The 55,734-nt window shown below is 70.7% G+C and carries 56 protein-coding genes and 1 riboswitch (1 of these 57 only partly in view); of the genes, 31 read left to right on the top strand and 25 right to left on the bottom strand.

Going from position 1 to position 55,734, the window contains the following annotated elements; translation table 11 throughout:
- The 9 genes from AB0J39_RS06965 to AB0J39_RS06925 all read left to right on the top strand — a co-directional run.
- A protein-coding gene (locus AB0J39_RS06965; protein ID WP_363462494.1) for a hypothetical protein crosses the window boundary here: on the top strand, window positions 1-19 show its end. 551 nt of this gene lie to the left of the window's left edge; the window shows 19 of its 570 coding nt (coding positions 552-570); its start codon lies beyond the left edge, outside the window; the stop codon is at window positions 17-19.
- 253 nt (window positions 20-272) lie between these two features.
- Window positions 273-746: a GAF domain-containing protein gene (locus AB0J39_RS06960; RefSeq protein WP_363462493.1), complete on the top strand. Its 474-nt coding sequence runs from the start codon at window positions 273-275 to the stop codon at window positions 744-746.
- 66 nt (window positions 747-812) lie between these two features.
- On the top strand, window positions 813-1,541 hold the full coding sequence (locus AB0J39_RS06955; protein WP_363462492.1) for a GAF and ANTAR domain-containing protein: 729 nt from the start codon (window positions 813-815) through the stop codon (window positions 1,539-1,541).
- 19 nt (window positions 1,542-1,560) lie between these two features.
- On the top strand, window positions 1,561-1,878 hold the full coding sequence (locus tag AB0J39_RS06950; protein WP_363462491.1) for an STAS domain-containing protein: 318 nt from the start codon (window positions 1,561-1,563) through the stop codon (window positions 1,876-1,878).
- Between the two features lie 65 nt (window positions 1,879-1,943).
- The gene (locus tag AB0J39_RS06945) at window positions 1,944-2,996 is read left to right on the top strand and encodes a quinone-dependent dihydroorotate dehydrogenase (protein WP_363462490.1); all 1,053 of its coding nucleotides are present in this window, start codon (window positions 1,944-1,946) and stop codon (window positions 2,994-2,996) included.
- Window positions 2,997-3,025: 29 nt separating this feature from the next.
- Window positions 3,026-3,223 carry a cation transporter gene (locus AB0J39_RS06940; protein ID WP_363462489.1) on the top strand — a complete coding sequence of 66 codons (198 nt, stop codon included), beginning with the start codon at window positions 3,026-3,028 and terminating at the stop codon, window positions 3,221-3,223.
- A 41-nt stretch (window positions 3,224-3,264) separates the two neighbouring features.
- Window positions 3,265-3,447 carry a hypothetical protein gene (locus AB0J39_RS06935; protein ID WP_363462488.1) on the top strand — a complete coding sequence of 61 codons (183 nt, stop codon included), beginning with the start codon at window positions 3,265-3,267 and terminating at the stop codon, window positions 3,445-3,447.
- Between the two features lie 115 nt (window positions 3,448-3,562).
- Window positions 3,563-4,033: a hypothetical protein gene (locus AB0J39_RS06930; protein WP_363462487.1), complete on the top strand. Its 471-nt coding sequence runs from the start codon at window positions 3,563-3,565 to the stop codon at window positions 4,031-4,033.
- 133 nt (window positions 4,034-4,166) lie between these two features.
- Window positions 4,167-5,255, top strand: a complete 1,089-nt coding sequence (locus AB0J39_RS06925) for a DUF4037 domain-containing protein (protein ID WP_363462486.1) — start codon at window positions 4,167-4,169, stop codon at window positions 5,253-5,255.
- A gap of 48 nt (window positions 5,256-5,303) precedes the next feature.
- Here AB0J39_RS06925 and AB0J39_RS06920 read toward each other — a convergent pair whose 3' ends face one another.
- The 4 genes from AB0J39_RS06920 to AB0J39_RS06905 all read right to left on the bottom strand — a co-directional run bounded on the left by AB0J39_RS06920 (window position 5,304) and on the right by AB0J39_RS06905 (window position 9,565).
- Complete coding sequence (locus AB0J39_RS06920; protein WP_363462485.1) at window positions 5,304-6,968, bottom strand: beta-N-acetylhexosaminidase; 1,665 nt, start codon at window positions 6,966-6,968, stop codon at window positions 5,304-5,306.
- Between the two features lie 118 nt (window positions 6,969-7,086).
- A complete protein-coding gene (locus AB0J39_RS06915) occupies window positions 7,087-8,013 on the bottom strand; it encodes an N-acetylmuramoyl-L-alanine amidase (protein WP_363462484.1) in 927 nt (308 codons plus the stop codon).
- A 66-nt stretch (window positions 8,014-8,079) separates the two neighbouring features.
- On the bottom strand, window positions 8,080-8,346 hold the full coding sequence (locus AB0J39_RS06910; RefSeq protein ID WP_182907664.1) for a hypothetical protein: 267 nt from the start codon (window positions 8,344-8,346) through the stop codon (window positions 8,080-8,082).
- Between the two features lie 115 nt (window positions 8,347-8,461).
- The gene (locus AB0J39_RS06905) at window positions 8,462-9,565 is read right to left on the bottom strand and encodes a LacI family DNA-binding transcriptional regulator (protein ID WP_169981813.1); all 1,104 of its coding nucleotides are present in this window, start codon (window positions 9,563-9,565) and stop codon (window positions 8,462-8,464) included.
- A 222-nt stretch (window positions 9,566-9,787) separates the two neighbouring features.
- Here AB0J39_RS06905 and AB0J39_RS06900 point away from each other — a divergent pair, with 222 nt between their 5' ends.
- A complete protein-coding gene (locus tag AB0J39_RS06900) occupies window positions 9,788-10,468 on the top strand; it encodes a TetR/AcrR family transcriptional regulator (RefSeq protein WP_363462483.1) in 681 nt (226 codons plus the stop codon).
- A gap of 400 nt (window positions 10,469-10,868) precedes the next feature.
- Here the strand turns inward: AB0J39_RS06900 and bldC are convergent, their stop codons facing one another.
- Together bldC and AB0J39_RS06890 are read right to left on the bottom strand one after the other, a co-directional pair.
- Window positions 10,869-11,072, bottom strand: a complete 204-nt coding sequence (bldC, locus tag AB0J39_RS06895) for a developmental transcriptional regulator BldC (protein WP_013133571.1) — start codon at window positions 11,070-11,072, stop codon at window positions 10,869-10,871.
- Between the two features lie 480 nt (window positions 11,073-11,552).
- Entirely contained in the window at window positions 11,553-12,419 is an 867-nt protein-coding gene (locus tag AB0J39_RS06890) for a hypothetical protein (RefSeq protein WP_363462482.1), read from the bottom strand.
- Window positions 12,420-12,553: 134 nt separating this feature from the next.
- Between AB0J39_RS06890 and AB0J39_RS06885 the strand changes: the two genes are divergently transcribed.
- Together AB0J39_RS06885 and AB0J39_RS06880 are read left to right on the top strand one after the other, a co-directional pair.
- Window positions 12,554-13,672, top strand: a complete 1,119-nt coding sequence (locus tag AB0J39_RS06885) for a Glu/Leu/Phe/Val dehydrogenase dimerization domain-containing protein (RefSeq protein ID WP_363462481.1) — start codon at window positions 12,554-12,556, stop codon at window positions 13,670-13,672.
- A gap of 151 nt (window positions 13,673-13,823) precedes the next feature.
- Window positions 13,824-14,054: a DUF3073 domain-containing protein gene (locus tag AB0J39_RS06880; protein ID WP_169981816.1), complete on the top strand. Its 231-nt coding sequence runs from the start codon at window positions 13,824-13,826 to the stop codon at window positions 14,052-14,054.
- Between the two features lie 502 nt (window positions 14,055-14,556).
- Here the strand turns inward: AB0J39_RS06880 and purM are convergent.
- On the bottom strand, window positions 14,557-15,585 hold the full coding sequence (purM, locus tag AB0J39_RS06875) for a phosphoribosylformylglycinamidine cyclo-ligase (RefSeq protein ID WP_363462480.1): 1,029 nt from the start codon (window positions 15,583-15,585) through the stop codon (window positions 14,557-14,559).
- A complete protein-coding gene (gene purF / locus AB0J39_RS06870) occupies window positions 15,582-17,018 on the bottom strand; it encodes an amidophosphoribosyltransferase (protein ID WP_363462479.1) in 1,437 nt (478 codons plus the stop codon). Before purF ends, purM begins: the two co-directional genes overlap by 4 nt.
- A gap of 163 nt (window positions 17,019-17,181) precedes the next feature.
- Here purF and AB0J39_RS06865 point away from each other — a divergent pair, with 163 nt between their 5' ends.
- Window positions 17,182-17,658, top strand: coding sequence for a hypothetical protein (locus tag AB0J39_RS06865; protein WP_363462478.1), 477 nt, complete (start codon window positions 17,182-17,184; stop codon window positions 17,656-17,658).
- Between the two features lie 12 nt (window positions 17,659-17,670).
- Here AB0J39_RS06865 and AB0J39_RS06860 read toward each other — a convergent pair whose 3' ends face one another.
- A complete protein-coding gene (locus AB0J39_RS06860; protein ID WP_363462477.1) occupies window positions 17,671-18,111 on the bottom strand; it encodes a sterol carrier family protein in 441 nt (146 codons plus the stop codon).
- 119 nt (window positions 18,112-18,230) lie between these two features.
- On the opposite strand from AB0J39_RS06860, the gene AB0J39_RS06855 reads away from it, so the two are divergent.
- Both AB0J39_RS06855 and AB0J39_RS06850 read left to right on the top strand, forming a co-directional pair.
- Window positions 18,231-18,779, top strand: a complete 549-nt coding sequence (locus tag AB0J39_RS06855; RefSeq protein ID WP_363462476.1) for an RNA polymerase sigma factor — start codon at window positions 18,231-18,233, stop codon at window positions 18,777-18,779.
- The gene (locus AB0J39_RS06850; RefSeq protein WP_363462475.1) at window positions 18,776-19,759 is read left to right on the top strand and encodes a hypothetical protein; all 984 of its coding nucleotides are present in this window, start codon (window positions 18,776-18,778) and stop codon (window positions 19,757-19,759) included. Before AB0J39_RS06855 ends, AB0J39_RS06850 begins: the two co-directional genes overlap by 4 nt.
- A 43-nt stretch (window positions 19,760-19,802) precedes the next feature.
- Here AB0J39_RS06850 and AB0J39_RS06845 read toward each other — a convergent pair whose 3' ends face one another.
- The gene (locus AB0J39_RS06845; RefSeq protein ID WP_363462474.1) at window positions 19,803-21,236 is read right to left on the bottom strand and encodes an MFS transporter; all 1,434 of its coding nucleotides are present in this window, start codon (window positions 21,234-21,236) and stop codon (window positions 19,803-19,805) included.
- A 109-nt stretch (window positions 21,237-21,345) separates the two neighbouring features.
- Here AB0J39_RS06845 and AB0J39_RS06840 point away from each other — a divergent pair, with 109 nt between their 5' ends.
- Window positions 21,346-22,041, top strand: a complete 696-nt coding sequence (locus AB0J39_RS06840; protein ID WP_363462473.1) for a TetR family transcriptional regulator — start codon at window positions 21,346-21,348, stop codon at window positions 22,039-22,041.
- On the opposite strand, the gene AB0J39_RS06835 is transcribed toward AB0J39_RS06840, so the two are convergent.
- Entirely contained in the window at window positions 21,948-23,399 is a 1,452-nt protein-coding gene (locus AB0J39_RS06835) for an MFS transporter (RefSeq protein WP_363462472.1), read from the bottom strand. The genes AB0J39_RS06840 and AB0J39_RS06835 overlap by 94 nt on opposite strands.
- 279 nt (window positions 23,400-23,678) lie before the next feature.
- Between AB0J39_RS06835 and AB0J39_RS06830 the strand changes: the two genes are divergently transcribed.
- Together AB0J39_RS06830 and AB0J39_RS06825 are read left to right on the top strand one after the other, a co-directional pair.
- A complete protein-coding gene (locus AB0J39_RS06830; RefSeq protein WP_363462471.1) occupies window positions 23,679-24,428 on the top strand; it encodes a hypothetical protein in 750 nt (249 codons plus the stop codon).
- A gap of 236 nt (window positions 24,429-24,664) precedes the next feature.
- On the top strand, window positions 24,665-25,549 hold the full coding sequence (locus tag AB0J39_RS06825) for a hypothetical protein (RefSeq protein WP_363462470.1): 885 nt from the start codon (window positions 24,665-24,667) through the stop codon (window positions 25,547-25,549).
- Window positions 25,550-25,726: 177 nt separating this feature from the next.
- Here AB0J39_RS06825 and AB0J39_RS06820 read toward each other — a convergent pair whose 3' ends face one another.
- From AB0J39_RS06820 to AB0J39_RS06810, 3 genes are all read right to left on the bottom strand, one after another.
- Window positions 25,727-26,152 (bottom strand): PIN domain-containing protein, encoded by a 426-nt coding sequence (locus AB0J39_RS06820; protein ID WP_363462469.1) that lies wholly within the window; start codon window positions 26,150-26,152, stop codon window positions 25,727-25,729.
- A complete protein-coding gene (locus tag AB0J39_RS06815) occupies window positions 26,149-26,424 on the bottom strand; it encodes a hypothetical protein (RefSeq protein ID WP_363462468.1) in 276 nt (91 codons plus the stop codon). The genes AB0J39_RS06820 and AB0J39_RS06815 overlap by 4 nt, the downstream gene beginning before the upstream one ends.
- Before the next feature lie 85 nt (window positions 26,425-26,509).
- On the bottom strand, window positions 26,510-27,688 hold the full coding sequence (locus AB0J39_RS06810) for a helix-turn-helix domain-containing protein (protein WP_363462467.1): 1,179 nt from the start codon (window positions 27,686-27,688) through the stop codon (window positions 26,510-26,512).
- A 108-nt stretch (window positions 27,689-27,796) separates the two neighbouring features.
- On the opposite strand from AB0J39_RS06810, the gene AB0J39_RS06805 reads away from it, so the two are divergent.
- Entirely contained in the window at window positions 27,797-29,905 is a 2,109-nt protein-coding gene (locus AB0J39_RS06805; RefSeq protein ID WP_363462466.1) for a M6 family metalloprotease domain-containing protein, read from the top strand.
- A 64-nt stretch (window positions 29,906-29,969) separates the two neighbouring features.
- Here the strand turns inward: AB0J39_RS06805 and purL are convergent, their stop codons facing one another.
- From purL to purS, 4 genes are all read right to left on the bottom strand, one after another.
- Window positions 29,970-32,225 carry a phosphoribosylformylglycinamidine synthase subunit PurL gene (gene purL / locus AB0J39_RS06800; RefSeq protein WP_363462465.1) on the bottom strand — a complete coding sequence of 752 codons (2,256 nt, stop codon included), beginning with the start codon at window positions 32,223-32,225 and terminating at the stop codon, window positions 29,970-29,972.
- An 86-nt stretch (window positions 32,226-32,311) separates the two neighbouring features.
- The gene (gene purQ / locus AB0J39_RS06795) at window positions 32,312-32,995 is read right to left on the bottom strand and encodes a phosphoribosylformylglycinamidine synthase subunit PurQ (protein ID WP_363462464.1); all 684 of its coding nucleotides are present in this window, start codon (window positions 32,993-32,995) and stop codon (window positions 32,312-32,314) included.
- A gap of 171 nt (window positions 32,996-33,166) precedes the next feature.
- Window positions 33,167-33,565: an ATP-binding protein gene (locus tag AB0J39_RS06790; protein ID WP_211591900.1), complete on the bottom strand. Its 399-nt coding sequence runs from the start codon at window positions 33,563-33,565 to the stop codon at window positions 33,167-33,169.
- A gap of 225 nt (window positions 33,566-33,790) precedes the next feature.
- Window positions 33,791-34,036 (bottom strand): phosphoribosylformylglycinamidine synthase subunit PurS, encoded by a 246-nt coding sequence (purS, locus tag AB0J39_RS06785; protein ID WP_363462463.1) that lies wholly within the window; start codon window positions 34,034-34,036, stop codon window positions 33,791-33,793.
- Between the two features lie 297 nt (window positions 34,037-34,333).
- Here purS and pdhA point away from each other — a divergent pair, with 297 nt between their 5' ends.
- The 6 genes from pdhA (at window position 34,334) to AB0J39_RS06755 (ending at window position 39,410) form a co-directional block, all read left to right on the top strand.
- Complete coding sequence (gene pdhA, locus AB0J39_RS06780) at window positions 34,334-35,425, top strand: pyruvate dehydrogenase (acetyl-transferring) E1 component subunit alpha (RefSeq protein ID WP_363462462.1); 1,092 nt, start codon at window positions 34,334-34,336, stop codon at window positions 35,423-35,425.
- A complete protein-coding gene (locus AB0J39_RS06775; RefSeq protein ID WP_363462461.1) occupies window positions 35,422-36,396 on the top strand; it encodes an alpha-ketoacid dehydrogenase subunit beta in 975 nt (324 codons plus the stop codon). Before pdhA ends, AB0J39_RS06775 begins: the two co-directional genes overlap by 4 nt.
- Before the next feature lie 13 nt (window positions 36,397-36,409).
- Window positions 36,410-37,867 (top strand): dihydrolipoamide acetyltransferase family protein, encoded by a 1,458-nt coding sequence (locus AB0J39_RS06770; protein ID WP_363462460.1) that lies wholly within the window; start codon window positions 36,410-36,412, stop codon window positions 37,865-37,867.
- Window positions 37,868-37,938: 71 nt separating this feature from the next.
- Window positions 37,939-38,118, top strand: coding sequence for a hypothetical protein (locus tag AB0J39_RS06765; RefSeq protein ID WP_363462459.1), 180 nt, complete (start codon window positions 37,939-37,941; stop codon window positions 38,116-38,118).
- Window positions 38,119-38,123: 5 nt separating this feature from the next.
- Window positions 38,124-38,975 (top strand): hypothetical protein, encoded by an 852-nt coding sequence (locus AB0J39_RS06760; protein WP_363462458.1) that lies wholly within the window; start codon window positions 38,124-38,126, stop codon window positions 38,973-38,975.
- 141 nt (window positions 38,976-39,116) lie between these two features.
- Window positions 39,117-39,410, top strand: a complete 294-nt coding sequence (locus AB0J39_RS06755) for a Dabb family protein (protein WP_363462457.1) — start codon at window positions 39,117-39,119, stop codon at window positions 39,408-39,410.
- Between the two features lie 2 nt (window positions 39,411-39,412).
- On the opposite strand, the gene AB0J39_RS06750 is transcribed toward AB0J39_RS06755, so the two are convergent.
- On the bottom strand, window positions 39,413-39,871 hold the full coding sequence (locus tag AB0J39_RS06750; protein ID WP_363462456.1) for a MarR family transcriptional regulator: 459 nt from the start codon (window positions 39,869-39,871) through the stop codon (window positions 39,413-39,415).
- Window positions 39,872-40,005: 134 nt separating this feature from the next.
- Here AB0J39_RS06750 and AB0J39_RS06745 point away from each other — a divergent pair, with 134 nt between their 5' ends.
- Complete coding sequence (locus tag AB0J39_RS06745; protein ID WP_363462455.1) at window positions 40,006-41,169, top strand: MFS transporter; 1,164 nt, start codon at window positions 40,006-40,008, stop codon at window positions 41,167-41,169.
- 457 nt (window positions 41,170-41,626) lie between these two features.
- A complete protein-coding gene (locus tag AB0J39_RS06740; protein ID WP_363462454.1) occupies window positions 41,627-43,138 on the top strand; it encodes a sodium:solute symporter family protein in 1,512 nt (503 codons plus the stop codon).
- Window positions 43,139-43,193: 55 nt separating this feature from the next.
- Here the strand turns inward: AB0J39_RS06740 and AB0J39_RS06735 are convergent, their stop codons facing one another.
- The gene (locus tag AB0J39_RS06735) at window positions 43,194-45,017 is read right to left on the bottom strand and encodes an acyl-CoA dehydrogenase (protein WP_363462453.1); all 1,824 of its coding nucleotides are present in this window, start codon (window positions 45,015-45,017) and stop codon (window positions 43,194-43,196) included.
- A gap of 147 nt (window positions 45,018-45,164) precedes the next feature.
- A riboswitch (guanidine-III (ykkC-III) riboswitch) is annotated at window positions 45,165-45,236 on the top strand.
- A 5-nt stretch (window positions 45,237-45,241) separates the two neighbouring features.
- Between AB0J39_RS06735 and AB0J39_RS06730 the strand changes: the two genes are divergently transcribed.
- Window positions 45,242-45,487, top strand: coding sequence for a hypothetical protein (locus AB0J39_RS06730; protein ID WP_363462452.1), 246 nt, complete (start codon window positions 45,242-45,244; stop codon window positions 45,485-45,487).
- A gap of 41 nt (window positions 45,488-45,528) precedes the next feature.
- Entirely contained in the window at window positions 45,529-45,906 is a 378-nt protein-coding gene (locus tag AB0J39_RS06725; RefSeq protein WP_363462451.1) for a VOC family protein, read from the top strand.
- 3 nt (window positions 45,907-45,909) lie between these two features.
- Here AB0J39_RS06725 and AB0J39_RS06720 read toward each other — a convergent pair whose 3' ends face one another.
- Window positions 45,910-46,359, bottom strand: coding sequence for a hypothetical protein (locus AB0J39_RS06720; RefSeq protein ID WP_363462450.1), 450 nt, complete (start codon window positions 46,357-46,359; stop codon window positions 45,910-45,912).
- Window positions 46,360-46,444: 85 nt separating this feature from the next.
- Between AB0J39_RS06720 and AB0J39_RS06715 the strand changes: the two genes are divergently transcribed.
- Window positions 46,445-46,894 carry a GNAT family N-acetyltransferase gene (locus AB0J39_RS06715; protein ID WP_363462449.1) on the top strand — a complete coding sequence of 150 codons (450 nt, stop codon included), beginning with the start codon at window positions 46,445-46,447 and terminating at the stop codon, window positions 46,892-46,894.
- Here AB0J39_RS06715 and AB0J39_RS06710 read toward each other — a convergent pair.
- On the bottom strand, window positions 46,865-48,913 hold the full coding sequence (locus AB0J39_RS06710; protein ID WP_363462448.1) for a molybdopterin oxidoreductase family protein: 2,049 nt from the start codon (window positions 48,911-48,913) through the stop codon (window positions 46,865-46,867). The genes AB0J39_RS06715 and AB0J39_RS06710 overlap by 30 nt on opposite strands.
- A 35-nt stretch (window positions 48,914-48,948) precedes the next feature.
- Window positions 48,949-49,386, bottom strand: a complete 438-nt coding sequence (locus tag AB0J39_RS06705; RefSeq protein ID WP_363462447.1) for an RpiB/LacA/LacB family sugar-phosphate isomerase — start codon at window positions 49,384-49,386, stop codon at window positions 48,949-48,951.
- Between the two features lie 49 nt (window positions 49,387-49,435).
- Between AB0J39_RS06705 and AB0J39_RS06700 the strand changes: the two genes are divergently transcribed.
- The gene (locus AB0J39_RS06700) at window positions 49,436-51,841 is read left to right on the top strand and encodes a lysylphosphatidylglycerol synthase transmembrane domain-containing protein (RefSeq protein WP_363462446.1); all 2,406 of its coding nucleotides are present in this window, start codon (window positions 49,436-49,438) and stop codon (window positions 51,839-51,841) included.
- A 124-nt stretch (window positions 51,842-51,965) separates the two neighbouring features.
- Here AB0J39_RS06700 and mgrA read toward each other — a convergent pair whose 3' ends face one another.
- Both mgrA and AB0J39_RS06690 read right to left on the bottom strand, forming a co-directional pair.
- Window positions 51,966-52,991 carry an L-glyceraldehyde 3-phosphate reductase gene (gene mgrA, locus AB0J39_RS06695; protein ID WP_363462445.1) on the bottom strand — a complete coding sequence of 342 codons (1,026 nt, stop codon included), beginning with the start codon at window positions 52,989-52,991 and terminating at the stop codon, window positions 51,966-51,968.
- Complete coding sequence (locus AB0J39_RS06690; protein WP_363462503.1) at window positions 52,988-55,033, bottom strand: S9 family peptidase; 2,046 nt, start codon at window positions 55,031-55,033, stop codon at window positions 52,988-52,990. Before AB0J39_RS06690 ends, mgrA begins: the two co-directional genes overlap by 4 nt.
- Between the last annotated feature and the right edge of the window lie 701 nt (window positions 55,034-55,734).

Here is a 55,734-nt window from a genome sequence, read left to right as displayed (position 1 = left end):
CAAGAAGGCCAAGCGCTGACGCCTCGGGCGTCCCGGACCGCGGCCGCGCCGCGACCATTACGAGGCCGGCGCCTTCCGGGGCCAATGACCTCACCTCCACTTCCTCTCGAACCGATCCGCCCTCCCGTACGGCTCCCCACCCGCCGTACGGGAGGGCGGATTCGTCTGCTCTTCAAATCGAGGAGCGCGTCAAAACCGCCCGGAGCCCACTAGGCTTAGCACCACTCCGCCCTGTGTCCGCGGCCGCTTCATCATTTGAAAGTGGGCTCGCGATGGCATTGGACGCGTCGTCCGTTCTCGAGAACGTCCTCACCGGCATGGCCGGCCTGTTCGGGGTCGACGGCGCCGCGCTGATGCTGCTCGACGGTCAGGACCGCCTCCGCGCGGTCGGGGCGACCGACGACGACGGCGTACTGCTGGAGTCCGCCCAGGAGTCCGTGGGCGACGGTCCCGCCATCGAAAGCGCCGCCAGCGGCGGCCTCGTCGCGATCCACGACCTGCACGCCGCGAGCCCCATGGGGTTCCCGCACGTGGCCGTCCACGCCCCGCCGGTCCGGGCCGTCCTCTCCGTACCGCTCATCGAGGATCGCGAACTCATCGGCGTCCTGGACTTCTACGCCCGCGACGGGCGGGTCTGGGACCGCGCGGAGGCGCAGGCCGGTTCCCGTCTCGGCGAGCTGATGGTCATCGTTCTCCAGGTCCTGGCAGAGATCAGGACTGATCGAGCCCCCTTCGGGCAGTTGTGATGGCCGAATCGGCACCTCTCCCACAGGCCACGGCGGTGCGAGGTGAGGTTCACGAGAGGATACGGAATGACCCATATCGATCCTGAGGCTCTAGTCGCCAGCCTGAGACGTCTGCAGAAGGACAGGGCGGCGACCGGGATCGTGCACCACCTTGAGCGCATCGTCCAAGTGGTCGACCGGCTTTTCGGATACTCCGGGGCCGGGCTGATGTTCGCCGAGGAGGACCGCACACTCCGCTATCTCTTCGCCACTGACGAGCGTGGCCGCAGCCTCGAGCGCGCTCAGGCGGTGACGGCCCAGGGCCCGTGCGTGGCGGCGTACGTGGGTGACACCGCGGTGACGACCGTCGACGTGCGTGCCGACCGGCGATGGCCGGCCCTGCGTGAGCTGCTGCACCCCGAGGTGCGCGGGGTGGCGGGAGTGCCGATCCGGCTCGGCGGCGTGCCCGTGGGCACCCTGAACGTCTACCAGGACGCGCCGCACGAGTGGCAGGAGAGCGACACCCAGGCCCTCCACGCCTACGCCCACGTGATCGAGCAGGTCCTCGTGGCGTCGATGGAGGCGGACGAGAAGGCGGTGCTCGCCGACCAGCTCCAGTACGCGCTGGACTACCGCGTCGTGATCGAGCGTGCCGTCGGCTATCTCATGGGCAAGCACGACCTGACGGCCTCGCAGGCGTTCACCGGGCTGCGCAAGCAGGCCAGGGACAGCAGACGGAAGGTATCCGAGCTCGCGGCGGAGCTGCTGGGCGAGCAGAACCCGAGGAATGTTGCGAATCCAGACCACGTCGTCTGAAACCGGCATCCACGTGTCCGTGAGCGGCGACCTCGACGTGTCGGGGGTGCCGGAGTTCCGCGCCTGCATGCGGCAGACGCTGGGGACGTACCGGCCCGGGCATGTCGAGGTCGACCTGGCCGGGGTCGGCTTCCTCGACTGCGCGGGCGCGCGGAGCCTCCTGTGGGCCGACGCGTGCGTGCGGGAGTGGGGCGGCGATGTGACCTTCGTCCGCCCCACCGGGCTCGTGCTGCGGCTGCTGCGGCTGCTGGGCTTCGACGCGATGCTGTCCGTCCGTACGGCGTCACACGTGCCGCTGCCCCAGCCCACGGCCGAGGCCCGGCCCCGGCACAACTGACCGGACGTACGGCCGGGGGCCCGGCGCGCCGAGGTGCGCCGTGACCGGGCGATAGTCTTGCCGTGATGTATCGACTCGTGTTCACGCAGGTCCTGAGCCGCCTCGACGCCGAGGCCGTCCACCACGTCACGATCAGGCTGCTCCGCCTGCTCGGGATGTTCCCGCCCCTCGTGCGGCTGCTGCACCGGCTGCTCGCGCCGAGGGCGGAGTCGCTGCGCGTGCAGGCGTTCGGCGTCCACTTCGCCTCGCCGTTCGGGCTCGCCGCCGGGTTCGACAAGGACGCCGGATGTGCCGAGCCGCTCTCGGCGCTCGGCTTCGGATACGTCGAGGTCGGCACGATCACCGCGCACGCCCAGCCCGGCAACCCGCGGCCGCGGCTGTTCCGCCTGCCGGCGAGCCGGGCGATCATCAACCGGATGGGCTTCAACAACGCCGGGGCGGCGGCCGCGGCCAAGCGCCTGCGCAGGGTGCGGCACATCCCGGCCGTGGTCGGCGTCAACATCGGCAAGACCAAGGTCGTGCCCGAGTCCGAGGCCGTGCGTGACTACGTGGACAGCGCCCGCAGGCTGGCGCCGCTCGCCGACTACCTCGTGGTCAACGTGAGCTCGCCCAACACCCCGGGCCTGCGCGACCTGCAGGCCGTGGACCGCCTGCGGCCGCTGCTCGCGGCGGTCAAGGAGGCGGCCGGGCGCACCCCGCTGCTCGTGAAGATCGCGCCGGACCTGGCGGACGAGGACGTGGACGCCGTGGCCGAGCTCGCCACCGAGCTCGGGCTGGCGGGCGTCATCGCGACCAACACCACGATCAGCCGCGAGGGCGTCGCGAGCACCGAGGCGGGCGGCCTGTCCGGACGGCCGCTCAAGGCCCGCTCCCTGGAGGTGCTGCGCCGCCTGCGTCAGAAGGCCGGCGACCGGCTCACGCTGGTCTCCGTCGGCGGCGTGGAGGACGTCGACGACGTCTGGGAGCGGCTGCTGGCCGGCGCCACCCTCGTGCAGGGATACACCGGTCTGATCTACGAGGGCCCCCTGTGGCCGTCCCGGATCAACCGGCAGCTCGCCCGCCGGCTGCGGCGGCACGGGTACGGCTCGGTCCGCGAGATCGTCGGCCGCACCGCATGAGTTCCCCCACCCCGGATATGGAGATCGGCATGAGCGTGAAGACCTACACCGTGCGGGGCATGACCTGCGGCCACTGCGTGAGCTCGGTCAAGGAGGAGGTCGGTGAGATCCCCGGGGTCACCGGCGTCGAGGTCGACCTGGACAGCGGCCGCCTCGACGTCTCCGGCGACGTCGCCGACGACGCGGTGCGCAAGGCCGTCGAGGAGGCCGGCTACACCCTCGCCTGAGCCCCGGCCCGGCCCTCGCCGTGATCGATAAGGTGTCCGGCATGGGCGTTCTGGTCGACTACTTCATCGCCGATTCCGAGCGATCCGCCCGGCGTGCCCTGTCCGGTGGGCCGGGGGCCGCCGGCCTGCCGTACGTCGACTGCAAGGGGTGGCTCGACGAGCTCGTCTTCCGGGTTCGGGCGGAGGCTGAACCGGTCGGACATCCTCATGTCCGCCGCCCGTGACGGCCCGGGCCCGGAGAACACGCCGCGATCATGTTCCCGGAAAGTACGAGATCATGCATGGGCGGGAGTATCACAGCCCGCCCCGACAAACTGCCAAGCGAGCGGCCCCCCACGCATGAGCGCCATCTACGACCAGGCCGACGGCGAGCGGATCGCCGTGGCGGACAGCGGTGACTCGGTGAGCATCGTCAACCGCTCCGCGAGAGTCGTCGTCGCCAAGAAGGACGCCCGCAGGCTCGCCGAGCGGATCCTCGCCGCGGCGGGCCGGATGGCCGTCGTCCTGTTCCCGCCCGCCTTGCGGAAGGACACCCTGTCGGTCTCCGGCACGTCCGGCCGGTGGCGGGTCCGCGTCTCGCCCAAGAACGGCGCACGCGTCCTCGTGGAGGCCGACCCCCAAGGTCTCGGCCCGGACGAGGCCTACGAGCTCGCGGCCGCCGTCGCGGTGGCCGCCCGCCACATCGGCGACGCCGCGCACGCCGACCAGCTCCTCACGACGAGGATTCGCGAGGTCATCGACGCCCACGAGGGCCTGGACGCGGAGAAGATCGCCGCCGCCATCGTCGCCGAGGTCCTCGACGGAACCTGACACCCCGCCCCGCCGCGTCCCCGCCGCGTCCCCGCCGCGCGCCGGAGCGCCTGCGCCGGCCGGTGCCGGGCAGAGGGTCACACCGGGGAAAGCCGGTTGCCCCGCGCGACGGAGCCCGCGGAGGATGTCGCCCATGGGGAACGGGCACGTGCGCGGACTGGAGCTGTCGCGGCGGTTCTACCTGGAAGCAGCGGCGCCGCTGCTGGCGCGGCGCTCTGGCGGCCTCATCTACACGGCGGCCCTCCTCGGCCCGGGCTCCGAGGTGCTCGGGTATGACAGCGATCGGTCCACCGACCACGACTGGGGCCCTCGGCTGCAGCTGTTCCTGAGTGGTGAGGACGCCGCCGCCCACGGCGAGGCGGTGGACGCCGCGCTCGCCGAGAACCTGCCGCCGCGGTTCCTCGGCTACCCCACGAACTTCGGCCCGATTGGGGCCGACGGCACCCGCCGGATGGAGACGACGGACGGACCGCTCCGGCACGGAGTGGTGGTGGCCGATCTGACCGCGTGGCTCACCGGGCACCTCGGGTTCGATCCGATCGCGGGCGTCGGCCTGTCCGACTGGCTGGCGACACCCACCCAGACGCTCGCGGAGATCACGGCGGGAGAGGTCTTCCACGACGGCCTGGGCCTGCTCCTGCCGGTCCGGCGGCGTCTCGCCTGGTATCCCGGCGACGTCTGGCGCTACGTCCTGGCCTGCCAGTGGCGGCGGATCGCCCAGGAGGAGGCGTTCGTGGGCCGCGCCGGCGAGGCCGGCGACGAACTGGGCTCCGCTGTCATCTGCGCCCGTCTGGTGCGGGATCTCATCCGGCTCGCCCTGCTCATGCACCGCCGCTACCCGCCGTACGGCAAGTGGCTGGGCAGCGCCTTCGCCGCCCTGCCGTGCGGCCCCGCTCTGGCGCCCGTGCTCAGGGCGGCCGTGTCGGCCACCGACCGGCGGGAGCGCGAGCGCCACCTCGCCACCGCCTACGAGGCACTCGCGGCCTTGCACAACGCCCTCGGTCTCACTGCGCCCGTCGATCCGCGCACCAGGCCCTATCACGAGCGGCCCTACCGGGTGCTGCGCGCCGAGCGCTTCACCGAGGCGCTGCTGGAGACCATCACCGATCCGGAGGTGCGGCGGTTGCCTCTCACGGGCGCGGTGGACCAGTACGTCGACAGCACCGACGTGCTGTGCGACCGGCCCCGTGTGCGGCGGGTCGCCGAGGCGGCGCGGCGTTGACGGCGGCGCGGCGTTGGAAGGCGGTGCGGTGTTGGAAGCGGTGCGGCGTCACATGCTGGGCCGGGTGGAGTCGGCCGACAGGCTGAGCTCGTGCAGGTGGCGCATCACGTCGTGCACCGCGACGGCGCCCGGGCGGTGGCGGCGCCATCCGGTGCCGCCCCGCTGCCAGGGCCGGGGGCCGGAGAGCGGGCGGTATTCCACGCCGAACGCGTCAAGCCGCGCGAGGTGGGCGTCGAGGCGGCGGAAGAAACCCTCGGTCCCGGTCGGGCCGCCGGTCCAGGCGATCTCGGCCGCCGCGCAGCCCCGGGGCCAGGCGCGGTAGTCGAGCGTCCGCCCGTCCGGGATGCGCTCGCTCCACAGCTGGAACTGGACGCCGATCACCCGGGCCCGGTCTTCCTCCGGCCACGCCGGCGGCACGGGGGCGAAGGCCGCCACGTCGGCCACGGTGATCGCGTCCCCCAGCCCGGCCGGTTCCTCGGGCGAGGCCGCCTCGGCGTAGTCGAAGTACATCGGGAAGACCGGCGTCGCCACCACGTCGTGCCCCGCCGCCGCGGCCCGGCGCCCGACGTGCTCGCCGCGCCACGGCATGACGATCGTGTCCGGCCGCAGCCTGCCGCTGACGAACGCCTCGTCCCACACCACCGTGCGGCTGCCGCGCTCGGCCAGCGCGTCGGCGAGCCGCCGCAGGAACCACGCGTGCAGGTCGCCCACGCTCTCCAGGCCGAGCGACGCCTGGTAGGCCGAGATCTCGGCCGACGCCGCCCAGTCGTCCAGCACGCACTCGTCGCCGCCGATGTGGAAGTACGGCACGTCGCCCAGCGCGCCGGCGATCTCGGCGAACACGGTGGTCAGGAAGTCGACGGTCGCCGGGAGCGGGGACAGGATCGCCGGCGAGATGCCCCACCGGTCCAGCACCTCGTAGCGCTCCTGCGGCCGGGAGGCCAGCGCGGGGTAGGCGGCCAGCACGGCGGAGGCGTGCCCCGGCACGTCGATCTCCGGCACGACGGTGACCGCCCGTGCCCGGGCGTACGCCGCGATCTCCGCGAGGTCGGCCAGCGTGTAGTGGCCGCCGTGGGGGACGCCGTCGAAGGCGGGTTCCTCCCCCCTGTGGCTGGTGATCGTCCGCGGGCGGTGCGAACCCACCTCGTGCAGCAGCGGGAATGCTCTGCTCTCCACCCTCCAGCCCTGGTCGTCGGCCAGGTGGAGGTGCAGCCGGTTGAGCTTGTGCAGCGCCATCAGGTCGATCATGCGCAGCACCTCCCGCTTGGGCAGGAAGTTGCGCGCCACGTCGAGGTGGGCGCCGCGCCAGGAGAAGCCCGGCGCGTCCTCCACCCGCCCGCAGGGGACCGTCCAGGACGTCCCGGGCGCGAGGGCCGACCGGAACGCCTCGGCCGGCAGGAACTGCCGCAGCGTCTGCCCGGCGTAGAAGGCCCCCGCGCGGTCCCCGGCCGTGATGTGCACGCCGTCGCCCGCGATCGTCAACGCGTACGCCTCCGGCCCGAGCCGGGGGTCCTCAGCCACCCGTACGGCCGCCGTGGCGGCGTCGCCGGGCCTCAGGTCGAGCACGGGGAGCGCGAGCCGTACGGCGTCGGCGAGCGGGGCCGGGCCCGACACGGCGGAACCGGGTGCGATCTCGGCAGACCCGGAGCCGGTCTCGGCCAGCCTCGGCAGGGGAAGCAGGTGGTCCATGCCGCCGATGATGCCAAATCTCACCGACAGCACCGGACAGCACCGTCACCCCGTCCACAGCCCTCCTGGGATCCCCTGAGAGCCCTTCGGAAGCCGCCGGCGCCCCATCGAAACCCGGCGGCCACCCCCGGCGAGGGTCCGGTCAGCGGGCGGAGGTGAGGTACTTCTCCAGGCCCTGCGCCAGTGCCTCGGCCATCCGCTGGCGGAACTCACGGTTCTTGAACTTGGCGGCGTCGGCCGCGTTCCGCATGTTGCCGCACTCGATGAAGATCTTCGGCACCTTCGACAGGTTGAGCCCGCCGAGGTCGCTGCGGTAGTTCAGCGCCTGCTTGCCGATGTAGTTCGAGTACGGCAGGCCGGTGCCGTCATGGAAGGCGTCGCGCACGTCCTTGCCGAGCCGCGCCGAGTCGTCCACGACCGCGTCGACCGGCCCGCCGATCTTCTTCGGCATGATGATGTGGAATCCGCGAAGGTTCGCCGCCGCGCCGTCGCCGTGGATGGAGATCGCCGCGTCCGCGTCGTTCTCGTTGCCGATGGCGGCCCGCTGGTTGATACAGGGACCCCATTCGGTCTTGCTCGAGCGGGTGAGCGTGACCGTGGCCCCCCGGGCCTTCAGGAGCTTCGCGAGCTTGTTGGACACGTCCCAGGTGAAGGCCGCCTCGGTGTAGCCGTCGTTGGTCGACGTGCCGGTCGTGTCGCAGGCCTTCTTCTGGTTGGAGATGTCGACAAGCTTGTTGATCTCCCGGGCGTGGCGGTAGTTCCCGCTGTTGTGGCCGGGATCGATCACCACGCGCTTTCCGGCCAGCGGCTTGGCGGCGGTCTCGGAGGCGGCGGCGGCCGTACGGGTGTCGGGGACGGTCGTGATGTCCGTCTCGGACCCGGCGGGCTGGGACGCTCCCTGCCCCGCCGGGTCGGCCGCCCGGTTCTGGGTCGCGGCCGGCTGCCCGACCTGGGGCGTGACGGCGACGGGGGCGGAGGCCCCCGTGTCGGAGACCTCAGCGCCGCCGCAGGCGACGGCTCCGACCCCGCACAGGGCCAGTGCTGCGGCGGCGAGTGGTCGTCTGATCACGGTCGAAATCCCTTCCCGGAGGTGCAGTCTCCCCAACCTAACCGGAACAGAGTCGTGATCAGACCGTTATGCCGGAAACCTGCCCGCCCACGCCGGCTCGGGGACCTCCTGCCGGTGCAGGAGAGCGGCCAGCTCACGGGCGTCCTCGGCGTCCAGGCCCAGCACCACGCGGGGCCGTCCCCAGGGGTGGTCGATCGAGTGGGCGACGTAGCTCGCCACCGACTCGGCGACGTCCTCGCTGCCGAGCCCCCGGCTCTCCCTCCAGTAGGCCCAGGCCCGCTCCAGTTCACCGGCGGCCCGCTGTGCGCACGAGACCAACTCAGGATCACGCATGTATCCCCCCGATTCCCGGTCGCCGGCCCGCGGGCAGCCCTTCCGCGACCCGCCGGGGGGCCGGCGCCACGGCTGAAGTCAACACCCGCCGCGAGGGGACACGTCGGTGATTGACCTAGCTTTGGTCACCGCTTGGGGCCGGCCCGGTGCTGCGCCGTACGACGAGCTGCGGGCTCACCTGCCGCAGTCGCGCGGTCTTGCCCGGCTCGGTGATGCGGTCGCTCAGCAACGCCGCCGCCGAGCGGCCCATGGCCCGCCGGGGCTGGTCCACGCTGGTCAGCGAGATGTGGGTGACGGACGCGAGGTGCGTGTTGTCGTACCCGACGACCGACAGGTCCTCGGGCACCCGCAGTCCCAGCTCGCTCGCCGCGGTCAGCACGCCCATGGCCACGATGTCGTTCGCCGCGAAGATCGCCGTCGGCCGGGGCTCGCGCTTCAGCAGCGCCAGCGCCGCACGCCGGCCGCCCTCCTCGCTGAAGTCGCCGTGCTCCACCATGATGTACGGCGCGAGCGCGTGGCGGCGCATGGCCACCAGGTAGCCCTCGCAGCGGCACCGGGCGGCCGACGACGGCGCGCCCTCGATATGGGCGATGCGCCGGTGCCCCAGCTCCACGAGGTGGTCGACGGCGAAGCGGGCGCCGAGCTGGTCGTCGTCGACGACGATGTCCACGCCCTCGAGTTCGACGTCGCGCTCGCCCACCACCACGGTAGGCGTGTAGGCGGACGCCTCGGCCAGCGTGTCGCTGGACGGCGCGACCCCGAGCAGGACCAGTCCGTCCACCCGCAGTTCCAGGAAGGCCTCGACGGCCTCGTCCTCGAACGCCGGGTCCCAGCGGCCGCTGCCGATGAGCAGCCGCAGCCCGTCGCCGTGCAGGCTCTCCTGCAGGCCGTCGAGGAACTCCGCGTAGAAGGGGTTGTGCAGGTCGGCCACGAGCGCGCCCACCAGGTGGGTCCGCCCCTCGACCAGACTGCGGGCGACCGCGTTGGGGCGGTAGCCGAGCTCCCGGGCGGCCTGGAGGACGGCCTCCCTGCGGTGCTCGCTCACATGCGGGGAGCCCCGCAGCACGAGAGACACGAGCGATTTGGAAACTCCTGCGCGCTCGGCCACGTTGCGGATGGTTGGGCGGGGCCGTGGGCTGAACCCATCGGACAGTCCGCCGGCAGGGATATCGACCCCGACGTCTTTCCGGGCAGTGGTCTGCATGGACGGTCCTGACATGGTTCTCCCCACGATGCGTGGACGTGCACCTGACACACCAAACGATCGAGTTGCCCAGAGGGTACGGGTTGATCGTGCTAAGACACGATCCTTCCTCTAATCGGGCGTTGGGAAGGTTAGCCGGACGCTGGGTAGGGAGGCGGAGCCGGGAGGGGGTTCGCGGGGAAACCCTTGATCCGGCCGGTCCCCCTCATTGAGGGACGATTCGCTAGGGTGCGGAGTGTGGGTGCCACTCGCCAAGCGGAAGACGGTGCACGGCCGGCGCGCCGCAGGCTCAGCGTCGACCGGCGGCGGGAAGAACTCATCGCCGCCGCGCTCGAGCTGTTCAGCAGGCACGACGCCGAGGACGTCTCGATCGACGACGTGGCGGCTTCCGCGGGCGCGTCGCGGGCGCTCGTCTACCACTACTTCGGCGGCAAGCAGGAGCTCTACGTGGCGGCCCTGCGCAGCGCGGCGGCCGAACTGCGGGCACGGTTACAGCCGCAGGGCGAGGGCGGGCCGCTGGAGCAGCTCAGCTCGGGGCTGACGCGCTACTTCGACTTCGTCGAGGAGCACGCGGCCGGCTTCGCCGCGTTGCTCAGGGGAGGCCCGGCCAACCGTGCCGGAGAGATCGGCGAGATCGTCGACGGGGTGCGCCAGCGCATGCTGCGCATGATCGTTCATCAGATGGGGGTCGACGCGCCCGGTCCGGCGCTGCGCGTCACGCTGAGGTCGTGGGTCGCCTCGGTGGAGACGGCCGGCCTCGACTGGCTGGAGCACCGTGACATGAAGCGAGCCGAGCTGGAGCGTCTGCTGGTGGACCAGATGGTCGCGCTCCTGCGGACGGCGAGCGGGCACGATCCCGGGGTGCGGGTGCTGCTGGAGACCCTGCTCCCCGCCACGAACCGTGAGGCCGTTCCCTGAACCGTAAGGAAAGCCCCGGGACGTCCGGAGAGCGCCCCAACGTACGGCGGTCAGGACGTACGCATGGGGAAAGGGGGGAACCGCCGGGAGAGGCGGAAGGACCGGGCGTTCACGCGGGGAGGCGCCGGGCGGGCGGCGCCGACCCCAGATTCCTCCCATGACGGGGTAGCGGTCATGGGAGCGTGACACCTCCGTCCCCGAGGGACGGCTTGCCGCCTCCGGCTGAGGCAGCCGGAAGCAGACGAGGACGACCGGGCCCTGACCCGCGCCCCCTGCGGGGCAGCTGCGGACAGTGCGTGCCGGTTGCGGCCGGCGGTCCCCTCGTTGTGTCCGATGGTGGACGCGCTCACATCCCCGACGCGAGCGCGCCGTTGTTCCCCCCTGGCGTGACGGCCACGTCCTACTCGGACCGCTGCTGCGGAATCCCCGCGAGCAGCGCTCGGACCTCGGTCTCCCGGTAGCGCCGGTGACCGCCGAGGGTGCGGATGGACGTCAACTTGCCCGCCTTCGCCCACCGGGTCACGGTCTTGGGGTCGACGCGGAACATCGTGGCGACCTCCGCCGGGGTGAGCAGTGGCTCGGCCTCGGGTGTACGAGCTGACATTTGTGCGGCCTCTCCTCCGTGTGGACCGCCGGCAGCGATCCTGCGACTTGTCTGGCGCAAGTGCCCCAGCCGGCAATCTCTGCCCGTCGCGTCGCTCAGAGTGGCGTCCGACGGCGGTGAGGCGGGCTCGTAGCTCTCCGCTACGGGCTCCTCCTCCGCCGCTGTGCGGTGCACCTCTCTGGACCGCTCCGATCGGGTAAATCTTGTCGGTCGTGGCACTGTCACGGATGTCCTTCAATGATCCAAAACGTGCGGTTTCTAGGATCATTTACGGCATCACCCGATGTGACCATACAGCCACGTAGCGCGATTGGCGAGCCCTTAGGGCACAACGTCTCGACCACGGGTTGATGTCACGCTGGGTGATTCTAGCGACACGTTTCGTGGTATCGCAGTGAAAACGGCAAACTACTCAGTTCGTAGATGTGAGATCGACTATGTCATGACCAGAATCGGCAGGTCGGGCCATGTTCATGACCGTCAGTTTGCCGACTCAAGGGCCCGGATCGACCTCCAGCGGAGAATCACCCGCTGATACATCGCGAAGGCAAGTTCTTCCTGACCGTTGTCCAAACCCGCGAGGGCCGTCGCCACCTCGGCGACGGACTGGTCGCCCTGCAGGGTCCTGTCGTCCATCAGATGGACGAGGCCGCCGTAGTCGAGTTCCACCAGCGAGTGGGGATGGAACTCCTCCAGCCAGCGGCCCACCTCCTCGACCTCGGTGAGGGCCGCCACCTGCCCGACGTGCCTGCGAATCACCACCAGCGCGCGGGCGACCCGGCGGCGGGCCTGCGCCATCGAGGTGACGTACAGCATGTTCCTGGGTGGGGCGGCGGTGGTCTGCGCGCCCGGCTCGGCCGGCTGCTCGGAGCCCAGCACGAGCCACCGCTCGGCCGAGTCGAACGGCACGAACCACGAGATCGGCACATGCCAGGCGCCCGTGCGAATGTGGGTGCGCAGGGACCGCTCTCCGCGCTTGAACCGGTCGAAGTCGTCGGCGGTCTGCTCCGCGATGGCCTGGGGGACGAACCGGGAGGCCAGCTTCACCGGCACGCTCCCGCGGAACGACGCGAAAGCCAGCCACGAGCGCAGCCTGCTCTGCCAGGGACAGACGTACAGCGTTTCCTCGACCCGGCGCAGGTACGCGTTGGGGCTCTCCCGCTCGGGCGCCGGCAGCGGCGGGACCGACAGCAGGCGGCGGACCGCCTCGCCGTGTTCGACCTCGAGCGCCCCCGCCCGGCGCGGCCGGTCGCGTGATTCGGCGTACCGGGCCCACCGAGCTTGATCCTGAGGGGCGAAAGCGGTCAGCGGCTCGTACACACGGAGATAGGCGGCGTAGGGGAGCACACCAGAATCGTGCCACGTCGGCGGACGCATGTGCAGCACCATCCCGGCTTTTCATGATCGTTTCGCGGGTGTATCGGATAAGCTGAAGTCCGATCGCCGCAACGAGGCGGCGTACACGATCAGGAGTCACCACCGTGACCGACGTTTTCGGGCTGTCCCACAAGGACTCCGGCTCGGGCGACGACGCGAACCCCGTCCAGCCGGTGCGACACGAGCAGGTCGTCTTCTGCTCCGACGAGCGAAGCGGCCTCTACGCCATCATCGCGATCTACAGCACCGCCCTCGGACCGGGGCTCGGCGGCACCCGGTTCTATCCCTACGAGAGCGAGCAGGCCGCGCTCGCCGACGTGCTCAACCTCTCGCGGGCCATGGCCTACAAGAACGCGCTGGCCGGCCTCGACCACGGGGGCGCCAAGGCCGTCATCATCGGCGACCCCGCCACCGACAAGAGCGAGGCCCTGCTGCGGGCCTACGGCAGGTTCGTCCAGTCGCTGGGCGGGCGCTACTACACCGCCTGCGACGTGGGCACCTACAGCGAGGACATGGACGTGGTGGCGCGCGAGTGCTCCTACGTCACCGGCCGCACCCAGGCCCACGGCGGCGCCGGCGACTCCTCCATCCTCACCGCGTTCGGCGTGTTCCAGGGCATGCGGGCCGCCGCCGACCACGTGTACGGCGCCTCCTCCCTGAGCGGCAGGCGGGTCGGGGTCGAGGGGGTCGGCAAGGTCGGCCACCGCCTGGTCGACCACCTGATCGAGGACGGGGCCGAGGTCGTGATCTGCGACGTCGACGAGCAGGCCGTCGAGCGGGTGCGCCGGCGCCACCCCGCGGTCGAGGCCGTGCCCGACGCCGCCACGCTCGCGGCGTCCGACATCGACGTGTACGCGCCCTGCGCCCTCGGCGGCGCGCTGGACGACGAGACCGTCCCCCGGCTCAAGGCGAGGATCGTCTGCGGCGGAGCCAACAACCAGCTCGCCCATCCCGGCGTCGAGAAGCAGCTCGCCGAGCGGGGCATCCTGTACGCGCCGGACTACGTCGTGAACTCGGGCGGGGTCATCCAGGTGGCCGACGAGATCGAGGGCTTCGACTTGGATCGGGCCCGCGCCCGGGCCGCGAGGATCTTCGACACGACCTTGAAGATCTTCCGCTCGGCCGAGGAGGAAGGCGTTCCTCCCGCGGTCGCAGCGGATAGGCTGGCAGAGCGGAGAATGTCAGAAATCGGTCGGCTAAGGGGTATTTGGCTCCGGCGCTGACCGCCGCCGCTCGTACGACGTACCGAGCGGCGCACAAACCAGGTACGGTAATAGGCGAACGAGAGACTGACGCCTGAAGTCAGGTGGCGTCGGTGCGCGGTGCGTTAGTGACGAGGGGTCGGGCACGACCCCGCATGAGGGGGTCGAGCCAATGGGGCGCGGCCGAGCCAAGGCCAAGCAGGTCAAGGTCGCCCGTCAGCTGAAGTACAACAGCGGCGGGACGGATCTTGAGCGCCTGCGCGCGGAGCTCGGAGTCGTGGACGCCGACGATTCCGGCCACAGTGACGAGCATGACCCTTACGAAGAGTTGGCTGATCGCTACGCCGATTACGGGGTCGTCGACGACGATGACGGCGAGGACGACCGCCGTGGGCGGCGTTGACCCGGTTCTGATCGCCAGGTGAGTGACCCGGCGGGGACGTTCCCGCCGGGTTGCTCTCTCATGTCCGGCGAGTAGTGCTCCCTCGAGCCTCACCGCTCGCATGGGAGTTTTCGTACGGTGCCACGGTCGTCGTCGTGCCGTGCCTTGTGGCGACGGGGTCGCGGTCGTCATGCCGTCGGCGTGTTTCCGCGTTCCCATGGGCGGCCGGTCCGTATGACTACGTCCCCACGGGCCGATGACCAATGCACCAGGGGTGGACCTCCGGCGAGTCCGGCGCGCCGATCGGCCCGGCCATCGACGTGCCGGCAGACTCGTCGTCGGGCTCCCGCCGTCGGTGCCCTGCCCCGCCACGGCTGTGCGACGTCCGGCCGGCGAAGGCACAGCCGACGTGGTTCCCAGTGGGCCGTTCTCCCGATGACGTGACCGAACGGCCGCCGCTGCCTGGCGACAGGCGACGGCCGTCACGCGCCGAGAGCCGGATGGGGCCGGGGAACCCGGGATCTCACCGGCGGAAACGGGCTCGCCCCTCCCCGGGGACGACCTCGCCCAGCACCCAGGCGGGCAGGCCGCGCCCGGTCAGCAGCGCGAGTGCCCTGTCGGCCTCCGCCGCCGGGACGATCGCGCACATGCCCACGCCGAGGTTGAACGTCTTGTCCATCTCCTCCTGGGGCACGCCGCCGCGCCCGGCCAGCACCTCGAAGATCGCGGGCGGCGTCCAGGAGTCGCGGTCGAGCAGGGCGTCCACCGTGCCGGGCAGCGACCTGGCGAGGTTGGCCGCCAGCCCGCCGCCGGTGATGTGCGCCAGGGCGTGCACCTCGGTCTCGCGGATGAGCGCCAGGCAGTCGAGCGAGTAGATGCGGGTGGGCTCGAGCAGTTCCTCGCCGAGCGTACGGCCCAGCTCGGGCAGCTCCTGCTCCAGACCCAGCCCGGCCGTCTTGATCACATGCCTGACCAGCGAGTATCCGTTGGAGTGGACGCCGCTGGAAGCCAGCCCGAGCACCACGTCCCCCGGCGCGACCCGGTCGGGACCGAGCAGCTCGTCGGCCTCCACGACCCCGGTGCCCGCGCCCGCGAGGTCGTACTCGTCGGGGCCCATCGCGCCGGGGTGCTCGGCGGTCTCCCCGCCGACGAGCGCGCAGCCCGCGAGCCGGCAGCCCTCGGCCACGCCGCCCACGATGTCGGCGATCCGCTCGGGCACGACCTTGCCGCACGCGATGTAGTCGGTCATGAACAGCGGCTCGGCCCCGCAGACCACGAGGTCGTCGACGACCATGCCGACGAGGTCGATGCCGATCGTGTCGTGCTTGCCGAGCTGCTGGGCCAGCATGACCTTGGTGCCCACGCCGTCGGTGGACGTGGCCAGCAGCGGCCGGCGGTAGCGCAGGAACGCCGAGGCGTCGAAGAGCCCGGCGAAGCCGCTGGCGTCGTCCACGACCTCCGGCCGCCGGGAGCGTGCCACCCGCGACTTCATCAGCTCGACCGCGCGGTCGCCGGCCTCGATGTCGACGCCGGCGGCGGCGTAACTGGTCATCGCTGGGCCTCCAGCACGAACTTGCCCACCCTGTCGTCCTCGATCGCAATGGGGTACTCACCGGTGAAGCACGCGCGGCAGAGCCGGTCGGCCGGCAGCGTCGTCGCCCGGGTGAGCCCGTCGAGGGAGATGTACCCCAGGGAGTCGGCGCCGAGCGAGGCGCGGATCTCCTCGACCGACAGCGACCCGGCGATCAGCTCCGCGCGGGTGGCGAAGTCGATGCCGTAGAAGCACGGCCAGGCGACCGGGGGCGAGGAGATCCGGACGTGGACCTCGGTCGCCCCGGCCTCGCGCAGCATCTTCACGATGGCCCGCTGGGTGTTGCCGCGGACGATCGAGTCGTCCACGACCACCAGGCGCTTGCCCTCGATGACCTCGCGCAGCGGGTTGAGCTTGAGGCGGATGCCGAGCTGCCGGATCGTCTGCGACGGCTGGATGAACGTCCGGCCGACGTAGGAGTTCTTCACCAGGCCCTGGCCGTACGGGATGCCGCTCTGCTCGGCGTAGCCGATGGCGGCGGGCGTGCCGGACTCGGGCGTGGGGATGACGAGGTCGGCTTCCACCGGGTGCTCGCGGGCCAGCACGCGGCCGACCTCGACCCGGGTGGACTGCACGCCGCGCCCGGCGATCGTGGTGTCGGGCCGGGCGAGGTAGACGTACTCGAACAGGCAGCCCTTGGGCTCGGCCGGTGCGAAGCGGCGCGAACGGACGCCGCGCTCGTCGATGGTGAGCAGTTCGCCGGGCTCGATCTCGCGGATGAACGACGCGCCGACGATGTCGAGGGCCGCGGTCTCGGAGGCGACCACCCAGCCGCGCTCCAGCCGGCCCAGCACCAGCGGGCGGATGCCCTGCGGGTCGCGGGCGGCGAACAGCGTCGTCTCGTTCATCCAGACGAGCGAGTAGGCGCCCTTGATCTCGGGAAGCAGCTCGGCCGCCACGTCCTCGACCGGACGCGAGGCATCCTGCGCCAGCAGCGCGGTGAGCACCTCGGTGTCGGTCGTCGCGCGCGTGGAGCCCGGCGCGAGCCGTTCGGCGAGGTGGGCGGTATTGATCAGGTTGCCGTTGTGGGCGAGCGCGAGCCCGCCCCCGTCGGTCGAGCTCAGCGTGGGCTGCGCGTTCTCCCAGACACTCGATCCGGTCGTGGAGTAACGGCAGTGCCCGATGGACAGGTGCCCGCGCAGGGTGCCGAGGATCGACTCGTCGAAGACCTGGGCCACCAGGCCCATGTCCTTGTAGACGAGGATGCGGCTGCCCTCGCTGACCGCGATGCCCGCGGACTCCTGTCCACGGTGCTGCAACGCGTAGAGGCCGTAGTAGGTGAGTTTGGAGACGTCCTCCCCGGGCGCCCATACGCCGAAGACGCCACAGGCGTCCTTCGGAGCGCGGTCCTGGGGGTCGAGGTCATGGCCCAGCCGGCCGTCGCCCTTCAACACGTACTTGAGTCTATTTGGGCATTGGCGCTGCTCAAACCGGGGCATGCCGGTGAGGCGCCGGAAGCATCACCCGCTCTTTGCCGTGTCGTCCCTGCTCACACGCGGATTTCGGGGGAGTCTGAGCTTTCGGGCAGGCCCCAGAATCGGTACGGGAGGGATCATCGTGGCGACACCCCACGACCCCGGGCAGCCGCGGGAGCCGTACGGCTCGGGACCTCCCCCCGGACAACCGCCTCACGGGCAGCCGCCGTACGGGGGGCCGCTGCCGCCGCCTCCGGCGCCGGGCGGACCTCCCGGTGCGCCCTGGGGGGCCCAGCCGGGCGGCGGGCTCGGGACCGCCGCGCTGGTGCTCGGGATCTGCTCGCTCGTCCTGCTGCTGGTCTGCGGCGTCGGCACGCTCGTGGCGGTCGTCGGACTCGTCCTCGGCATCGTGGCGATCGCGCGGAACTCCAACAGGCGCAGGGCGGTCGGCGGGCTGGTGCTGAGCGCGCTGACCCTGCTGCTCGCCCTGGTCATCGGTGTGATTCTCTTCACCTGGTTCCAGACCAGGCACGTCGGCGAGTGTTTCGACCGTCGGCTGTATCCCACGCAGGAGGACGCGCAGCGCTGCGTGGAGGACAGGCTCGCCGGCCCCCGGTAGCCCGGGGCGAGGTCACCAGAGAGGCAGCAGCGCGGACAGGTCGGCACGGGAGCCGCTGGCCGAGATCTTCCCGGCGTCGGTGGCGCCGGTCCAGGACAGCCGGCCCGTGGCCAGTTCGAGCCAGGTGCGGGGGTCGGTCTCGATGACGTTGGGCGGGGTGCCCCGGGTGTGCCGGGGCCCTTCCACGCACTGCACCGCGGCGTACGGCGGGACCCGCACCTCCACCGAGCGTCCCGGCGCCCGCGCGGCTAGCTCGTCCAGCAGGTGCCGTACGGCGGCGCGTGCCGCGGTCCTGACCGGCGTGCGCCCGGTCTCGTAGGCGTCGAGCACGGCCAGCACGCACGCGTTCCCCGCGGCGCTCTCGGGGCCGTCGAACGGCGGCCGTCCGAGATCGGCGAGCTGGGCGTCGAGCGCCTCTCTGATCTTTTCCGGGTCGAGTCTGCGTACCGGCACCGGCCCATTGTCCCGGATCCCGCCCCCGCTCGATCTGGTGGGAAATGACGGGCGGTCTCCGTACATGAAAGGAGTGTCCGTAGGAACACCCGACAAGGGGACGATCATGGGAACCGCCCGTGGATGACGAACCGGCGGCCAGGTTCGAGGCCGTATATCGGGAGACGTACGGCCGGCTCACGGCGTACGCCGCGCGCCGCTGCGACTCGCCGCAGGACGCGGCCGACGTGGTGGCCGAGGTCTACACCGTCGCCTGGCGGCGGCTGGACGACTTACCCGAGGGAGACGAGGCCGTCCTGTGGCTGTACGGCGTGGCCCGCAACGTGGTGGCGAACCACCGCAGGGGGGAGGTCCGCCGCCAGGCGCGTAGCGCCGAGTTGGACGCCGACCTGGCCGACCTGTACGGCGACTCCCCCGAGAGCGGGGTCGAGCTGGCCGCGATCGGCGAGGCGTTCCTGAGCCTGTCCGACGACGACCGCGAGTTGCTGGCGCTGGTCGCGTGGGAGGGACTGGGGCGCGAGGAGATCGCCACGGCGCTCGGCCTGTCGCGCAACGCCGTACGCATCCGGCTCCACCGTGCCCGAAGGCGCTTTTCCCGTGCGCTCGCCGAGGCGGGCGTCCATCTCACGTCAGGCAGCCGGCTGGCGCCGGCGGGGAGGTCGCTGTGAAGGACATCGAAGCGGTGATCGGGCCGCTGGCCCGGGTCGAGCCCGGCGCGCCGGGCGGCCGTCCGTCCGACGCGGGGGCGCGGGCGTTGCTGGCCTCGATCACGGCCGAGCCGACCGGCGGCGGCGTGTCCGCGCCGGCGCGTGTCAGGCGTCGCGGCCCGCGCCGCCTGGCTCTGGGCCTGGCGGCCGCCGCCGTGGCCGCCGCGGGCATCGTCGTCGGCCCGAGCCTGCTGCACGACGGGGCCCTCACCACACCCTCCTACGCCGTCGCCAAGGACTCCCACGGAGTCGTGTGGGTCAGGGTCCACGACTTCCGCGACGTCGCGGGGTTGGCGAAGCAGCTGCGTGACCTGGGCGTCCCCGCCGTCGTCGACTACGTGCCCGCCGGGAAGAAGTGCCGGGAGCCGAGGGCCACCCATGTGGAGGACATACCCCGGGGCATCTACGATCCGCCCACCAATTTGCCGGGGGCGAAGTACGGCTGGCAGATGCGGATCGACACCCGGCTGTTCAAGCCCGGCCAGACCTTCGTCTGGACCCTCACGGCCCTGCCCGGCGGGATGAGCAGCACCAGCACGATCCTCATGGAGGATCCGGTCAAGCCGTGCGTGCTCGTGCCCGACGACACCCCCAAGACGACCGGCGAGCCGGAGCTCTTCGATCGAACGGCGACCACGAAGGGCCGCTCGCTCGCCGGCTACCGGGTGGACGGGAGGACGGTGGGCGAGGTCGTGCCGGAGATCGAGAAGCGCGGCCTGGAGGTCACATATCTGATCATGGATCCCAACCCCCGGAACCTCGGTGGCTTCGCCATTGATCCGCACAAGCAGGACGTCCCCGTCGGGAAGGACTGGATCGTCTGGGAGGCGGAGGAGTCCAGCCGGAAGTCCAGACTGATCCGCCTGCTCGTCACCAAGGAGCACCTCGACTGGAACCCGGTCTACGACGGCGGTTCGCGTGACAACGTGATCAAGGAATAGAACCCCCCGTACGGCTCCGCGGGGTGCGGAGCCGTACGGGGATTCAGGCGACCGGCTCGGCCACGGCGGGCTCGGCGTGCTCGGCGGGCCCGGTGACGTCGGCCGAGGCCCGGTCGCGGCGCAGGGAGTACACGCTGACCGGGACGCCGACCAGCACGATCGCCGCCGCGATCAGCAGCGTGAACCGGTAGGCCTCCAGGAAGGCGTGCAGCGGGGCGCCGCCGACCGCGCTCTGCCTGGCGCTCAGGATCGCGCCCAGGATCGTGATGCCGAGCAGGCCGAAGACCTCGCGAGAGACGTTGAGCACGCCCGAGGCCACGCCGGCCCGCGCGGGGGGCATCGCGTTCAGCACCACGTTGGTCAGCGGGACGAGCAGACCGGCGCCCGCGCCGTACAGCAGGAACCAGGGGAGCAGGTCGCCGTAGTGGGAGCCCTCGCCCGCGCTCGACAGCCCGCCGATGGCCACCGCCATCAGGCCGAGGCCGACGGCCACCGTGCCCGCGCTGCCGAAGCGCTCGGCGATCCTCGGTGAGACGCTCGCGATCACCGCCATGAGCAGGGCCATCGGCACGAAGCCCGCGCCCGCCTCGGTCGGGGAGAACCCGAGCGCGCTCTGCAGGTAGAGCGCGGTGAAGAAGTAGATGCCGAAGACGCCGAACGACCACAGGCCCATCGACAGCAGGCCGCCGCTGAAGACCCGCTCACGGAACAGGCTGAGGTCGATCATCGGCTGCGCCGTGCGGGACTCGACGGCCAGGAACGCGACGGCGGCCACCGCGAAGGCCGCGAAAGCCCCGAGGATCGGCGCCGAGGTCCACCCACGCGACTCGCCCTCGATGAGCGCGTAGGTGAGGGCGAACAGCGCCACGGCGGAGGTGGCCAGGCCGGGCAGGTCGAGGGCCCTCCGCCCGGACGCGGCCCGCTCGACCCTGATCGAACGCAGGCCGATCGCGGCCGCGACCACGCCGATCGGCAGGTTGATCAGGAAGATCCAGCCCCAGTCGGCGTTCTCGCTGAGGAACCCGCCGGTGAGCGGGCCGATCGCGAGGGCCAGAGCGCCGACCGCGCTCCAGATGCCGACGGCCGTCGCCCGCTCGCGCGGATCGGGGAAGATCCGCGGCAGCAGGGCCAGCGTCGACGGCGTCACCAGCGCGGCGCCGAGCCCCTGCACCGCCCGCGCCGCGATCAGCGTCTCCTGGCTCCCGGCGAGGCCCGCCGCCACCGACGCGAGCGTGAAGACCGTCAGGCCCGTGAAGAACGCGGTCCTGGGGCCGAAGACGTCCGCGAGGCGTCCGCCCGCGAGCAGCAGGCCCGCGAACACCAGGATGTACGCGCTCACGATCCACTCCAGTCCGGAGATCGTCAGCGCCAGATCCCGCTGGATCGTCGGCAGGGCCACATTGACCACGTTGTTGTCCAGGTAGGTCATGAAAGTCGCGAGCGACACCGCGACCAGCGCCCACCACCGTCCGGACATGTGTCCTCCTCTTGTACGAGGTACATGTACGACGTACATGTACGGTGCATAGGAGAACTTGTACGGCGTATAGTTGTCAAGTCCCGAGGAGGTAGGGAGGCTGCGGACCATGGCGAACACGGAGCGGCTGAGCCGCCTGAGTCTGATCGAGAAGGCCGTGGAGCTGGCCGACGCGGAGAGCCTGGAATCGGTCACGGTGCGCCGGCTCGCCCAGGAGCTGGGGGTGACGCCGATGGCCCTCTACTGGCACGTCAAGAACAAGGACCAGTTGCTCGTCTGCATCGCCGACCACCTGCTCGCCGAGGTCACGGCCGAGTCCGAGCCGTCCGCGCCGTGGAGCCTGCGGCTGCGGACGATGGTTGAGGCGCTGATCGGGGTGATGCGGCGGCACCGGTACATGCCGGGCCTGTTCGCGATGGTCGAGAAGCAGGAGCTCCCGAGGTTCAGCCGGGCGACCGACACCGCGCTCGATCTGCTCTCCCAGGCGGGGTTCACGCTGAGCGAGGGCTACGCCGTCTCCACCTACCTGCTGCACGGCGCGATGGCCCTGGTCGACAACGAGCCCGGCTGCCCCGGCGCGTTCACGGCTGAGCAGGCGGCCGAGATGCGACGGCAGAAGCGGCTGGCCCTGGAACGGCTCCCCGCCGACGAGTTCCCCCGCGTCGTCGCGTATGCCAAGACGATGGAGGAGGAGCCCGACCTCGACGCCTACTACGCGTTCGGCCTGGATCTCCTGATGTCCGGGGTCGAGGCCATGGCCGCGAAGAGGACGCCGAGCAGCGCGACGCAGAACAACACCAGATAGGTGGTGTGGAACCCCGCCATGAGTTGTCGCAGCGCGTCGGGGGACACCCGTGACAGCGTCCCGGCGTAGACCTGGTTCCGCAGCGCCGGCGCGACCGAGGCGGTCAGCACGGTCAGCGTCGTCGCGACGCTGAGCACGACGCCGACGTTCATGACCATCAGCCGGAAGCCGTTCACCACCCCCCGGCTCGCCTCGGGCAGCGCGCCCATGACCTGCGTCGTGTTGCCGGTGAGGAAGGCCCCGCTGCCGCACCCGCATACGAAGAGCCCGGCGCCGATCACCCAGTACGGCGTGGCCGGGCCCGCCGCGAGCGTGAGGACGAGCAGCCCCGACGCCGAGAGCGCGCACCCCCCCACCGACAGCGCGTACGGGCTCACCCTGCGGCCCAGCGCGCCCGCCAGCGGAGAGGCGAGGGTCATGCCCACGGGGACCGGCAGCACGGCGACGCCGGCGGCCAGCGCGTCGGCCCCGCGCGCGGCCTGGAAGTAGAGCCCGGCGAGCAGGATCAGCGACGAGCGCGCCAGCGCGTTGGCGAACGACGCCAGGTTGGCGCACAGCAGCATGCGCCCGCCGAACAACGTGAGGTTGAGCACCGGGTTGCGTGCCCTGCGCTCCACCGCGAACAGCGCGGGGACGAGCGCGGCGGCGGCCACGCCGGGCAACGGCTCGCCCTGGCTGATCGCGACCAGTACGGCCGACAGGGCGGCGAACACGATCAGGTTGCCCAGCGCGTCCACGGACTGCCGGGGGCCGGCCGGGACCCTCCGCAGCACGGCCGCGCCCCAGGCGAGCGCGACCACCCCCGCCGGGACGTTGATCCAGAAGATCCATCGCCAGCCGAGCGTGTCCGCGATCAGGCCGCCGAGGGTCGGCCCGGCGAGCTGGGCCACCGAGAGCGTGGCCATGTAGACGCCCATCCCCTGGCTGAGCCTGTCGGGCGGGAAGGCGGCGGTGACGATCACCGTGCCGTTGGCGAGGATCATGGCCGCACCGAGTCCCTGGACCGCCCGCAGGACGATGAGGACGCCGACGTCGGGCGCGATCCCGGCGAGCAGCGACGCGCCGGTGAAGAGGGCGAAGCCGACGAGATAGACCTCCCGCCTGCCGAGCAGGTCCGCGACGCGGCCGAAGAACACCAGCGTCGCGGTGCTGATCAGCAGGTGCGCGAGCAGGATCCAGCTCGACGCCAGCGGCCCGGCCTCGAAGTGCCGTACGACCGAGGGGAGAGCGACGTTCAGTGTGCTGGAACTGAGCCCGATGAGCACGAGGCCGAGCCCGGTGACGGAGCAGACCCTCCAGGCGTATCGGAGGGCGTTCGCATGCTCGGCGGAGCCGGGTTCCGGGGGGTTGTCGGCCATGCCGTCGATTCTGGCGTACGCCGTACGTCTCAATTGTCCCCGCAACCACTCACCGGACAGATGCGCCACCGAAGGCTGCGCTCCCCGTAGAAGGGAGCTTTTGACCATCCGTGCTTACTGATAGCGGAGATGCATATACGTGATGTTTAACGTGACAACCCCCATATGCAATAGCGCGTGTATCACATGCATCACTTCTGTTCTTCCGCGCACTTGGTGCGCTTCAGAAAGGGAAGTCTCGTGGCTATCAAGTTGCCGGGCGGACGCACCATCGGCCTGATGACGGCTGGTGCTCTGGCGGGGTCGGTCCTGGTTCTGGGTGGCGCCGCCACCGCCTCGTCGGCGAGTGACGCCGTGTTCTACGCGTGTGTGAACAAGAGCACGCGGTACATGCGCCTGGTGAACGCGACCACCACGTGCAAGACGACCGAGACCAAGGTGTCGTGGAACAAGACCGGTCCGCAGGGTCCGGTGGGTATCGGCGGCACCGGTCCGCAGGGTCCGGCGGGTCCGCAGGGTCTGCGTGGTCCCCAGGGCATGCGCGGCCCGCAGGGTGCGAAGGGAGCCACCGGCCCGCAGGGTCCCGCGGGTCCGCAGGGTCCCCAGGGCGCGAAGGGCGACACGGGCGCGAAGGGGGAGACCGGCCCGCAGGGGCCCGCCGGTCCGCAGGGCCCGAAGGGCGACTCGGGCGTGGGCGGCATCACCGTCAAGCAGGCCGACTTCAACTTCGGTATCACCGGTGGCACGACGAAGCTGAACTGCGACGGCGGCTATGCGACGGGCGGCGGCTACACCGGCACGAAGGTCATCGGGGAGATCACCACCAACGGTCCGATCGTCTCCGGAAACAAGCCCACCGGTTGGCAGGTCGGCGGGACCTCGACCAAGGGCACCGCGTACGTGATCTGCGCCACCGTCGGCGGTGGCGGCAACGCCGCCGCGCGCAGCGCCGGTGGCGATGACGAGAAGGCCGAGGACAAGACGCCGGCTCTCCAGACGAGGACTCCCAGCCCCACCGGCGGCAACTGAGGCGACAGAGAGGTGGTGGAGTCCGTGGGGGCTCCACCATGCTCGCGCCCCGGCTCTCCTGACCGCCCGGACTCACCGGTAGCGAAGATGCGCATACGTGATGTTTGGCATGACAACCGGCATAACACGTGGCGCGTGTATCACATGCATAACATGCGTGTTCTGCGCACTTGGTGCGCTTCAGAAAGGGAAGTCTCGTGGCTATCAAGTTGCCGGGCGGACGCACCATCGGCCTGATGACGGCTGGTGCTCTGGCGGGGTCGGTCCTGGTTCTGGGTGGCGCCGCCACCGCCTCGTCGGCGAGTGACGCCGTGTTCTACGCGTGTGTGAACAAGAGCACGCGGTACATGCGCCTGGTGAACGCGACCACCACGTGCAAGACGACCGAGACCAAGGTGTCGTGGAACAAGACCGGTCCGCAGGGTCCGGTGGGTATCGGCGGCACCGGCCCGCAGGGTCCGGCGGGTCCGCAGGGTCTGCGTGGTCCCCAGGGCATGCGCGGCCCGCAGGGCCCGAAGGGTGACACGGGCGCGAAGGGCGACAAGGGCGAGACCGGCCCGCAGGGCCCCGCCGGTCCGGCGGGTGCACGCGGACCGGAGGGACCTAAGGGCGACACCGGCGCTACCGGCCCCAAGGGGGACAAGGGCGACACCGGTCCCAAGGGTGCAGAGGGCGATCGTGGTCCCGCCGGTCCCAAGGGCGCCGAGGGTGATCGTGGTCCCGCCGGTCCGGCGGGTCCCGCGGGCGCCAAGGGTGACACCGGTCCTCGCGGCCTGCCCGGCGAGGACGGCAAGAGCGCCTGCGAGATCTGGAAGAAGGGCACCTGCGGCGCCAAGGACGAGGCCGACTTCCTGAAGTGGCTCAAGGGTCAGGGCGGTTCCGGCGGTGACGCCCCCACCCTGAGCTCGCGGATGGCGAGCCAGTTCGTCTCGGGGAACGGCGGGTCCGTCTCCTGCGCGGCGGGTGAGACGGTCACCGGCGGCGGCTACAAGGTCGGCTCGAGCAAGACCGTCACGGGCAGCTACATGAGCGGCAACGGCTGGAGGGTCGAGCTGACGGGCAACGGCGGCGGTGGCGGCGACAACGGCATCGTCTACGCCATCTGCACCAAGATCTCCTAAGGGCGTGCCGGCGGAGTCCGTGGGGCTCCGCCGCCGCGCCGCCCATGCTTGCCGTACGCGACGAGGCGTTGGCGTACGGCGACTGCGAAGGCCCTTCCGGAGGGGTTACCGGGAGGGCCTTCGTCGGTTCCGCGACCAGAGACGCCCGGCAGCCGGTGGTTCCCACAGGGCGACGACTCAGGGAAGCAGTGTCAGCGCGAGGCAGTGGCGAGGCCTGATGACGGAGAAGTCCCGTCGATCGAGAGTGGCGACGCGCCGGACACCGAGCCGCTCGGCCAACGCGACCACCGAGGCGTCCGCCGAATCGAGTCGTAAGGCAGGATAGGCGCGCACCAGTTCGGCCATGCGACGCAGATCGCCGGGGGTGATGACGACGAGGGTGAGATCGCCGCTGCTCGTGGCGGCGTGAAGCTGTTCGAGGAAAGCCGCGTGAGCTACGGGGCCGCCGTACTTGTTGATCAGCCAGCACGCCTCGATCAGGACGGTGATGGGCAGCAGAAGCGGGCCGGGAAGCTCTTCCAGCAGGCGTACGCACGTCTGGTGGTGCTTGTCGCCGCGATGAGCGGCGGCCACAAGCGGGCCTGTATCAAGCAGGGTCGTCACACTGGTCTAGTGAAGTGCTCGCGAAGATAGTCTTCAGCGCATTCGGCCAGATCCGCTGGGCCGTCATCGAGAATCCCCGCGAACGAGATACGTCGGCGAGCTTCCCGGATCGGCACAAGCCCTTCCCGGTCACGGTCACAAAGCTGCCGCGTTTCCGGAATGTAGTGGGTCAATTCGGGGTCGGTCTCCACCAAGCGCAGCAGACGACGCGCCTGGTCGGGCGGAAGCTGATCGACCAGGTGATGCAGTTCGTTGTGCGCAGGAGTCGCCACTCCACGAGTGTACGACACGCGTTATGAATCAGGCAGGGATCGTAAGTCAGCCGCGCATCACGCCCGTGACAGGGCTTCCGCCTGTTCAACCCTGGTGTGAATAATCCTCCCCGCGGACCGGCGGAAACCCGGAGGGGCGGTAGCGGCCGGAGAGGCGGGCGAGTTTGAGGCTGAGATGCAGGCTCAGCCGTTCTCCGCCGTCCCTGAGGTCGGTCTCCGCCAGTTCCTCCACCCGCCGCAGCCGGTAGTAGAGCGACGTGCGGTGCAGGCGGAGCCTGCGGGAGACGGCCTGGGCGTTGCCGGCGAGGTCGAGGTAGATCTCCAGAGTCTCCAGCAGCGGCCGGTGCTGGGCCTCGTCCAGCAGCCGTGCCAGCCCCGGGTGGAGGTTGCCGTGCGGCATGCCGGCCAGCATGCGGTAGACGCCGAGACGGCCCCACTCGGCCGAGCGCCCGAACTCCGGCACCTTCGCGGCGATCTCGGCGGCGTGCAGGGCCTCCTCGTACGACTCGGCCGCGAGGGAGAGCGAGGGGCGGGGCGAGCCGATCCCGACCAGGACGGGCGTCCCGAGGGCGGCGTGCATCTCCTCGGGGAAGGCGCCGGTGCCCGCGGTGAGCAGGACGGCGTGGTCGTAGCGCACCAGGTGGAGGGGATGGTGCCTGACCAGGCGCCGCCGCAGGGCCAGCAGCCCGCGCTCCAGCGTCAGCCGCAGGGTCTCGTCGGCCTCGCCGCCGGCGGGCCGGGCGACCGCCACGGTCACGGGCACGCCGTGCGGGAACGCGCCCGCCTCGATCAGCGTCCTGTCGGCGTCGGGTTCGCGGAGCAGCAGCCCGGTGACGGCCTCCAGTTCGCGGCGCGAGGCGAGTTCGGAGGCCAGGCTCTCGTGGAACAGGGTCATGGCCAGGGTGGGCGCCGTCTCCGCCGCGACCGCGATCTCCGGCTCGGTCATGGCCGGGGCCGCGTCGATGAACCAGAGGAAGCCGAGCGACAGGCCGTCGTGCCGTACGGGAACGCAGACGCGCGGCAGCAGGCCCAGTTCCGGTGCGCCGGGGGTGCGCAGCGGCCCGGTCGCCTCGTGGATGCCCGCCGAACGCAGGAAGTCGCGCACGTCGGGAGTGGTGTGGCGGCGCAGGATCGACTGGCGGCGGACGTCGTCCATCGGCCCGTCCTGCTCGCTGTAGGCGACGACACGCTGGCGGCCGTCCTCGAGCAGCAGGGGTCTTTCCAGGCGAAGGGCGAGCTCGTCCACGATTCGCTGCAGATCCATCACTCGGCCTCCACCTGGACGCTTCGACATCTGTAGGGGAAGCGCCCGCTGGTCTTCCCTACAAGTGACCGATGATCTGCGTCAATAGTCGCGTTAGCGTCATAATTCGTGAAACTCTCAAAAACGCTGTTCCCGGGCATAGTGGCGGCCATCGCGCTCGCCCCGCTCGCGCTGACGGCGGCCCCCGCGTCCGCGGCCCCCGGCGAGGACCCCGACCTTCCCTGGCGTCGTGATCACTGGCCCCAGATCCAGCCCTGGCAGCGCGACCAGCCGGACGAGGCGCAGAACCTGCGCGGCCGCCCGTCCCGGGTCGTGGCGCCGATCGACCCGCAGAACTGGAAGAACCCCGACCACATGACGTGGGCGGACTACCGGAAGATCCCGGGCACCGACTGGGCGAACCCGGCGGTCAAGGGCTCCGCGCGCACCTTCAAGGGCGCACTCGTGCTGGTGGACTATCCCAACCAGCCGTTCGTGGTCACCCAGCCGCGGAACTCGACGGTCTTCGGCAACCCCAGCGCCGAGGCCCACGACATCCCCCGCGACCGGGTCGCCAAGTTCTACCAGGACTTCCTCAACACCCCCAACGAGCTGAACAAGGGCCACACGCTGCACGAGTACTGGATGGAGGACTCCGGCGGCCGTTACGGCGTCGATCTCACCGCGTTCGGCCCCTACACGATGCCGGGCAAGTCGCACGAGTACGGCATGGAGTATCAGCGGGACGCCTGCCCGGCGGGGGACGACTGCACCAGGAACCTGCGTACGGACGGCAACACGGCCTGGCTGAACGACGTCGGCCAGGAGGTGGCGGGCCGGTTCGACTTCGTCTTCTACCTGAGCGCCGGCCAGGACGAGTCGTCGACCTGGCAGGAGTTCGGCATGATGAAGTTCCCCACCAAGGAGGACGTCACCGACGAGTTCGGCCCGCCGGACCCGAACCTGCCCAACTGGTCCAGGACCCGCTACGTGGACTGGACGTCGTGGGCCGCGGGCTCGACGTTCTGGCCGAACGCGCGTTTCGGCGTCGACTCGGTCCAGACCGAGAGCTCCGGGATGGGGACGTTCGCCCACGAGTTCAGCCACATCATGGGCATCGCGGACAACTACAACAACCCGTACGGCACGCCGATGCGCCGGGCGTACACCGGCATCTGGGAGATGCTCAGCCGCGGCAGCTTCAACGGCCCGGGCGGCCCGCACAGCCGCTGGCTGATCCCGCCCACGGCGGGCGCGTCCATGGGCGCCCAGCACATGCTGCGCAACAAGATCAAGCTGAACATGGTGGACGAGCGGCACGTCCTCCGCCTGTCGCGTGACGCCCTCGCGCAGTCGGGCCTCGTCGTCGCCAACGTCACGGCTCGCGCCGTCCAGCCGGGCGAGAACGGCCTGACGGGCCTGAACATCGCCTTCGGCACCGGCGACAGGTCCACGGGTTCGTGTAACACCGCGACCGACCCGCTGTGCGACGGCGGCGGCTACGACAACTACACGATCGAGGTCGTCGACCGGATGGGCAGCGACTCGTTCACCCCCGACGCCGGCGTGCTGCTGGCCAAGACAAAGGACCAGGACAGGGCGCCGTTCGAGTGGGTGATCGACGCCAACCCGCAGGACATCGGCATGACCGACTACGTGCTGCCCGACGGCACCAAGGTCCCGATCACGATCGGCGACTACCGGCAGCTCGCCGACGCCCTCTTCCACGCCGGCACCGACTCTGGCAGCCGGTACGAGTACGTGGACCAGGCCAACCGCCTGCACTTCTACGTCATCGACCCGCATCGCGGCCGCGACGGGACCCTGTCGTACACGGTCGCGGTCCGCTCGCTCGACGGGCCGGGCCCGCAGAAGCGGGGCGTGAAGCTGCTTCCCGGCGCCGGGATCCCCGCGGCCGGCAAGGGCCTGTCGACCTGCCGCTTCCCGCTGTTCAACACCGGAAAGGCGGCGCCCGCGCAGGGGCAGCACCCCGAGGACGCCGGCGAGTACCTGAACAGCGACGTCTACCGCCTGCAGGCGAAGGTCGAAGGAAAGGGCTGGTCGGTGATCACGCCGAACGCCCTCACCGCGGTCGGCTTCGGCGAGCACGACGACGTCGCCGTCCACGCGCAACGTGCCGACGGCGGCAGCCGCCTGGCCACCGTCACGCTCACGGCCACCTCGGAGAGCGACCCCGCCAGGACCGCGACGGCGAAGTGCCACGTCATCGGTCTGTAGACCGGCCGCATGACAGGCGAAGGGCCCTTCCGGACCGGCCGGAAGGGCCCTCGTTCACAAGAACTCAGCCGAAGACGCGCGGGAGCGCGGACGCGTGGACCTCGCGAAGCTCCTCGACCGGGACGTCGAGGACGCCCTCGACCGTGAGCGCGGAGCCGCCGGTGAGGCCGAGCCCGGAGCAGGGCACCTCGTGGCGGGCGCACAGATCGGCGAGAGCGTCGAACGCCTCGGGCCGCACGCACACCAGCGCCCGCGCGGCCGACTCGCTGAACAACTCGACGAAGGCGTCCTCGCCCGGCAGGGTCACCGTGCAGCCGACGCCCTGGGCCAGGCACGCCTCGGCCAGGCCGACGGCGAGACCGCCGTCGGACAGGTCGTGCGAGCCCTCGATCAGCCCGCGGGCCGCCGCCTCGGTCAGCACCGCCGCAAGGCCGCGCTCGGCCTCCAGGTCCGCCTGCGGCGGCAGCCCGCCCAGGTGGCCGTGGACGACGTGCGCCCACTCCGACCCGCCGAACTCCTCGCGGGTCTCGCCCAGCAGCAGGACGCGCAGGCCGGGGGCGGTGAAGCCGGACCTGACCCGCTGCGCCACGTCGTCGATCACGCCGAGCACGCCGACCACCGGCGTCGGGTTGATCGCGGTCGAGCCCGTCTGGTTGTAGAACGACACGTTGCCGCCGGTCACCGGGACGCCGAGGGTCCGGCAGGCGTCGGCGAGCCCGCGTACGGCCTCGGAGAACTGCCACATGACCTCGGGGTCCTCCGGCGAGCCGAAGTTGAGGCAGTTGGTGACGGCGAGCGGCTTCGCGCCGGTCACCGCCACGTTGCGGTACGCCTCCGCCAGCGCGAGCTGGGCTCCCGTGTACGGATCGAGCTTCGCGTAGCGGCCGTTGCCGTCGGTGGCGAGCGCGATGCCCCGGGTGGTCTCCTGGGCGCCGGGCATGACCTCGGAGATCCGCAGCATGCCGGCGTCGGCGGGCTGGGCGAGGACCGTGTTGCCCCGGACGTACCGGTCGTACTGGGAGGTCACCCATTCCTTGGACCCGAGGTTGGGCGAGCCGAGCAGGGTGAGCAGCGTCTCCCGCAGGTCCTCGGGCCGGGGCAGGCGCTCGGGGCCGTCGGCGTTGAGCGCCGCCTGCCCGGCGGGCTCGTGGAACGGGCGCTCGTAGACCGGGCCCTCGTCGGCGGCCGTGCCCGGCGGGATGTCGACGATCACTTCGCCGTCCCACGTCATGACGAGCCTGCCGGTGTCGGTGACCTCACCGATCACGGTCGCCGGCACGTCCCACTTGTCGCAGATCGCCATGAAGGCGGGGATGTCGTCGGGCGTGACGACCGCCATCATGCGCTCCTGCGACTCGCTCATGAGGATCTCCTCGGGCCGCAGCGTGGGGTCGCGCAGCGGGACGAGGTTGAGGTCGACCTCCATGCCGCCGGTGCCCTTGGCGGCCAGCTCGGTCGTGGCGCAGGACACCCCGGCCGCGCCGAGGTCCTGGATGCCGACGACCACGTCCGCCTGGTACAGCTCCAGGCAGCACTCGATCAGCAGCTTCTCCATGAACGGGTCGCCCACCTGCACGGCGGGCCGCTTGGCCTGCGACTCGTCCTCGAAGGTGGCCGACGCCAGCACCGACGCGCCGCCGATGCCGTCCGCGCCGGTCCGCGCGCCGAACAGCACGACCTTGTTGCCCGGCCCGGGGGCGGTGGCGAGCTTGATCTGGTCCTTGCGCAGCAGGCCGACGCACAGGGCGTTGACCAGCGGGTTGCCGATGTAGCAGGGATCGAAGGCGACCTCGCCGCCGATGTTGGGCAGGCCGAGGCAGTTGCCGTAGTGGCTGATCCCCTCGACGACCCCGGGCAGCACCCGGCGCGTGTCGGGCTGGTCGGCCCCGCCGAAGCGCAGCGCGTCCATGACCGCGACGGGCCGGGCGCCCATCGACATGATGTCGCGCACGATGCCGCCGACGCCGGTCGCCGCGCCCTGGTGCGGCTCGACGTACGACGGATGGTTGTGCGACTCGATCTTGAAAGTGGCGGCCCAGCCGTCGCCGATGTCGACCACGCCGGCGTTCTCGCCCATGCCGACGAGGAGGGCCTCCGACTCGGGCGCCTTGGTCCCGAACTGCCGCAGGTGCACCTTCGACGACTTGTAGGAGCAGTGCTCGCTCCACATCACCGAGTAGATGGCCAGCTCGGAGCTGGTCGGACGGCGCCCGAGGATCTCGCGTACGCGCTGGTACTCGTCGTCCTTCATGCCCAGCTCGGCGTACGGCTGGCGCTCGTCCGGCGTCTCCAGCGCGCGCCTCACGGAGTCCGTGTTCATTGGTCGCTCACCGCTCCTCGTTCGCTCCGCGGCGTCCCTCGTCCCTCGGCCCGCCACTCCGCTCACTGCGCCGGGTTCGCTCCCGGTCATGCGTTCACCAGTCTCTTCAGGATCGAAGTGAAGAAGTGGCGGCCGTCCACGCTGGGCGCGCCGGTCAGGTCCTCGACCGCGTGCTCCGGGTGGGGCATGAGGCCGACGATGTTCCCGGCCTCGTTGGTGATGCCCGCGATGTCGTTGAGCGAGCCGTTCGGGTTGCCGCCGGCGTAGCGGAAGACCACCCGGCCCTCGCTCTCCAGCGCCGCGAGCGTGTCGGCGTCGGCGACGTAACGGCCCTCGCCGTGCTTGATCGGCAGCACGATCTCCTGGCCGTCGGTGAAGTCCGCCGTCCATGCCGTACGCGTGCTCTCCACGCGGATGCGCTGGTCGCGGCAGATGTAGTGGAGGCCCTCGTTACGGGTGAGCGCGCCCGGCAGCAGGTGCGCCTCGCAGAGGATCTGGAAGCCGTTGCAGGTGCCGAGCACGGGCAGCCCGGCCTGGGCGGCCGGGATCAGCTCGGTCATGAGAGGGGAGAACCGGGAGATCGCTCCGCAGCGAAGATAGTCGCCGTAGGAGAACCCGCCGGGCAGGAAGACGGCGTCGACTCCCTTGAGGTCGTGGTCGGCGTGCCACAGCGGCACGGCCTCCGCTCCGGCCAGCCGTACGGCTCGCGCGGCGTCCTGGTCGTCGAGTGTTCCGGGAAAGGTGACGACGCCCACCCGGGCAGCGCTCATGACAGTATTCCCTCCAAGGCGCACGCCACCGTCTCATGTGCCGGACGGCGGTCAGTAGCGGTACACCTCAGGGTATCGGAGCCGCCAAATCGGCTCCCTCGCGGAGGCCATTCCCGATCACCCGTCACACCGGGGCTCCCGAGCGCCCGGCGCGGTGTGTCGCCGGGGTCCTCAGACCCCGGCGAGGTGCCGATCGAGGGTGAGGTGATGGGCGATGGCGTCCTCGTCCCAGTCGAGCTCTTTGCACAGGCGCACAGTGGTGCCGCGCCCGGGCGTGATGTCGAACGAGAGATCGTCCACGACGGCGCGCATGATCAGAATGCCCCGTCCGTTCTCGGTCTCCGCCGGCGGATATTGCCGGGGAATCATGTGCAGCCCCTCGCCTTCGTCGGCGACGCGCAACTCGCAGCGGCCGTTGCCAATGGTGGCCATGACCTCGTAACGGTTGGCAGGACCACCGTGCCGTACCGCGTTGGCGCACGCCTCGGACGTCGCCAGGAGTATGTCGGACACGCACTCCTCGGTCACTCCGAGAGACCGGAGCGCGTCTCCCACCACCCGGCGGACCATCGGGATGCCGATCGCATCCCGTGGCATCGCCAGTGAGAACTCAATATCCACCGGACCCCTCCCCGGTGTCGAAGGTCACCAAGGTAGGTTTCCCCGATGAATCAGGGCTAACCGCAAAATCACGTCCCTGTTAATCAGGGCGTGCCGTATAGGTGGGTTCGAGAGGGACCGAAGCCCGATTAGGGGTTGATAAGCAGCGGGAATAGTGGTGTGAAATGCGCCACTTCACTGCTCGACATGGATCGCGAAGTCCTCGATCACCGTGTTGGCGAGCAGGGTTTCGGCCATCTTTCGGACGTCCGAAAGTGCGGCCTCGTCGGCCGGGCCGTCCAGTTCCAGCTCGAACCGCTTGCCCTGCCGCACCCCGGCGACCCCGGAGAAGCCGAGTCGCGGCAGCGCCCGGGCGATCGCCTGGCCCTGCGGGTCGAGGATCTCCGGCTTGAGCATGACGTCGACGATGACGCGCGCCACGATGTTCCTCCAGTTCGAATAGGCCCGCCGGTTTCGGGGGTCCGCCTGGGTCAAGCCTAGTGCCGCCCCGCCGCCGCGCCCTCTGTGGCCCCGGCACCGGCGGGTGTGGCGTCTCACGGTCCGGGAATCGGAGAAGTGTGGACAGGCGGGCGAGGTCTTGCGCTAAGGGGTGTGACTTCTGCCACGATGTCCACATATGCGCCCGGTCGCCCACCCCAGCGGCCGTACGCCAGACGACCCGGCCTTCCTGCGGGGGTGACCCCACCCGCGGGGGCCCGACACGCACAGGAGTGGCACGTGACAGCCGACGCCCCTCGCGGTGTAGACGCACCCCCGGAGCTCGTCCAACTGCTCACCCCGGAGGGGGAGCGGGTCGAGCATCCCGACTACGACATCGAGCTGACCGCGGAGGAGGTCCGCTCTCTCTACCGTGACCTGGTCCTCGTCCGCCGCGTCGACCTGGAGGCCGTTGCGCTCCAGCGGCAGGGAGAGCTCGGCATCTGGGCGTCCCTGCTCGGGCAGGAGGCCGCGCAGATCGGATCGGGCCGGGCGCTCACGGACGCCGACATGGCCTTTCCGACCTATCGCGAGCACGGTGTGGCCTGGTGCCGCGACGTCGATCCGGTCAAGCTGCTCGCCCTGTTCCGCGGCGTGAGCAACGGCGGATGGGACCCGGCCGAGCACAACTTCCACCTCTACACGATCGTCATCGGCTCCCAGGCCCTGCACGCGGTCGGGTACGCCATGGGCGTCCAGCGCGACGGCGCCGAGGCGGCCACGATCGTCTACTTCGGCGACGGCGCGACCTCGCAGGGCGACGTGAACGAGTCCTTCATCTGGGCCTCGGTGTTCAACGCCCCCGTCGTCTTCTTCTGCCAGAACAACCAGTGGGCCATCTCGGAGCCGCTGGAGAAGCAGTCGAAGATCCCGCTGTACAAGAGGGCGTCCGGGTTCGGCTTCCCGGGGATCCGGGTCGACGGCAACGACGTGTTCGCCTGCCTCGCCGTGACCCGCCGGGCGCTGCAGAACGCCCGCGAGGGGCAGGGGCCCACGCTGATCGAGGCGTTCACCTACCGGATGGGCGCGCACACCACCTCCGACGACCCCACCCGCTACCGCCTCGCGGACGAGCTGGAGGCGTGGAAGCTGAAGGACCCCATCGAGCGGGTCAAGGCGTACCTGTTCAAGAACCAGCTCGCCGACCAGGAGTTCTTCGAGAAGATCGACGCCGAGGCGGACGCGCTCGGCAAGGACGTGCGCAGCCGGTGCCTGGCGCTGCCCGACCCGCCGCCCGGGGCTATCTTTGATCACGTGTACGCCGGCGCCCACGCACTCCTCGACGAGGAACGCGAGCAGTACCTGACCTACCTGGCGGGGTTCGAGCGATGACCACTCTGACTCTCGCCAAGGCGTTGAACGAGGGCCTCCGCCGCTCCATGGAGGACGACCCCAAGGTGCTCGTGATGGGAGAGGACGTCGGCAAGCTCGGCGGCGTCTTCCGCGTCACCGACGGCCTGCAGAAGGACTTCGGCGAGGACCGCGTGATCGACACGCCGCTCGCCGAGTCGGGCATCATCGGCACGGCGATCGGCCTGGCCCTGCGCGGCTACCGGCCGGTGTGCGAGATCCAGTTCGACGGGTTCGTGTTCCCGGCCGCCGACCAGATCATCACCCAGCTCGCCAAGATGCCGCTGCGGTCGCTCGGCACGCTCAAGCTGCCCGTCGTCGTACGCATCCCCTGCGGCGGCGGCATCGGGGCGGTCGAGCACCACTCCGAGTCGCCCGAGGCGTACTTCACCCACACCGCGGGCCTGCGGGTGGTCGCGTGCTCGAATCCGGCGGACGCGTACACGATGATCCAGGACGCCGTCCGCTGCGACGACCCGATCATCTTCTTCGAGCCGAAGCGCCGCTACTGGGACAAGGCCGACGTCGACCTCGCCGCCCCCGGCCTGCCGCTCGACCGCGCCCGCACCGTACGGCAGGGCCGCGACGTCACGCTGGTCGCGTACGGGCCCATGGTGAAGACCTGCCTGGAGGCCGCCGCGGCGGCGGAGGAGGACGGGCGGAGCGTCGAGGTCGTCGACCTGCGCTCGCTCAACCCCCTCGACGTGGACGTCCTGACCGAGTCCGTGACGCGGACCGGACGGTGCGTCGTCGTCCACGAGGCCCCGGTCTTCACCGGCTTCGGCGCCGAGATCGCGGCGCGTGTCACCGAGCGCTGCTTCTACAGCCTGGAGGCGCCGGTGCTGCGGGTGGGCGGGTTCTCCACGCCCTATCCGCCCTCCCGCCTGGAGGACCACTACCTGCCCGACCTGGACCGCGTGCTCGACGCCGTGGACCGCTCGTTCACATACTGAGGGGGGATCTGCCATGCTGCGCGAGTTCAGGCTCCCCGACGTGGGCGAGGGACTGACCGAGGCCGAGATCGTCAAGTGGCATGTCGCCCCGGGCGACTCGGTGAAGATCAATCAGACGATCGTGGAGATCGAGACGGCCAAGGCCGTCGTCGAGTTGCCGTGTCCGTACGAGGGCACCGTCTCCGCGCTGATGGCCGATGAGGGCCAGACCGTCGACGTCGGCGCCCCGATCATCTCGGTGGAGGACGGCGCGGGCGGCGACGGCGCCGGCCCGGGCCGGGAGGCGCTGGCCGACGACATGGTTCCGGACGTGCGGAAGGCCCAGGCTTCGGCCCACGCCCCTGCTCAGGATCCGGCGAAGGAGAAGCGCCAGCCGGTTCTGGTCGGGTACGGCGTCAAGACGAGCGCCACCCGCCGCCGCCCCCGCAAACCGGCGTCGCCCGCTCCGTCCGCGCCCGCTTCGTCCGCGCCCGCTTCGTCCGTGGCCGCCGCTGCGGTGCTGCCCGCCTCTGCACCGGTCGCGACCGTTGCGGCGACCGCGGCACCCGTGGCACCCGTGGCCCCGGCGGCACAGGCGGCACAGGGCAACGGCGCCGGGGCGTCCGTACGGGCGCGCGTCCTGGCCAAACCGCCGGTCCGCAAGCTCGCCAAGGACCTCGGCGTGGACCTGACCGCCCTGACGGGCACCGGCCCTCAGGGGTCGATCACCCGGGCCGACGTGGAGGCGGCGGTGGCGGCGCCCTCCCTCGCAACGGCCGGCGGGCGCGACACGACCGCGCGGGAGGAGCGCATCCCGGTCAGAGGGGTCAGGAAGGCGACCGCGCAGGCGATGGTGGCCAGCGCGTTCTCGGCCCCGCACGTGACCGAGTGGCTCCAGGTCGACGTGACCGAGACGATGGAGGCGGTCCGGCGGCTGCGTACGCTGCCCGAGTTCGCCGAGGTCAAGGTCTCCCCGCTGCTCCTGGTCGCGAAGGCCCTGATCACGGCGGTGAAGCGGCATCCGATGGCCAACGCGTCGTGGACCGGCGAGGAGATCGTGGTCAAGCACTACGTGAACCTCGGCATCGCCGCGGCCACCGATCGCGGGCTGATCGTGCCGAACATCAAGGACGCCGACGCGATGTCGCTGCCCGGCCTCGCCCGGGCGCTCGGTGAGCTCACCGAGCGGGCGCGGGCCGGGAAGTGCCAGCCGGCCGAGCTGAGCGGCGGCACGATCACGATCACCAACGTCGGCGTCTTCGGCGTCGACGCCGGCACGCCGATCCTCAATCCGGGAGAGGTGGCGATCCTCGCCGTGGGCCAGATCAGGGACATGCCCTGGGTGGTCGACGGGCAGCTCGCGGTCCGCAAGGTGACCACCCTGGCGCTGTCGTTCGACCACCGCGTGGTCGACGGCGAGCTCGGCTCCTACGTCCTGCGTGACGTCGGCGCCATGCTGGAGGACCCCCTCCGAATGCTCGCCTGGAGCTGATCGCCGCGCTCAAGTCGGCTGCAAGATTCGAACCAGTGAGGTTCAAGCGGCGATTCCTAGCGTTCTCGCCTGTGATCCTCATTTCGATCGACCGGCGGGACACCACCGTGTGCCGCGTCCTCCCGAAGATCGAGCGCCTGGGCGGCTCCGTGACCCGGTGGGACAACGGTGCGTGTCCCGCCGGGTCGCGGGTGACGGCCGTCGCCGCCGCGTCGCGGGTGACGGTGGCCGTCACGGCCGGCTCGCGGTGACCGCCGTGCCCGCGACCGCGTTCGCCGTGGTCCTCGCCGAAGCCGTCGAACTGCTGCGTGACCTGCTCCGCCGCCGTACGGCCGTCCTCGCGGCCGTCCCCGCCCCGCCTGACGGCGGCGTGCCCGTGCCGGCCGGGCATCCTGCCGCCGGATATCTGGTCACGGTGGACCGGGTGCGCCTGCGGGTCGCCGAGGCGCTCATGCTGGTGTGCCGGCCGCCGCACGGTGACCGCGCCGAGGGGTGCCTGCTCGAAGAGATCGTCGAGCAGTGTCTGCTGATGAACGAGACGCTGGAGGACCGCGAGCCGCTCGACGAGAGCGACCTGCGGGCCGCCGCCGAGGATTTCCGCGCCGGCCACGGCCTGCGCGACCGCGCGGCCACGCTGGCCTGGCTGGTGGAGCTGCCGTTGTCCGGCGAGCAGTTCGAGGCGTTCATCGGCGGGATCGCGCGGCGGCGGCGCTTCCGGCGGCGCAAGGAGGCCGAGCTCGCGCGGGGCCATCTCGCGGCCAACCGCTGCGACTTCGACCGCGTACGCGCCCTGTGGGTGACGGGCCCGCAGCCGGTGAACGGGGAGTGGCTGCGTGGCCCGGCCGGCCTGGTGGGCTGTGGGGAGGCGGTGATGACCGTGGGCGAGCGGTGGGCCAGGGACCTGCCCGCGCCCCTGCGCCACGCCGCGCACGACACGCTGGTCGGCCCGACAGCGTACGGCGCCGGCTTTCTGACCGGGATCGTGCTGGAGCGCCGGGTGGCGCGGGACGACGACGCGGAGACACTGGCCGCGGCGGGCGCGGACGCCTTCCGCGAGTGGCTCGCCGCACGGCGCAGGCGGGCCTCCGTCGAGTGGCACTGGCTGTGAGCGGCGCCGTCCGAGGCGTCCGTCGTGGGCGCCGGCGTCATGCGGGGGCGGCGGTCCGCTCCGCGGGCGTGGGGGATGAGAAGATGAACGCCGTCAACGGTGCGGCCGCGGGCCGCGTGAGCCTCGTCCCAGGGGGAGTGCATGTTCCGCCACGTCGTGCTGCTGAAGTGGACCGATGACGCCACCGAGGAGCAGCGCGCCGAGGTGGCCAGGCGGCTGGGCGGGCTGCCGGACGTCATCTCCGAGTTGCGTTCCTACCAGATCGGCCCGGACGCGGGCGTCAACCAGGGCAACTTCTCCTTCGCCGTGGTCGCCGACTTCGACTCCCCGGAGGACTACGTCGTCTACCGGGACCACCCGGCCCACCGGGCCGTGATCGACGAGTGCATCACGCCGATCCTCGCCGCCCGTGCGGCCGTGCAGCACGTCCTCTAGGGTCACCCCTGCGCGTGCAGTGATTCGACCGCTTCGACCAGAGGAGCGAGCCGGGGGTTCCGGGCCGCCTGGTCGAGGGCTTCCCGCAGGGCGGCGTCGTTCGTGGGCCGGGCCTCGGCGAGCAGCGCCAGGCCCGCGGGGCTGACGTCGGTGTAGATCCCACGGCGGTCGGTGGGGCACAGGTAGCGGGTGAGCAGCCCGCGCTCTTCGAGCCGGGTCACCAGGCGCGTCGTCGCGCTCTGGCTGAGCACCACGGCGTCGGCGACCTGCTTCATCTGCAGGTGGCCGCCGGGGCCGTCGTGCTGCCGGCTGAGCGTCTCCAGCAGGGAGTATTCCCGCACGCTCAGGCCGTGCTTGCGCTGCAGGGCGCGCTCGATGTGCGCCTCGATCTTCTCGTGCAGCAGGGAGAGGGCGCACCAGCCCTGCGCGAGAGCGGTGAGGGCGGGATCCGTGGCCGTCATCGACTCTCCCTCCGTTCGCGTGTGACCCAGACGAGGATACTCCACTCATGCAATAGCCCGCGCTTGCAAGTATTAAGCGTGTGCAACTATTGTCTACGCCTGTTACTGGCTCTTGCAATCGTTGGGGGATCTCCATGCCTCTCGCACTCGTAGCCCTCGCCATCGGGGCCTTCGGGATCGGGACCACCGAGTTCGTGATCACAGGGTTGCTTCCGCAGGTGGCGTCCGACCTCGGGGTCTCCATCCCGACCGTCGGCCTGCTCGTCACGGGCTACGCCCTGGGCGTGGTGGTCGGCGCCCCGCCGATGACCGTGCTGGGGACGATCATGTCCCGCAAGCGCGTGCTGATGCTGCTGATGGCGCTGTTCATCGCCGGCAACCTGCTCTCGGCCCTCGCGCCGGGCTTCGGGGTGATGCTGGCCGGCCGGGTGATCGCCTCGCTCGCGCACGGCGCGTTCTTCGGTATCGGTTCCGTGGTCGCGGCCGAACTGGTCGCCCCCCACCGGAGGGCCGGGGCGATCGCGCTGATGTTCACCGGTCTGACCGTGGCCAACGTCGTCGGCGTGCCCCTGGGCACCCTGGTCGGCCAGGTCGCCGGCTGGCGGACGACCTTCGCCGGCGTCGCCGGGCTCGGCGTCCTCGGCCTGATCGGCATCGCCGTGCTCGTGCCCGAGATGCCGCGCCCCGAGGGCGTACGCCTGCGTCACGAGGTGGCCGCTCTCCGCGACGTCCAGGTATTGCTGGCGATGGGCATGACCGTGCTCGGGTTCGGCGGCGTCTTCGCGGCAATCACGTACATCGCGCCGATGATGGTCCGGGTCGCGGGCTACCCCGAAGGGGCGGTGACCTGGCTGCTGGTCCTCTTCGGTCTCGGCATGGTCGCCGGCAACCTCGTCGGGGGAAGGTTCGCCGATCGTGCGCTGATGCCGATGCTGTACGTCTCGCTGGGCGCCCTCGCGGTCGTCCTCGCCGCCTTCACGCTCACAGCGCACAGCAGGATCCTCGCCGCGGTGACCATCGCCCTGGTCGGGGCGCTCGGCTTCGCCACCGTGCCGCCGCTGCAGAAGCGCGTGCTCGATCTGGCCCACGGCGCACCGACGCTGGCCTCGGCGGTCAACATCGGCGCCTTCAATCTCGGCAACGCACTGAGCTCCTGGCTCGGCGGCCTCGTCATCGCGGCGGGCCTGGGCTACACCGCGCCCAACTGGGTGGGCGCCCTCCTCACCGCCTCCGCACTCGTGCTCGCCGTTGTCTCGGCCGCCCTCGAACGCCGCTCCACCGTGGTCGTGACCGCCTGACCTTCTCGCCCGTGCACCCGCTCGCCCGTGCACCCGCTCGCCCGTGCACCCGCTCGCCCGTGCACCCAGGCCTCTCGCGCTCCCGGGCATGCTCGCGCGGAGGGCGGCGGGGCAGCGCCCCTCGTCCTCCCGTTCCACCCACGTGCCTTGCCGGACGATCACCGGTGCCAGGCGGTGACGGGTCCGTCTTGTGCCGCTTGCTGGAATCTCATTTCGCCGCACACTCTCGCCCTCCGGCGTGTGCGGGATCAAGGCCGTCTCCGATAACGATTCGGATACGCGAATTCGGTTCATGAATATGAACGGGCCGTGACCTGCGTCACGGTCTCCGTCCCGTCCTCCATGAGCCGTTGACCTGCGAACCCGCCATTGACGGCGGCAGGGGGGCGGGCGCATCGTAACCAGGCCAGGCGGTTGTCGGTCCGGGTGCCGCCGTTCACCCGGAGGTACGACGCGCGTGAACCAATTGGACTGGTACGTTCTCGGCGCCTATTTCATCGTCATGGTGGCGATCGGCGTCTACTCGCACCGGCGTATCGGCAATATCAGTGACTTCTTCACCGCCGGGGGCAAGATGCCCTGGTGGCTGGCCGGCATCTCGCACCACATGTCCGGCTACAGCGCCGTCATGTTCACCGGGTACGCCGGCATCGCCTACCTCTACGGCGCCACGTCGTACGTCACCTGGGCGTTCCCGATCGCCATCGGCATCGCGATCGGCTCGGTGCTGTTCGCGCCGCGGCTGAACCGGATCCGGTCGAAGCTCAGGGTCAGCTCCCCGCTGGAATTCCTCGCCAAGCGGTACAACGTGCCGACGCAGCAGGCGCTCGCCTGGTCCGGCGGCCTGCTGAAGATCGTGGACGTCGGCGCCAAGTGGGCCGCGATCGCCACGCTGCTGTCGACGTTCACCGGCCTGTCGCTCAACCAGGGCATCCTGATCACCGGTGTCGTCACCGCCGTCTACTGCACGGTCGGCGGCCTGTGGGCCGACGCGCTCACCGACTTCGGGCAGTTCGTCATCCAGCTCCTCGCCGGCGTCGTCATGCTGGTCGCCGTCCTCGCCAAGCTCGGCGGCATCGACGCCATCGGCGGGATGTGGGATCGCCTGCCGGAGGGACACGCGCAGCCGCTCAACGGTCCCTTCACCGTGACGTTCCTGCTCGCGTTCCTGTTCATCAAGACGTTCGAGTACAACGGCGGCATGTGGAACCAGGCCCAGCGGTACATGGCCGCGCCGAACGCGGCGCAGGCGGCCCGCGGCGCACGGCTGTCGGCCGTGCTGTGGGCGATCTGGCCGCTGCTGCTGTTCTTCCCGATGTGGGCCGCGCCGCTGCTGGTCCACGCGACCAAGCCGGACGCGAGCGACTCCTACGCGCTGCTGACCACCCAGCTCATCCCGCACGGCCTGCTCGGCCTGGTGATCGCCGGCTTCTTCTCCCACACGATGGCGATGGCCTCCTCCGACGCCAACGCGATCGCCTCGGTCTTCACCCGCGACGTGATCCCGGTGCTGTCCCGCGCCGCGCGGGGCTGGGACACCCGGGCCGCCCTGGTCGCGGCCCGCGTCACCACGGTCGCGTTCATCGCGCTGTCGATGGCCGTGGCCACGCAGGTCAACAGCCCGATGCTGAAGGACATCATCACGGTCGTCATCAAGTGGGTGGCCGGTCTGATGGGCCCGATCTCGATCCCGCTGCTGCTCGGCATGCTGCCGCTGTTCCGCCGCTCCGGCCCGACGGCGGCGCTGATCTCGTGGGCGGCGGGCCTGTTCGTCTTCTGGCTCACCAACTACGGCGTGAGCGGCCTGTCGACCGCCGTGTCCACGGCCGCGCCCGTGGCCACCTCTCTCGTGCTTTTCACGATCATCGGCTTCGTCCGCCCGGAGAACACCCCCGAGCGCGAGGAACTGCTCCGGACCGTCAACACCGACGAGGACGGCGCCGCCCGGCCCCTCCCCGCGTCGGCGTGACGCGGTACGGCCGCCGCACCAGAGCGTGGGCGGCGGCCGTACCGGACCAGCAAGATCAGAAGGACTCTTCGGGCAGTTCCATGAGGTCCTGGCCGGTGGCGGCGAGCACGCGGCGCTCGGCGGCCAGCCGGGGCAGGACGGTCTGCGCGAAGAACGAGGCCGCGGCGACCTTGCCCGTGTAGAACGCCTTGTCCTCCTCCGAGGCGGACAGGGCGTTCAGCGCGACCTCGGCCTGACGCAGCAGCAGCCAGCCCAGCACCAGGTCGCCCAGCGCCATGAGGAACCGGGTGGTGTTCAGCCCGACCTTGTAGACCTCCTGCGGCGTCTCCATGGAGGAGATCGCCCATCCGGCCATCGTGTCGGCCATGGCCTTGACCTCGTCGGCCGCCTCGTCGAGCAGGCCGCGCTCGACCTTCAGCCGTCCGTTGCCCGCCTGGGAGGCCGCGAACGCCTTGATCTCACCGAGCAGCGACCCCAGCGCCGCGCCCTGGTTCTTCAGGACCTTGCGGAAGAACAGGTCCTGGCCCTGGATGGCGGTCGTGCCCTCGTACAGCGAGTCGATCTTCGAGTCGCGGATGTACTGCTCGATCGGGTAGTCCTGCAGGAAGCCCGAGCCGCCGAGGGTCTGCAGCGAGCGGGCCAGCAGCTCGTACGACCGCTCGGAGCCGACGCCCTTCACCAGCGGGAGCAGCAGGTCGTTGAGCGCCTCGGCGGCCTCGTCGCGGCGGCCCTCGAACTCCGCGATCTGGATCTGGTCCTGGATCGTCGCCGTGTAGAGCACCAGCGCCCGCATCGCCTCGGCGTACGACTTCTGCAGCATGAGCTCGCGGCGTACGTCCGGGTGGTGGGTGATGGCGACGCGCGGGGCGGTCTTGTCGCCCGAGCGGGTCAGGTCGGCGCCCTGGACGCGGTTCTTGGCGAAATCGAGCGCGTTGAGGTAACCGGTGGACAGCGTGGCGATGGCCTTGGCGCCCACCATCATGCGGGCGTGCTCGATCACCATGAACATCTGCCGGATGCCGTCGTGCACGTCGCCGACCAGGTAACCGATGGCGGGGTGCTTATCGCCGAGGGTGAGCTCGCAGGTCGTGGAGACCTTCAGGCCCATCTTCTTCTCGACGTTGGTGACGTAGACGCCGTTGCGCTCGCCCAGCTCGCCGGTCTCCAGGTCCACCAGGTACTTCGGCACGAGGAACATCGACAGGCCCTTGGTGCCGGGCTTGGCGCCCTCGGGCCGGGCCAGCACGAGGTGGAAGATGTTCTCGGCCATGTCGTGCTCGGCGCTGGTGATGAAGCGCTTGACGCCCTCGATGTGCCAGGTGCCGTCGGGCTGCCGGACCGCCTTCGTACGGCCCGCGCCGACGTCGGAGCCGGCGTCGGGCTCGGTGAGCACCATGGTCGCGCCCCAGCGCCGCTCGACGGCCATCTCGGCGAACCGCTTCTGCTCGGGGGTGCCGAGCTCGAACAGCAGGCGGGAGAAGGCCGGGCCGCAGGCGAACATCCACACGGCGGGGTTGGCGCCGAGCACCATCTCGGCCATGGCCCATACGAGGCTGCGCGGGGCGGGCGTGCCGCCGAGCTCCGGCTGCAGCTCGAGACGCCACCACTCGGCGTCCACCCAGGCCTGGTAGGAGCGCTTGAAGCTCTCCGGCATGGTCACGTCGTGGGTGGCGGGGTCGAACACGGGCGGGTGGCGGTCGGCGTCCTCGAACGAGTCCGCGATCGGGCCGGTGGCCAGCCGGTTGACCTCGTCCAGCACGCTTCGCGCGGTGTCCTCGTCGACCTCGGCGAACGGGCCGGTGCCGAGGATCTCCCTGCGGCCGAACACCTCGAAGAGGTTGAACTCCAGGTCGCGGAGGTTGCTCTTGTAGTGACCCATCTGTGTGCGCTCCTAGAACCGAACCCGGGGGTAACGTACTGGTCGGTAACTCTAAAGGAATGCTACCCGCGAGTAACCGCCCTTATCCAGGGTCTGTGCCACATATCGCACGGAATGAGGTCTCACAGCCGGTATCGTCCCATTGTGAGAGGGCCGCGATCCGCGGTCTTCCCGGACGAGGTGCCCGCCGTACCCGGACCAGCGAAGACGGTGGGCGGAAGGACATGGACCAAGTTCTGCAGATCGTCGGCGCCGTCCTGATTCTCGGCGCGTTCCTGCTCTCCCAGATGAACGTCCTCGACAACAGCTCGAAGATCTACCTCGTGCTCAACCTCGTCGGCTCCGCGGTGCTCGCGTGGCTCGCGTACGCGGACGACGACTGGGGATTCCTGCTGCTGGAGGGGGTCTGGGCCGTGGTGTCCGCGGTCAGCCTCGTCCGGGCGCTTCGACCACGGCGGGCGGCCACGTAACCCGTTTGACACCTTTGCCGGTGTCGGGATTGGGTGGGCGCATGATTGAGATCCAGACGACGACGATCGACTGCGCCCGGCCGTACGAGCTGGCCCAGTGGTGGAGTCAGGCCCTGGGCTGGCCGCTCGTCGACTCCGAGCCGGAGGACGACGAGGTCATGCTGGACCGTCCGGACGGCCCTCCGCACCTGCTCTTCATCCAGGTGCCGGAGGGCAAGACGGTCAAGAACCGGCTGCACCTCGACCTGAGGCCGACCGGGAACGGCACCCGCGACCAGGAGGTGGAGCGGCTGCTCGCGCTCGGGGCCAAGCCGTACGAGGACCACCGCACCCCGGACGGCGCCGGATGGGTCACTCTCCTCGACCCCGAGGGCAACGAGTTCTGCGTCTGCCGCGGCGCGGCGGAGCGGGAGGCCTGAGGCTCAGGCGCCCTTGGCGCGGCCGCGCATCGAGACCGTGAGAACGGCGGTGATCAGCAGCACGAGCGCGCCGCCCCACAACGCGTCCCAGGCCGCGCCGAAGACGCCCTCGCGGTCGATCACGAGCTGCACCGGGTACATCAGCGCCGCGGCGCCGAGGCCCGGATAGAGCGAGAAGCGCCAGGGGTGGCGCAGCGCCCAGAGGCGGGCCTGCCGGGTCACCCGGTCGCCGGCGTCCGGCTTGGAGATCGAGCCGATCGCCGCGACGAGGGCGAATACCGTGATGCCCGCGCACAGGGCCCAGGTCAGGTCGGCCGGGCCGGGCAGGATGACGCCCAGGAGGAAGCTCGTGGCCGCGACCGCCCCGCCGGACGTCGCCGCGGCCCGCCAGGGCGCGCCGCGCAGGGCCGCGCCGGCCAAGGACATCTCGTCCATTCGGGTCAGTTCGTTCATGACTTCAGAGTGCCCTTTTGGGCGTTTCCGCGGCATCGGGGAAGTCCCTGAGCCTCCCCTGACGCGCCCCGGTTAGTCTCCCGGCATGGATCTCGACTTTCGTACGGCCCGGCGTGAGGACGTCCCCGTCATCGTGGCGATGATCAACGATGACCCGATCACGGCATCCCGCCCGTCCTCCCCGGTGGACCCCGACTACCACGCCGCCTTCGAGGCGGTGGACGCCGACCCGCGCAACGAGCTGATCGTCGTGGAGTCGGGCGGTGAGATCGTCGGGACCATGCAGCTCACCTACATCCCCGGGCTGTCGCGCCGGGGCGGCGAGCGCGCGCAGATCGAGGGGGTCAGGGTCGCCGTGCCCCACCGCAACCGGGGGATCGGCCGGGAGATGCTGCGGTGGGCGGTCGAGCGGGCCAGGGAACGCGGCTGCGCGCTGGTGCAGCTGACGTCCGACAAGGCCCGCACCGAGGCCCACCGCTTCTACGGCTCGCTCGGCTTCACCGCCTCACACGAGGGGTTCAAGCTCGCTTTGTGACAGCGGGGCGACGTCGACGAAGTTGTCGTGGTAGACCGGGCCCCGGCCCATGTCGGCGTCCCGCTCGTCCACGAGCGCGTTGGGGTTCGCGCCGGCCGACAGCTTGGGCCAGTGGCCCTTCGGCGCCGCCACCACCCCCGGCGCCACCCGGTCGCTGACCTCCACGTACGCCCTGAACTCGCCGTTGCCGTTGAAGACCCGCGCGGCCTGCCCGTCCACGAGGCCGCGTGCGTCGGCGTCGGCCGGGTTGACCAGCACGGTGGGGCCCTTCGACCGCTTGCGCAGCTCCGGGTTGTTGGCGAACTGCGTGTTGAGGAACGTGTGCGCGGCCGGGGTGATCATGACGAGCGGGTGCGGCCGGTCGGCGGGAGCCGTACGGGCCGTGAGCGAGGGCACGTAACCGGCGACCCGCGGCAGCCCGTCGGCCTCCGCCTTCGCGGAGGCGAACTCCAGCCGCCCGCTCGGCGTCGGGAAGCCCTCGGTGAACGGCACGAACGGGTCGGCCACCCGCAGGCGGGCCCAGCCCTGCTTGCGGATCTCCTCCACGGTGATGCCCACCTGGGAGAGCGTCTGCTCGGCCAGTTCGAGGTCGGTGTCGTAAAGGGACGGCTCGGTCAGCCCCATCTTCCGGGCGAGCCGGCGGAACGTCTCGGTCGTGGACAGGCACTCGCCCGGCGGCTCGACGGCGGGCTCGTTCCACACCATGTACATGTGCCCGTAGCCGTGGTGCACGTCCAGATGCTCGATCTGCATTGTCGCGGGCAGCACGTAGTCGGCGTAGTCGACGGTGTCGGTGGGGAACTGCTCCATCACCACCGTGAACAGGTCCTCCCGCGCCAGTGCCGCCCTGATCCGATTCTGGTCGGAGGTCGAGCCGAGCGGGTTGGCCGCGTAGACCCACAGGCACTTGACCGACTCGTCCAGACCGTCGGCCAGCCGGGTCATGGTGAGCGTACGCACGGGGTGGGGGAGCAGGTCGTCGCGTGGATCGGGGCCCGCGGGCGCGTACCCCGAGGTGGAGTAGGCCACGCCGCCGCCGGGATACCGCCAGTCGCCGGTGACGCCGGGAATGCAGGCGATCACCCGCATCGCCGCGCCGCCGCCCGCGTGCCGCTGGATACCCATCGTGGCCCGGATGCCGGTCGGCCGGGTGTGCGCGAGCCGTACGCCGAGGGCGCGGATCCGCTCCTCCGGCAGGCCGGTGATCTCCGCCACCAGCTTCGGGGGATGCCTGCGGATCTCGGCCTCGAACTCGTCCCAGCCGGTCGTGTGCTCCTCGATGTACGCGCGGTCCTCGGCGCCCTCTTCAAGCACGACGTGCAGCAGGCCGAGCGCGAGCGCGGCGTCCGTGCCCGGCCGGATCGGCAGGTGCTCGTCCGCCTGGTCGGCCGTACGCGTGCGGATGGGGTCGATCGCCACGACGTACGCCCCGGCGGCGCGGGCGTCCTGGACGAACTTCCACAGGTGGTGGCCGCTGGTCAGCGTGTTGGTGCCCCACAGCAGGATCAGCCGCGACAGGGCGAACGTCTCGGGGTCCATGCCGCCGGGAGTCCCGTTGACGTACCGCAGCCCGTCGTTGCCGGCCCGCGCGCAGATGTTGAGGTCGTGCCGGGACGCGCCGAGGGCGTTCCAGAACCGCCGCCCCGCGTTGCCCGACTCGCCCTGGACGTACCCGAGCGTCCCGGTGCCCTGGTAGGGCCAGATCGCCTCGCCGCCGTGTTCCTCGACGATCGACGCCAGCTTGGCGGCGATCTCCGACAGCGCCTGGTCCAGGCTGATCCGCTCGAACCGGCCGGAGCCCTTCGGCCCCACCCTCTTCATCGGATGGAGGACGCGGTCGGGCGACCGCACCTGCTCCAGGTAGCGGTTGACCTTCACGCACAGGGCTCCGCGCGTGTAGGGGTGGTCGCGGTTGCCGCGCAGCCCGGCGGCCTCGCCGTCGCGTACGGTGACGACCCAGGAGCAGGTGTCGGGGCAGTCGAGCGGACAGGCGCCGAGGACGGGTAGCGACGTGCTCATGGCATCGACGTTAGCGTGCCGGCCGCGGGCGGTCTCTACCGGATTTCCCCGACGTACGCGATGTTCGCGGCGTCCTCGGGATCGGTGCTCGGCGCGCCGGCGAACCAGGCGTCCAGGATCTCCGTCAGAACCTGCCGGGAGGTGAGGCGGAGACTGAGCGCGAGCACGTTGGCGTCGTTCCACTCGCGGGCGCCCGCGGCGGTGGAGGCGTCGGCGCACAGCGCCGCCCGCACCCCCGCCACCTTGTTCGCCGCGATGGACGCGCCGGTGCCGGTCCAGCAGCACACCACGGCCTGGTCGGCGCGGCCCTCCGCCACGTCTCTCGCGGCGGCGGAGCAGCACCATGCCCAATCAGCCCGGTCACCGGGAGCCAATGCTCCATAGAGTGTGACTGAATGGCCGCGCCGTTCCACCTCGGCCGCAAGCACCGACGCGATGCCGTCGAGGCTGTCCGAGGCCAGGGATATACGCATGCCGTCAATTGTGGACACCGAGTGCGAAGATCGCACAGAATCGCTGGTGGTGAGAGGCATCAAGGAGCAGGACATAGCGCTGGACACTCCTGGCCAAGGAGCTGTCCTCGTCGTCGAGCCTCTGCTGCCGCAGCGGATCCGCCGTCCTTCCGACGCGTTGCGGTTCCTGCTCACGCTGCTGGCCCTCGGCGCCGTCGTGCTGCTGGCTCTGGCCCTGCAGCGCACGTTGAACGGCCTGGAGACCGACGTCCAGGCCGGCACCGGCCGCGCCCCCGAGGTGCTCTCGGCCGCCGCCGGGCTGCTGGGCGGCGTCGCCGTGCTCATCGTCCCGGTCGCGTTCGCCGTCGAACGGGTCTTCCACCGCGACGGCATGCGGGTCACCCAGGGGCTGATCGCCGCGATCCTCGCCCTGCTCGTGTCGTACGCGCTGGACGAGTGGCTCGTCCAGGCGGGCCCGGCCGATCTGGTTCAGCTGCTCACCGGCGGCAGGGAGGTCGAGCCGCTCAACACCGTGCTCACCCCCGCCATCGCGTACGCCACGGCGGTGCGGATGGGGCGGCGTCCCCACTGGCGGGCGCTCATGTGGGTCGCGCTCGGCCTCGACGTGTTCGCGCTCTTCACCGCCACGAAGGTCACCGCGCTCGGCGTGATCCTGACGTACATCGTCGGCCTCGCCGTGGGGTTCGGCACGCTGTACGGCATCGGCAGCGCCAACACCCGGCCGCCCGGCAGCGCCGTGCTGGCCGCGCTGCGCAGGCTCGGCTTCACGCCGGTCAGCGCGAGGCGGGTGGAGGACGACAGCTCGGGCAGCCGCCGCTACGTCGTCGGCCTGACCGGCGACCGCAGGATCGACGTGACCGTGCTCGACCGGGACCGGCAGGTGGCTGGCGTCCTCTACCGGCTGTGGCGGCGCTTCCTGCTGAACAACGAGACCCGGCGCCGCGCCATCCGCTCGCTGCGCGCCGAACTCGAACGCGAGGCCCTGATGGCGTACGCCGCGCAGGCGGCCGGCGTACGGCTGCCGCGCCTGCTGGGCACGAGCGAGGTCGGCACCGAGGCGGCGCTGCTCGCCTACGAGCACGTCGACACCCGGCCCGTGAGCGAGCTGGACGACGAGGAGTTCGACGACGAACTGCTGACGAGGATGTGGGAGCAGGTCCGGCTGCTGCACGCCCACCGCCTGGCCCACCGCCACCTCACTGGCGAGAGCATGCACGTCGACGCCGACCGGAACGTCTACCTCGTGGAGGCCCGCAGCGGCGAGATCGCCGCCGGCGACCTGCTGCTGCGTCTCGACATCGCCCAGCTGCTCGCCTACCTCGGCACCCGCGTGGGCGCCGAACGCTCGGTGCGGTCGGCGGCCCGGGTGCTGGGGGAGGACGTGCTCGCCGGGGCCATGCCGCTGCTCCAGCGGATCGCGCTGAGCCGCGACACCAGGACCGCCGCCCGCCGGGACAAGCGCCTGCTGCCCGAGATCCGCGAGCAGATCATCGCGCTCAAGCCCCGGGTCGAGGTGGAGGAGGTACGGCTCGAGCGGTTCCGCCCCCGGACGCTGGTGACGATCATCCTCAGCGTGATCGCGGCCTACCTGCTGCTTCCCCAGCTCAGCCGGGTCAACCTGGTCTCCATCGTCACCTCGGCCAACTGGGCGTGGAGCGGGGTGGCGCTGGTCGCGGCCGCGCTGAGCTACGTCGCCGCCGCGATCATGCTGCGCGGGTTCGTCCCCGAGCCGCTGCCGCTGGGGCGGACCATCCTGGCCCAGTTCGCCGGATCGTTCGTCAAGCTGGTCGCGCCCGCCGCGGTCGGCGGAGTGGCGATCAACACCCGGTTCCTGCAGAAGCGCGGCGTGCCGCCGGGCGCGGCGGTGACGAGCGTCGGCGCGTCCCAGCTCGTCGGCCTGACCGCGCACATCATGCTGCTGCTGCTGTTCGGCTACCTGACCGGCACCCAGGCCGCGCCGTCCCTGACCCCGTCGCGGGGGCTGCTCGTGGTGCTGCTCGGCCTGGCCGTGCTGTTCCTCATCGTGCTCGCCATACGGCCGCTGCGCCGGGTGGTCTCCTCACGTGTGCGCGCGATGTTCTCCGGCGTGATCCCCCGGCTGCTCGACGTCGTGCAGTCCCCTCGGAAGATCGCGGAGGCGGCCAGCGGCACGGTGCTGCTCACGATCAGCTTCGTCGTCTGCCTGGCGGCCTGCGTCCGCGCGTTCGGCGGCGACGTGAGCTTCACGGCCGTCGCCGTGGTGTTCCTGGCCGGGAACGCCATCGGCTCGGCCGCCCCCACACCTGGCGGCCTGGGGGCGGTGGAGGCGTCGCTGTCGTTCGGCCTCACCCTCGCCGGCCTGCCGCAGCCGATCGCCACCTCGGCCGTGCTGCTGTTCCGGCTGATGACCTTCTGGCTGCCCGTCCTCCCCGGCTGGGCCTCCTTCGCCTACCTCCAGCGTCAGAACGCCCTCTGAAGCCATCCCCCCAGGCGGATCGCGGGGACGACGAGCGGCGGGAGACGCGCCGGGAGGTCACGAGCCGGGGGTCACGAGCCGGGGGCACGCGCCGCCCGCGCCGTGCCCCGCGGCTCGCGGACGCTCAGTGCGCGCTGGACGCGGCCCAGAGGTTGATGCCGCAGTCGACCGCGTCCTTGTCGATCGCGTCCAGCTCGTCCTGGGTGAAGTCGAGCCGGTTGATCGCGTCGAGGCTGTCGTCGAGTTGCTCGACGCTGCTCGCGCCGATCAGCACCGAAGTCACGCGCGAGTCGCGCAGCGCCCAGGCCAGGGCCATCTGCGCCAGTGACTGGCCACGCTGCCGGGCGATCTCGTCGAGCCGCCGGACGTGGCGCAGGCTCTCCTCGGTCAGCAGAGACGGATCGAGCGACTTGCCCTGGGCGGCCCGGGAGTCCTTCGGGATGCCGTTCAGGTAGCGGCCGGTCAGCATGCCCTGCGCCAGCGGGGAGAATGCGATGCAGCCCGCGCCCTCCTCCTCCAGCACGTCGAGCAGTCCGTTCTCGATCCACCGGTTGAGCATCGAGTAGGAGGGCTGGTGGATGAGCAGCGGGGTACCCATGTCCCGCAGGATCGCCGCGGCCTCCTGGGTCCGCTCCGGGGAGTAGGACGAGATGCCCGCGTAAAGCGCCTTGCCCGAGCGGACCGCGTGGGCGAGCGCCCCCATGGTCTCCTCCAGGGGCGTCTCGGGATCGAAGCGGTGGCTGTAGAAGATGTCCACGTAGTCGAGGCCCATCCGCTTCAGCGACTGGTCGAGGCTCGCGAGCAGGTACTTGCGCGACCCCCAGTTGCCGTACGGGCCGGGCCACATGTCGTACCCAGCCTTGGTGGAGATCACCAGCTCGTCGCGGTACCTGGTGAAGTCCTGCTGGTAGATGTGCCCAAAGTTGATCTCCGCCGAGCCGTACGGCGGACCGTAGTTGTTGGCGAGGTCGAAGTGGGTGACTCCGCGGTCGAAGGCCCGCCGGAGGATGGCCCGCTGGGTCTCGATCGGCTTGTCGTCGCCGAAGTTGTGCCACAACCCCAGCGACACCGCGGGCAGCCTCAGCCCGCTCCGTCCGGTCCGGTTGTACGGCATGGGCCCGTACCGGCCCTCGGCTGCCACGTAGCTCACTCGGTCACTCCAACTCGGTCGAGGATCCAGGAGAGCGCGAACGCCTCCTCACGCCAGGCGTCGTAACGGCCGCTGCGGCCTCCGTGGCCGGCGCCCATCTCGGTCTTCAGCAGGAACGGGCCGCCCTGGGCGGTGGCGCGGAGCCGGGCGATCCACTTGGCCGGTTCGTGGTAGAGCACCCGCGTGTCGTTCAGGCTGGTGGTCGCGAGGATCGCCGGGTACGTCCGGCCGTCGACGTTCTCGTAGGGCGAGTAGGTCTTCATGTACGCGTAGACCTCGGGGTCGTGCAGCGGATCACCCCACTCGTCCCACTCGGTCACCGTGAGCGGCAGCGACGGGTCGAGGATCGTGTTCAGCGCGTCCACGAACGGGACCTCGGCGACGATCCCCGCGAACTCCTCCGGAGCCAGGTTGGCGACCGCGCCCACGAGCAGGCCGCCGGCCGAGCCGCCTCTGGCGATGATCTGATCGGACCAGCCCCCGGCCTTGAGATGCCGCGCGCAGGCGACGAAGTCCGTGAAGCTGTTCTTCTTCCTGGTCAGCTTGCCGTCCTCGTACCACCGGCGGCCCATCTCGCCGCCCCCACGCACGTGGGCGATCACGAACACGAACCCCCGGTCGAGCAGCGAGAGCCGGGCCACCGAGAAGTAGGGGTCGATGGACGACTCGTAGCTGCCGTAGCCGTAGAGCAGGGTGGGAGCGGGCCGGCTCGTGTCCTTCCGGACCACGATCGAGAGCGGGATCCGGGTGCCGTCCGGAGCGGTGGCCCACTCGCGGAACTGCTCGTAGTCGGCCGGGTCGTAGCCGCCGAGCACCGCCCTCTGCTTCAGCAGGATCAGCTCGCCGGACCGCAGGTCGTAGTCGTAGACCGACGGCGGCGTCACCATCGAGGTGTAGCTGAGGCGAAGCCTGCCGGTCTCGAACTCGGCGTTGCCGGTCGGCGCCACGTCGTACAGCGGTTCCGGGAACGAGATCTCGTACGGCTCGCCGCCGTCACCCGGCAGGATTCTGATGCCGGTGAGGCCATCACGGCGGAAGTGCACGCTGACGTAGTCCTTGAAGGCGTCCACGTCGAGCAGCCTGGTGTCGTCCCTGTGCTCGATCAGGGGAGTCCAGCTCCCGGGATCGTCGAGGGGGGCGCCGGCGAGCTCGAAGTTCACGGCGCCGTCGTTGTGCAGGATGAGGAAGCGGTCGGCGGCGTGCTCCAGCCCGTACTCCACACCGGTCCGCCGGGGCCGCACGACCGTGAACTCGCCGTCCGGGGTGTCCGCGTCGAGGATCCGCACCTCACTGGTGATCTTGCTGCCGGAGGTCAGCACCAGGTAGCGCTGGCTGCGGGTCAGCGCGATGCCCACCCAGAAGCGCTCGTCGTCCTCCTGGTAGACGACGACGTCCTCGGCCGAGCCGAGGGTGTGGCGGTGGATCCGGTACGGGCGCCATGCCTCGTCCACGGTGGTGTAGAAGAACGTGGAGCCGTCGGCCGACCAGGCGCCGCCGTAGAAGACCCCCGGGATCTCGTCCGGGAGCAGCTCGCCCGTCGTCAGGTCCTTGAACCGGAGGGTGAAGCGTTCGTCACCGGAGAAGTCGGTCGAGTAGGCGAGCCTCGTGCCGTCAGGGCTGATCGCACTCGTGCCCATGGAGAAGAACGGGCTGTCGCCGGCGAGCTCGTTGGCGTCCAGGATCACCTGTTCACCCGGAAGCGGGGTGCCCGGCTCCAGCTGAGGCGGACTGTCACCGTCGGCGGCCACGCGGCATTGAAAGCCGTACTGCTTGCCCTCTTGGGTGCGGGAGTAGTACCACCAGGCGCCCTTGCGGGTGGGCACGGACAGGTCTGTCTCCAGAGTCCTGCCCTTGATCTCCTTGAAGATGGCCTCCTGGAGATCCTGCAGGTGGCCGGTCTTCTCCTGGGTGTAGGCGTTCTCCGCCTCCAGGTACGCGATGGTGTCGGGGTCGTCCTTCTTGAGCAGCCACGCGTACTCGTCGATGACGGTGTCACCGTGATGCGTGCGCTCCAGGGAGACCTTCTTCGCTACAGGCGGCATGTCGCTCACCCGCCAAAGTCTATGTTCGGCGTGGTCCCGCCAAGGCTCCTCGCCGCGGCCTGTGGATAACCCGCGACGGGAAGGGGTTCGGGCCGGTGAAGGAGCCCTCGGAAGCTGCGGCGGCGGGAGGGAATAGACCCGGAGCTCCCGGCGTTCTCTTCAACTCGGGTCATGGCAGTGCCGGGCCCTGGTAATCTTCTGTTGTCGGCGCGGTTCGGCGCACTCCTCTTCGATCACTTCGGTGGTTGTGTTGGCTGTGCGCGGGCTGGTCGCCGGCGTCTCTCTTGTTTCTTGGGTGTCTGGGTCGGTGGTTTTGCGCCGGGCTGGGGGTTCGGGTAAGTTAGAGGGGTTGCCCCGGAAACGGGGCGGTCGAATTCCTGTCGGTTGGCGGGTTTCGGGTCAAGTCGGTCCCGGTGGGGCGGATTTGACAGGAAACAGCGGGTCGGACAGGATTAAGACACAACGAACGAAGCGAAACGCCCCGGAGCGTAGAGCCTGGTGAATCGGGTTCTGGGTGATGGTGGTCGCGTCCGTTTCTTGAGAACTCAACAGTGTGCTAAAAGCCAGTGCATGAAATCATGCATGACCCCGTCATAGCGGCACTTCGGTGTCGGTGACGGATTCCTTTGAACGGTGCCCTTTCCTTAGCCGGGGGGTGCCGGCCAGAGTGAACTCTTTCAAGCATTGTTTGGAGAGTTTGA

Origin of the sequence: Microbispora sp. NPDC049633, assembly GCF_040675265.1 — a bacterium.
Taxonomy (GTDB): domain Bacteria; phylum Actinomycetota; class Actinomycetes; order Streptosporangiales; family Streptosporangiaceae; genus Microbispora; species Microbispora maris.
The sequence above is the reverse complement of the archived record's forward strand: the minus strand, read 5'-3'. Positions and strand labels throughout refer to the sequence as shown.

Bases quoted from the DNA above. Each gene is read 5' to 3' on its own strand.
- AB0J39_RS06960 (WP_363462493.1), top strand. From the start codon at position 273: ATGGCATTGGACGCGTCGTCCGTTCTCGAGAACGTCCTCACCGGCATG.
- AB0J39_RS06955 (WP_363462492.1), top strand. From the start codon at position 813: ATGACCCATATCGATCCTGAGGCTCTAGTCGCCAGCCTGAGACGTCTG.
- AB0J39_RS06945 (WP_363462490.1), top strand. From the start codon at position 1,944: ATGTATCGACTCGTGTTCACGCAGGTCCTGAGCCGCCTCGACGCCGAG.
- AB0J39_RS06940 (WP_363462489.1), top strand. From the start codon at position 3,026: ATGAGCGTGAAGACCTACACCGTGCGGGGCATGACCTGCGGCCACTGC.
- AB0J39_RS06935 (WP_363462488.1), top strand. From the start codon at position 3,265: ATGGGCGTTCTGGTCGACTACTTCATCGCCGATTCCGAGCGATCCGCC.
- AB0J39_RS06930 (WP_363462487.1), top strand. From the start codon at position 3,563: ATGAGCGCCATCTACGACCAGGCCGACGGCGAGCGGATCGCCGTGGCG.
- AB0J39_RS06925 (WP_363462486.1), top strand. From the start codon at position 4,167: ATGGGGAACGGGCACGTGCGCGGACTGGAGCTGTCGCGGCGGTTCTAC.
- AB0J39_RS06910 (WP_182907664.1), bottom strand. From the start codon at position 8,346: ATGCGTGATCCTGAGTTGGTCTCGTGCGCACAGCGGGCCGCCGGTGAA.
- AB0J39_RS06905 (WP_169981813.1), bottom strand. From the start codon at position 9,565: ATGTCAGGACCGTCCATGCAGACCACTGCCCGGAAAGACGTCGGGGTC.
- bldC (WP_013133571.1), bottom strand. From the start codon at position 11,072: ATGTCAGCTCGTACACCCGAGGCCGAGCCACTGCTCACCCCGGCGGAG.
- AB0J39_RS06880 (WP_169981816.1), top strand. From the start codon at position 13,824: ATGGGGCGCGGCCGAGCCAAGGCCAAGCAGGTCAAGGTCGCCCGTCAG.
- purM (WP_363462480.1), bottom strand. From the start codon at position 15,585: ATGACCAGTTACGCCGCCGCCGGCGTCGACATCGAGGCCGGCGACCGC.
- AB0J39_RS06845 (WP_363462474.1), bottom strand. From the start codon at position 21,236: ATGTCCGGACGGTGGTGGGCGCTGGTCGCGGTGTCGCTCGCGACTTTC.
- AB0J39_RS06840 (WP_363462473.1), top strand. From the start codon at position 21,346: ATGGCGAACACGGAGCGGCTGAGCCGCCTGAGTCTGATCGAGAAGGCC.
- AB0J39_RS06835 (WP_363462472.1), bottom strand. From the start codon at position 23,399: ATGGCCGACAACCCCCCGGAACCCGGCTCCGCCGAGCATGCGAACGCC.
- AB0J39_RS06830 (WP_363462471.1), top strand. From the start codon at position 23,679: ATGACGGCTGGTGCTCTGGCGGGGTCGGTCCTGGTTCTGGGTGGCGCC.
- AB0J39_RS06825 (WP_363462470.1), top strand. From the start codon at position 24,665: ATGACGGCTGGTGCTCTGGCGGGGTCGGTCCTGGTTCTGGGTGGCGCC.
- AB0J39_RS06810 (WP_363462467.1), bottom strand. From the start codon at position 27,688: ATGGATCTGCAGCGAATCGTGGACGAGCTCGCCCTTCGCCTGGAAAGA.
- purL (WP_363462465.1), bottom strand. From the start codon at position 32,225: ATGAACACGGACTCCGTGAGGCGCGCGCTGGAGACGCCGGACGAGCGC.
- purQ (WP_363462464.1), bottom strand. From the start codon at position 32,995: ATGAGCGCTGCCCGGGTGGGCGTCGTCACCTTTCCCGGAACACTCGAC.
- AB0J39_RS06790 (WP_211591900.1), bottom strand. From the start codon at position 33,565: ATGGTCCGCCGGGTGGTGGGAGACGCGCTCCGGTCTCTCGGAGTGACC.
- AB0J39_RS06775 (WP_363462461.1), top strand. From the start codon at position 35,422: ATGACCACTCTGACTCTCGCCAAGGCGTTGAACGAGGGCCTCCGCCGC.
- AB0J39_RS06770 (WP_363462460.1), top strand. From the start codon at position 36,410: ATGCTGCGCGAGTTCAGGCTCCCCGACGTGGGCGAGGGACTGACCGAG.
- AB0J39_RS06755 (WP_363462457.1), top strand. From the start codon at position 39,117: ATGTTCCGCCACGTCGTGCTGCTGAAGTGGACCGATGACGCCACCGAG.
- AB0J39_RS06750 (WP_363462456.1), bottom strand. From the start codon at position 39,871: ATGACGGCCACGGATCCCGCCCTCACCGCTCTCGCGCAGGGCTGGTGC.
- AB0J39_RS06745 (WP_363462455.1), top strand. From the start codon at position 40,006: ATGCCTCTCGCACTCGTAGCCCTCGCCATCGGGGCCTTCGGGATCGGG.
- AB0J39_RS06735 (WP_363462453.1), bottom strand. From the start codon at position 45,017: ATGGGTCACTACAAGAGCAACCTCCGCGACCTGGAGTTCAACCTCTTC.
- AB0J39_RS06730 (WP_363462452.1), top strand. From the start codon at position 45,242: ATGGACCAAGTTCTGCAGATCGTCGGCGCCGTCCTGATTCTCGGCGCG.
- AB0J39_RS06725 (WP_363462451.1), top strand. From the start codon at position 45,529: ATGATTGAGATCCAGACGACGACGATCGACTGCGCCCGGCCGTACGAG.
- AB0J39_RS06720 (WP_363462450.1), bottom strand. From the start codon at position 46,359: ATGAACGAACTGACCCGAATGGACGAGATGTCCTTGGCCGGCGCGGCC.
- AB0J39_RS06715 (WP_363462449.1), top strand. From the start codon at position 46,445: ATGGATCTCGACTTTCGTACGGCCCGGCGTGAGGACGTCCCCGTCATC.
- AB0J39_RS06710 (WP_363462448.1), bottom strand. From the start codon at position 48,913: ATGAGCACGTCGCTACCCGTCCTCGGCGCCTGTCCGCTCGACTGCCCC.
- AB0J39_RS06705 (WP_363462447.1), bottom strand. From the start codon at position 49,386: ATGCGTATATCCCTGGCCTCGGACAGCCTCGACGGCATCGCGTCGGTG.
- AB0J39_RS06690 (WP_363462503.1), bottom strand. From the start codon at position 55,033: ATGCCGCCTGTAGCGAAGAAGGTCTCCCTGGAGCGCACGCATCACGGT.